We start from the raw sequence: 54,438 nt of genomic DNA on the forward strand, positions 1-54,438 counted from the left end.
CTACAACGAAGCCGAGGCCGGGTCGATACACGGTATTTTGCAGCTCGCCACCGCCATTCCGGGATTGTTTGTCGGCCTGATCCTGAGCCGCCTGAAAGACCAGCGCGGAATTGCCGCTCTGATGGCGCTGCTGTGGTGTCTGGCGACGCTCGGCCTTTGGCTGCTGCCGGCCTTCTCCATCTTCTGGGTGTCGCTCGGCGGCTTTGGCTCCAGTGCGGCGATGATTCTGGGGCTCTCATTCATTGGGATGCGCACCGGTTCCGCACATCAGGCGGCGGCGCTGTCCGGCATGGCTCAGTGCGTAGGCTATCTTCTGGCCGCCTTCGGCCCGCCGGTGATGGGGAAGATTCATGACATTACCGGCAGCTGGGCGATCCCTTTATTAGGTTGCGCGCTACTTTCGGTCGTCATGGGCGTCTTTGGGGCTTATGCTGGACGCCAGAAAGAGATTGGCGCGGCGGAGAAAGCCGCGGCCTGAACAGACCCCCAAGGAGGATCGAATGGCATCATCGGCACCGCAGAACATTTTCGACGACCCGGTATTTTTTGAAAATTACCGTCAGTTACGGGAGCAGGACTCTGGCCTTAACGGGCTGCTGGAGATCCCCGAGCTTTACTCCCTGCTGCCCGCGCTGGATGGCCTGAAGATCCTCGACCTGGGCTGCGGCTTTGGCGACTTTGCCCGCTTCGCCCGCGCCCACGGGGCGGCAAGCGTGACGGGTTTTGATATCTCGGAAAAGATGCTCGCCCAGGCGCGAGCCGCAACCCAGGACACAAACATCAGCTACCACAATTTACCGCTGGAGCAATTCTCGCCGGAGGGTGAAACCTGGGATCTGGCGATTTCGTCGCTGGCGCTGCACTACCTCGAAGATTTCGCCCGCCTGAGCAACGCTATCTTTGCTGCGTTAAAACCCAGCGGGCAGTTTATCTTCTCCGTCGAACACCCGATGTGCACCGCCTTCCCGGTAGGCTGGCAACCCTATAAAGAAGAGGTTATCTGGCCGGTGAACCACTATCACCAGCAAGGCTTACGCCACACCAGCTGGTTCGTGGAGGATGTGCAAAAGTACCACCGCACCACGGAAACCTATGTCAATACCCTGCTCGACAGCGGCTTCGCCCTCACCCGAATGCTGGAAACTAAACCGAGGGCAGAAACCCTGGCACAGCATCCACGTCTGGCAAAAGAGATGCGCCGTCCGGCCTTTTTGATTCTTCGGGCAACTAAGCCTCGGTAAAGATAAGGTCTATGATGCGATTTAAGCAGGAGCCAGGGCATCGCTTTATATCCGACGGTGACTTCAACCGCATGTCGCTTCTGTTTTCTTATCCTCACCCTAACCCTCTCCCTGGAAGGGAGAGGGAATAGATAAAGTTCTCTGAAATCACTTTCCCCGACATATGTTTTCTGCCTCTCCCTTTGGGAGAGGGTCGGGGTGAGGGCTGTTACCCGCGCCCCTAAACCCCGAATTTATCTCTCAGCGGCGGCCAGGAACGCCTCAACCAAAGGGGATGGTCTGCCTTTCAGCGCATTACGTTCGTGCTGGAACAGCGTTGCCACAAAGAACGGATGCCCCTGAAGTTCAACCGCACGAATCTCGCCCTGCTTATCCCAGCCGGTCGGCTTCAGGGGTTCACCGGCAAGCGCGGTTGCAAACAGCTCCGCAATGCCGTAGTTGCAGTGGTAGCCCTCTTCAATTTCCGTCTTGCCATAGGCACGCCCGGTGATGGAGTCTGCCAGCAGCGAGATGCTGTCTGAAACCTCCACCAGCGAGCAGCTCAGGCGGCCAATCACCAGTCGCCCTTCGCTCGCGGTTTCCGCATGGCCTGCATCTTCCCAGCCGAGCACGTTACGCGCATACTCCACCACCGCATACTGGAACCCGGCGCAGGTACCGAGGAAAGGCACGCCGTTTTCTCGCGCAAAGCGAACGGCAAGGTAAGCGGCATCTTCATTCAGATAAGGGCTGGAAGGTACGCACCAGATGGCGTCATAGCCCACCAGATCTTCAGGGCTGGTCACTTCCAGCGAGGAGACCCAGTCATAATCCGCGCTGACGCCAAGCGCGGCGGCCGCATTATCTAACGCCTGAGGAATGGCCTGGTGTGCAATCACCGCCGGGTTATAATCGCCGACAAGCGCAATACGTAAAGTGGATTTCAACTGTGTGTCTGACATGCTTTGGTTGGCCTTATGTTTGAGGGAAGAGAACAACATAAGGAATGATAGAGTAGGCGTTTTGCTTTGCGCTGGCAACCGCAAAAATTGGCAGTCTTTCACCGCTTTCCATCCGGACAAACAATGTAGTAACGTGTCGAGTTCACTTCATCGAAGAAAAAAATGAAAGCAAAAATACTGGTTAGCGCCTGTCTGATGGGGTTTCAGGTCCGCTATGATGGTCGCGAAAAATCACAAACTGGCGCAGCCCTCGCCCGACTGCAGGCCGAAGGCCGCCTGGTTATCCACTGTCCTGAACTCGCCGCCGGGCTGCCAACACCTCGCCTCCCCGCAGAGCTTAGTGGAGGCAGCGGTGAAGCCGCTTTACTCGGACATGCCGCCATTCTGGAAAGCGACGGCGCAGACGTCACCGAACCTTATCTTCTTGCCGCCTGGCTCGCGCTTCAAACCGCCCGGGAGAATAACTGCCTGTTTGCTATTCTTACCGACGGCAGCCCGACCTGCGGCAGTCAGAAGATTTACGATGGCCACTTTGCAGGCAAAACAATCCCGGGTCAGGGCGTCGCGGCAGCACTGTTGCGTCAGCACGGCATCGAAGTCTTTGCGGACCATCAGGTCCCACTCTTGCTGAGCAGGCTTGAGACCGTCGATAAGGAGAGAGCATGATCCGCTGTAAACGCGTCTATGAAGACCCGGCTGAAGATGATGGCTACCGCGTGCTGGTGGACAGACTGTGGCCGAGAGGAATGAAAAAAAGCGACCTGCACTACGATGAATGGCCGAAGGAACTGGCGCCCTCAAACAAGCTACGCCAAGCCTTTCACAGCGAAACTATCGACTTTGCCGCCTTCAGCAAGCTCTACAGGCAAGAGCTTAGGCAACATCAGGACGCAGCCCAGGCGCTTGCCCGACGCGGCGAACACGGCACGCTGACATTGCTGTATGGCGCAAAAAATACCGACCAGAACCATGCGCTAGTGCTGGCCGACTTTTTACGTCACTGCCGGGATCAATAGCTGAGGTGGAGCTCGTCTTCCTGTGGGGAAAAATCTTTGTCCAGCGGCATTAAATGCTCGGCACGCACGAAGGCGTAGCCCTGGCGGCCATCAAAAGCGATAACCTCGCCGGTCACCAGCCAAAGCGGATAGTTTGCCTCCGGCGGAAGCTGCGTTACCACGCCTGTCACCGGATTAACAAAGCGCTCCCCCGGCTGACACAGCCCGAACAGTTCTACCGCTTTACCAATATTCACCCGCCCGGCGGCGGTACGAGCGCCGATGATCATCGCCAGGCTGCCCGGTTTTAATTGAAACATTGCTGCTCCCCTCACTTTTTCGCCGCGAGATCAGAACATTCCTGGCGCAAAAAGTAAACGGCATGGCCACCCGTAACTAAGGTTTTTCTTAAATTATTTTGCGAGCCTGTCCGACAGCGCCGCCAGGAACAGCCTCAACGCAGCGGGCAGGTAGCTTCGGCTCCGATAGATACCGTAGATCCCCATCGATCGCGGCGGATAAGCTTCAAGCACTTTGACCAGCTCCCCGCTCTCGAACCGCGGCTTAGCATCCTGAACCGGCAGCATCGCAATCCCCACGCCGTCCGCGACCGCGTCCATCAGCACCACGGAGTCATTGGCACTGAAGTTGCCGCTTACCTCCACGTTCAGCGGCTCACCGTTTTCATCCACCATTTGCCAGATGTTGCGCAGGAAATAGCTATATTGCAGGCAATTGTGGTGCGCGAGATCGCCCGGCGTGCGCGGCATCCCCCTTTGCTCAATGTAGGACGGCGAGGCATAAAGCCGGGAGTCACATTCCCCCAGGCGGCGGGCGATAATATTGGGATCGAGATCGTTGGTGATGCGAATAGCCAGATCGATACGCTCCTCAATCATATTCACCGCCTGGCTGCTGACGTGCAGCTCGACCCTCACGTCCGGGTAGTCGCGCAGGAAGTCAGACAAGAAAGGCACAATGTAATACCGGGCGCCAAACTGGGAACAGGCCACCCGCAGAGTCCCCGAAGGCAAATCCTGCTGCTTCTGCGCCGCAATACTTTCCGCTACCTCGTTGAGCGCTCGGGTTTGCTGCAGCACCCGCTCACCGGTCGGCGTTAGCGTCAGTTTGCGGGAGGAGCGATGCAACAGCCGCTCTCCCGCCCAGTGCTCCATTTGCTCCAGATAGCGGCTCACCATCGGCCGGGACATATTTAACGCCCGCGCCGCGGCGCTCAGGCTGCCCAGTTCACAAATGCGGGTATAGACTTTTGCAGCAATGATTCTGTCCATTCTTTCGCCCATCTGTTCGATTTATGAAACTTATCTTACCTGAATAAGGCCATTACGATTCACAAAATGCAATTTACACTGTTTCTCATTCCCAAACGGGCCCATTGATTCAGTTAATCAGGATAGAAAAAGATGAAGACACAGACCCTGGCCGCGGCCACCCTTTTGTTCTCCACGGCAAGCTTTGCCGCCCCGCTGACGCTGGACGTCTACAACCCACAGGACAAAGGCGTCTTCCCGGTCACCTCTACGCTGATCAGCGGCCCAACGGAAGCCACGTTGATTGATGCCCAGTTCAGCGTTAAAGACGGCGAGGCGCTGGTGAAAATGATTCAACACAGCGGCAAAAAGCTGACCCGCGTGCTTATCACCGCCGGTGACCCGGATTATTACTTTGGCCTGGAGCCCATTGTTAAAGCGTACCCGCAGGTAAAAATTGAAGCCACGCCGCTGGTCGTCGACCATATCAACCAAACCAAAGCAGAGAAGCTCAAATACTGGGGCCCAATCCTGAAAGATGGCGCGCCAAAAGAAGTCTTCGTGCCGCAGGTGACGCACGAGACAACCTTCACCGTCGACGGTGAAAAAATTGAGCTGCGCCAGCCCGCTTCTCACGCTGCATATCTGTGGATCCCGGCCAACAAAACGATTCTTGGCGGCGTAGGTGTCAGCTCCGGTATTCACGTCTGGACCGCCGATTCCCAGACAAAAGCTGCCCGTCAGGAATGGCGCGATGTGCTGGATGAAATGGCGGCCCTGAAGCCAAAACGCGTGATCCCGGGCCACTACATTGGTGAAGTCAAACCAGGCGCGGCCCCGGTGGTCTTTACCGGCGACTATTTAGCCGACTTTGAGCTGGCGCTGAAGAAAGGAAAAAGCGCCCCGGTCATCGCTGAGATGAAGCAAAAATATCCGGGCCTGGCCGATGAAAGCTCGCTGGAGATGAGCGCCAAAGTGAATACCGGCGAAATGAAGTGGTGATTCGCTAAACGTAAAAAGGGAGCAAAAGCTCCCTTTACTACGATCAGCAAACTAAAAAGGGAGCCTGCGCTCCCTTTTTATTATTTGAAGTCGACCTTCATCAGCTCGGGAATAGAATAATCCCGGGTGGTTTCCACGCAACGGCTGATGTAATCCACAAAGCGCGGCGGCGGAGACATGCCTAAATCCAGCAGCTTCTCGTTAGAGAAACGCACGTTCAGCATAGAGAACTCCCCGTACAGACGCATCGCACGCAGCATTAAGCGCTCATTGCACGGCCCGTAAATGGATTTGAAGCTTCTGCGGCTTTTCACCAGCTCGCTGTAATCCACCTGCTCGTAATTGGAGAAGATCGGCGTCTGGTTCAGCGCGCTGGACATCGCTTCATCGATGTCAGCAAAGCGGATGCTGCTCACGTCCCCGGCGGAGATGTGGTAGATCTTCTCTTTCAGCGAGTCGCTCTTCGCCAGCAGCAGCAGCGCTTCTGCGCAATAGTCCACCGGAATAACGTCGATTTTGTCATCCAGGGAGCACATAAATTTCCCGAGCATCAGCACCATGCGGAAGACCCAGAAAATGCTGCTGGACGGGCGGCAGCCCTGCTCGCTGTGGCCCACCACGATGGATGGACGAGCGATAACCAGCGGCAGCTGCGGGAACTGCTCGGACATCATGCGTTCGATGGTGGACTTAGACCAGGTGTACTGCACCAGGTGCTCTTCTTCCGGCTTGCTCGACATGCTTTCCGTGACCAGCGTGCCCGCATCCGGTACACAGGACATTGCGGTGCCGACGTGCAGGAAACGCTGCAGGCCCTTCACCTGGGACATGCGGCGAGCAAACTGCAGCGTGCCTTCCACGTTAACTTTCCAGATCAGCGCATTCTCGCCAAACGACGCCACCGCGGCGCAGTTAATAACGTGCGTGACGCTGGACAGTCTTTCATCATCCAGAAAATGTTCAGGCTCGGCTAAGTCACCCAGCAATATATTTTCCGGGTTAATTTGTGCCAGCTGTGCTTCAGTACAGCCAAAATTAGCAAGGTTATTTCTGATTCTGGCCACGCCCTCCTGAGGAGAGTTCGCTCGTACCAATAGTAATACGGTATTGAAAGAAGATTCAGAGAGGGATCGGGCTAAAACCGCGCCGCCCAGGAAACCTGTCGCACCGGTAATCAAAAGTTGACTCATTATTATAACCTCAGGAGTGAAAACACGAGCATAGTAAAATGGCAAAAATAAACGTTTCCTCAATAAAGCGGATTACCTTTACATTATGCCCAGTACTTTCGTGTAACGGTTTGTACATCCTTGTTTTAAAAGAAAAATAAAAATAAAAAATTAATTTCAGGCGCAATTATTTTGACTATTTATTGATGTCGGTAATATTAAGAAAACCTTAATAAACGATAAACAGAACCGTTATTTCTAGGTAATCAGGAACTCTTTTTAATTTACAGGAAATAAAAAGCCCACAACAGTGGGCTGGAGGTGAGTTGCCAAAGCAGTCATTTTTTCTCGGGCGCAGGCGTCGCAGCAATGGCCCAACAGGTCAATCCCGGGTCTGAACCCAGAACGCGTGAATCAGGCCGGGGAAGTAGCCCAGCAGGGTGAGGATGATATTGAGGATGAAGGCCCAGCCAAAACCTTTGCCGATAAGCACACCCAACGGTGGCAGGATAATTGTGAAAACAACGCGCCAAAACCCCATATAAACTCCTGATAAATTAGATTAGTCCATACTAAAAAAACACCTTGCCCTTAAAGCGTAGACGAATCTCAGAGGTTTGTTCAGAGTGATAATTCTGGAAAATTTAGTTTCATAACTCAATGTTGAAAAAAATATCATGCGGCACTTGCCAACCATAACAACTCAGGATAATTTCTTGCCTTCGGTAGCTCGATGAACCCTCATTCCGCTATCGAAATATGCCTATATTTCTCCTCCACTGGAGGGGCCGGAACCACTCAAAAAACGATCCGGTCGATCACCAATTATATTAATGATGATAGCCTTATGGTGACCCGGCGTTTGCCGGGTTTTTTCGATTATATTCCTGCGAATAATGCAATCAATGCCAATGCCGCAGGCGCTGCCTGCACGTAAAGTATTTTTTTACTGGCTGTTAAACCACCAAATAAACCAGCAACCAGAACGCAAATAAGGAAAAACAGTTTAAATTCATAGCCGCTGCTCGCCGCCAGAAGTCCATAAAGCAATCCCGCTGCTAAAAAACCGTTGTACAACCCCTGATTGGCCGCCAGAGTTTTCGACTGTTGAGCAAACTCAGAAGACAACCCAAAAGCCTTTCGCCCCGCCGGTTTATCCCAAAGCACCATTTCCAGCACCAGAATATAAAGGTGAATCACGGCCACCAGGCCGATAAGAATATTGGCAATCATAGGCAATTCCTGAAAGGGTTATTATGTCGCCAGGCACCGGCTACACTTCATAGCCCAGCGCCTCGATCACGTGTTCCATCGCTTCGCTGGTCAGCGGGGAACGTTTGATTTTATGGTTAGCCAGCATGGTTCTGACCACCCCGGCAATCACGATATGTTTAGGTTCCTGCCCAAGATCGCGCATCTCCAGCACCACCTTACCCACCACGCGGCACATCTCCTGGTACAGCGCTTCATCTTTTGCTTTTTTATCCATCTCGCCTCCGGCTTATCTGTTTGATCTTACAGTAGCATTTAACGCCATCGACGACTAAAAATAGCAAAACAATTTTCACGCTTTTTGGAACAGTTCACGTTACAGGCTCCCTTCCTGTGGGATGCGTTCCACCAGCATAAACTCTTCAAAAATTAAGGGCATCTCTTCAGAAAACTCACCAGTTCTTTCAAAAAATATCTGATGCTCTCGCCGCCAGTACGAGAGGCTTAAGTCCCCTTCCCCCTCCTTACGGGCCTGCTCTGCACTGACCTGTGAAAATTTAAGAGTCGTTAAAGACAGCGTCTGGATAACACAAACCGGGTCACCGCTGCCGTTAAGAATAATGCTATATCCGCCGGGTACGGGAGCCTCTTCCCCATTCTCATAGGCAGATGCCGCAGAACATGTCGCTGTTTTGCGGCCCTTCAAAACTAAATCCACCAGCTCGTCGGCCAGCTCAGGCGAATCGCCAAATGCCCATACCTGCGCATTGGGATATTTTTTCTGGTATTCAGTCAGTCGCGTAGACATGAAGTATTCTCCCTCTCCTTTTGGGATTGAAATACAGGCGAAGCCATCAGAATGGATCATCAACCCAGTGTTAGCTGCATTTTAAACAATATATTTGAAGGAATGGCCCGTCAGGGCATCATCGAAAAACGGGTGTGGACGGGGTAATTTACCAGAGCTGTGACGGAAAACAGGAGATATTTCTGTTTGATGATAAAGATAGGTTCACACAGTATCTTTTTTTCAGCGCATTGTCGGCAAGTGACTCAACGGTGAGAGCCATCTGGCTCTCACTTTTTAAATTAGCAGCGAGTTTAATCCCATTTAAACGTCACGCCAGCCCGGGCGGTACTGTTGCTGTTATCGCGATCGTATTTAGAATAAGGATCGGACAGCAGCTTTTGGTCACCTTTATCAAGCTTGCCGTACATATTTTGAGGTTTCTTTTCTTCATTACTCACACACACATTCCCGTAGCAGCCCGGGTCTTGTTCCGCCTCGGTCCAGACGAGTTCCGAAGCAGGCTTGTTCGCGGCATAGGCGTGGGCGGTTAACAACATAGCGCAGATGATAAGCGTCTTATTCATAAACAATCCCTTTTATGATAATGATAATCAACTGCAATTTTAACATCTTCATGTCACTTGAAGACAATCAGTTTAAAACTGAAGATTATTAGCCAAAGCAGTATAAAAATAGCGTACTAATAGAGGGCCCTGAACACACGTTTACCCCAGGATCAGGACATCAACCGCCCTCTGCACCGCTACGTCATCCAGGCCACTGGCATACAGCTTATGTATCATGTCGGCTATCGACTCCCGCGATAGCGCCTCTTTACGCGCCAGCAGTTGCACGACAGCCGCCCCGATCACCTGCAACGTTTCAGGATGAAGCTCCTCGGAGACGTGCTTGTCCTTGTCCATACTCACTCCATAAATGAAATTCCCTGTCTTTCTAAACTAGCACAAGAGAACTCAGACAAAACTGGGATCTTTTCCTAATCCCCCGCCCTTTTGCGACGTCGGCAAATAACTCATTGATACAACTCCGTAACATTTCGCGGATTTTTTATGTCTGAATTTTACAAGAGGAAAAATGCCCCCTAAATACTGGCCTGTTCAACAGGCCCGGTAGCGATTATCATTAATAAATATAGGAGCACGCCAGGGGAAAGTATGCTGCACTTTGATGTCTTTGGTAGGCGTTTGGGCGTAAAGAAAGTCAGTGAACAATGGCTGCTTTATCGCGTTGATCCTAACGAGGGCAAATATTCCCGGATTTATGATGTGGTTATCCCGGGATGGCTAACGGAAGAAGAGCTCCCCGGCTGGCTCGGAGATATTTACCATGAAGCGGCGAGTGAAAAGCATCCGGATGTGCGGCGTACAGATAGCTGAAATTGGTCCAGGAAGGATACATTTAGCCGGAACACAAGCCGAAGAAAAAATTATATAAACACTCGCTTGTTTCCAGCCCAACATAACAGAAAAATAACATAATCCTTAAACTTCGGCTAAACAGCAATATTTCTAACTATTTGTCTTTGCCAAAGATGATTAACAACCTACTGGTAATGTGATTAAATAACACTCCGAGTTATGCATGCGGTTAAGGTCTTCAAATGAATTTTAAAATACATGACAAACTTATTGAGGAGGCAGAGTCAGCTCAAGGACTGCTTTACAGAATGATTACCGCTTATGTCTGCGGTGCGACAGCAATAATCCTGATTTTAACATTGACAATGGGTAGCGTCAGCAGACTTAACTTTTATTTCTTTATCAATGCTTGCACCATTTCCCTGCTAACATGGTTCATCAGAAAATCCTTTCATATTAAATCAGAAGAAAAATACATAGCGTCGTTCAGAATTGCGTTATTCCTTCTTTTAAACTCAAGCTTAGCCTCGCTGACTGGTGGAGTGGAAATTTTAGATCGCGATACGACCTCTTTAATAGCAGCAGTGCTTTATGCACCAGCCATGTTTATTATTGTTCTTTCCTTCAAGAGATTTATTAAGTATATTAATAATAATTATAAAGCTGCGATAGATCTTTCATTAACTGACGAACTTACAGGATTACCCAATAGAAGACATCTTAATATGAAGCTAAGGGAGCTTGATGCTAAATATGGCACACTGTGTATTATCGACATTGATCACTTCAAAAAAATAAATGATTCTTACGGGCATGATTTTGGCGACATAACGCTTAAAAACATCGGCTTACAGCTGAGTCACTTCCTCTCAAAGGATATATTCATCTCACGATCAGGCGGCGAGGAATTTGCTGTAATTATTTTTAATAACATGGCTGCTGAAGCCGTTATCAATGAAATAAAAGACTCAGTTTCATGCAAAGATGGTAACGGAGAGACTATAACTCTCAGCATTGGTGCTGCCGTTAAACAGATGAACAGCTCTTCATCGTATGCTCTGGCCGCAGCGGATAAAGCATTATATAGGGCCAAGAGAAGCGGCAGAGATCGTATAGTTTATGCATAATGAGCCACAAGTCGCAGAAATTTTCTGGCAAACCATGAAAACGTTATCAAATAGTCGATCCGACAACAGTATGGAGAATACGCTGCAGCTATGAACGAGAAAGAGAGATTATGTGTTTAGAGGCTCATTGATTCCTGCGGCTTTTCAAGCTTAACTTATATGATTTAATTCCTGATGCATAAAATCAATCAGCGCTCTTATTTTACCGGGCAAATAGCGCCGATCGGAATAAAGGGCGAACAGTTGTAATGGGGCTGCCGAGTGTTCGAACTCAATTTCGATTAACCGGCCATCGTCAATCCAGGGCTGGCAGGCTTGCTTCGCCAGAATGGCAAACCCGACACCTGCTACCGCCGCTCGCCCTGCCATCTCTCCGCTGTTGACCCGATAATGACCTTTCACCCTGATAGTCTCGAATCCTCCCTTTTTATTGACGAACTGCCAGGGCGCGCCTTTCAGCGCACTGACCGTTGTAATACAGGGTAATTCTTCAAATTGCTGTATGCGTTCGGGCGTACCATAGCGCTGAATGAGGGCCGGGGCTGCAACAACCGTACAAGGGATAGTCAACAGGTGGCGGGCAATGTAGTCACTGTCATCCAACTTGCCGCGGCTAACAATGATAGCTAAATCCAGATCGTCGCGCAGAGATTCCAACCCGGACAAATTTGTGACACAGCTGATTTCCAGGTCCGGGTGTCGGCAGGCGAAATCGGCAATAACAGCCCCCAGCAATGCAGGACCTAGTTCATTAGGAATACACAGGCGCAGCGGGCCCTTGAGTTGCACTTGCCGCAAAGTTAATTCTGTCTCAGTTTGCTCGAGCGCCTCCACCAATGGCTTCGCGCGGGTATAAAGCAAGTGCCCAGCCTGAGTGAGTTTCATATGCCGGGTGCTGCGCTCAATGAGCTGCAGATTCAGTTTTTCTTCTAACTGAGAGATACAGCGACTCACGTTGGATGTCGGCATCTCAAGCACTTTTGATGCCCCAACAAAACTTTCTTTTTCAACCACGGCAATGAACACTTTCAGGGTATTAAAATCAAGCGCCGGACGCATCCGTTATCCCATAAATGATAATAATAAGTGCCATTTTTACCACCTAATCACCAGTATTGATAGCCGTTAAACTCAGGCATCTTTCACTCACAGGCGCCTGCTATGCCACCGGTTACACAGACATTTAACGATAAATCCCTTATGCCGATAGCGCTTATCATGGCTTTTATCCAGTTCACTAACGCGCTGGAATACATGATGTTCAACCCTGTTTTTGCTTTTATGGCTGCTGATTTCTTAGTTCCCGTCTCGTTCTCAGGCTATGTCTCCGGGATGTATACCTCCGGGGCCGTCCTGTCGGGCATTATTGCCTTTTACTGGATCGGTCATTTCAACAAGAAACGTTTTTTAATCGCCAATATGGCGCTGCTGGGCCTGCTGACGTTTTTGACTACTTTCACCGCCAGTTTTAACCTTCTGCTGGCGTTGCGATTCTGTGCGGGCCTGGTGGGAGGGACGACAATGGGAGTGGGGATTAGCATATTGATCAATCACGCCCCGGCTAACTTGCGCGGAAAAATGCTGGCAACGGTGATTGCGTCATATTCGATAGTAAGCATTGCAGGCATGCCCACGATATTATTTCTGTGTACTCATTATGGCTGGCATGCCGCTTTGTGGTTAATCAGTACCCTGTGTTTATTAACCTTGCCACTTATTGTCTTCTTTATCCCTCGGGATCAGGTCTCCTGTGACACGCCCCCCGCTCTGCCCCTCGATAGAAATACTCTCCTGTTCGCTTCGGGTAATGCGCTGGTGCAGTTTAGCCCGATGCTGGTCATCCCGGTTCTGGTGCCATTAATGACCCGGCAGTTGGGTGCTTCACTGGAGCAGTTGTCCTGGCTGTTCTTCGCCGGAGGCATTGCCGGATACCTGTCTAGCAAAATGACTGGCGCATTAACTTCTCGTTTTTCTGCTTCGAGTCTGGCTACTGGCGCAACCCTCATTTTTATACTGAGTTTGCTAATTCCCGCTCTGGGCTATCCGCATTCGGCGTTATTTATTATTTTATTTCTCGGGGCATCATACAGCCGCCTGGTTTCATCCTCGGCGCTTACCATTCAGTTTCCAGATAACGGGCAACGGGCGGGATTCGCTTCCCTGCAGACATCAATCATGTACCTGATGACTACTGCCGCATTTTTCCTGACAGCCTTTCTCTTACCCACTGATGAAATAGCGCCCCAGAATATGAATATGTTGCTGGTGCTATGTGCCATTTCCGCATCAGGGTTTCCAGTTATCGTTATTATTCTGCAAAAGAAACTGGCTAAACGGACGATTCAGGCTGAGCGCCTTATTAGTGATTAGATTAGCGGCTGATTGCGTGCGATGCGGACGGGCGTGAACCAGAGGGACTCCGCAATGTGAAACGCGGGCGTTCCTTCTCTAGAATGAATGTCTGCGCCTCCACTCATCAACGACATCACCCAAATTTTTGGGCACGCCATTTCGTATCCATGCCATAAATTCACGATCAAACCGAAAATGCGGCCCACACTCACCCATCATGAAACGGCGAACGTTTTGTGTATTTTTGTAGTTTTTATCCACTACAGTCGAGCGTGTTAATACCGCACTGTGCCAGTCGATGTTCACTTATTTACTCCTGTAATAAGCAACCGATAGTGGCGTTAAACTTAGCACATTGGCGCTTAAATGCTGCGCCAGAGATGCACCGGGCCTCGTAAGAGGCGTCAACATAATGAACATCCACGGCATCTCCATCTGTGGTGTAAGGTTTAACAAACCGACATTGCTCCCTGCCCGTTGTATCTAATACCGTGGTCTGGTCGCTGGATGTCATTTGACAGACAGAAATTGGCAATTTTATAATCGGCCCACTTTCACGTCTCTTTAGAGGTATTCGTCCAATGCGCAATTAATGCCCACCGTCATCTTTGACGGCCTTTATGCAGTTTCCCTCGGGGCTGTTTTGGTGCATTAATTTCAGGATTATCGCATGACGAATTCTATTCTTACGCTCGATCGCGTTTCATTTGTATTGCCTGATGGCAAACGCCTTTTCTCAGATCTCACTGAACAATTTGACCACCGACATACTGCTCTGGTCGGTAGAAATGGCGTGGGTAAAAGCCTGCTGGCTAAAATTCTTTCAGGCCAGGTGGCGCCGACTTCCGGCCAGTGTAGTTGCTCAGGTCGTGTCAGATATCTGGCGCAGCATCTGACCCCGCACCATTATCATAGCGTGGCGATGCTTGCGGGAGTCGACAGCCAGTTAGCCGCGCTAGATCGCATTGAAGCAGGCAGCACCGACCCGACTGATTTTGACCTTGTGGGTGATAATTGGGACCTTCGCCAGCGGCTGCAGGCGCAGTTAGAGTCCGCGGGATTGGGTTATCTTTCGCCGGGTTCAGCGGTCAATCAGCTGAGTGGCGGAGAAGCCATGCGGGTAGCACTGATCGGCGCGATGCTATCTGAGGCAGATTTTCTTATCCTTGATGAGCCTACCAACCATCTGGATGCCGCCAGCCGACTGACGCTGATGCGGCAGTTGCACCAATGGCCCCGTGGTCTTTTGCTCATCAGTCATGACCGGACGTTGCTGCAGCAGATGGAGCGAATGGTCGAACTATCGTCGCTCGGTTTACGCAGCTACGGCGGCAACTATGATTTTTACCAGCAAATGAAAGCGCAGGAGACTGCCTCCGCCACGCAAAACCTGGAACGCCTCAAAACCGAGCGTAAGCGCGAAGAGCAGGTGCTGCGTGAACAACGCGCACGACTTGAAAAACGCGGATCCCGGGGTACCCGGCAGGGTAAGAATGCGAATCAGGCAAAAATATTGCTGGGCCGTCAAAAAGGCCGGAGTGAGACTTCAGCAGGAAAACGGATAAAGCAGCAAACCCAAGCGCGGGCGTTGCTCAGCCAGCAGGTGCAGCAAGCCATAAAGCAAATTGAGGTATCTACGCACATCGCCATGCACATCACCTCTACATTCGGGGCATTACCGCAGAAGGTCGCCACCCTTGACGAGGCCGTTTTACCTTTTGTTCCTGCCTCTTTTCGCGAGATAACGCTGACCATTAACGGCGGGCAACGGATCGGTGTTGTCGGTTCCAACGGATGCGGTAAATCAACATTATTAAAAACCTTAGCGGGTCTGTTGCCGTCAGTGTCTGGTCATCGTGAGGTCTGGGCTAAAACCGCTTATCTTGACCAGCAGATGTCCATTTTGGATCGGCAAAAAACGGCACTTGAGCAACTTCTGGCGGTGAACTCTCAGGTGGGGGAATCCCAACTGCGTATGCAACTTGCCCAGCTTGGGCTGGATGCATCTCGTGTGTCATTACCCTGTGGCGAACTTAGCGGCGGGGAACAACTTAAAGCTGCGCTGGCAATGCTAATTTATGCTGACTCGCCCGCCAGCTTTTTATTGCTCGATGAACCGAGTAATCATCTGGATATTGTATCCCTGCATACGCTGGAATCTTTCCTCAATCAGTATCAGGGCACCCTGATGGTGGTGTCACACGATGAGGTGTTTCTCAGCCAGATTGAGCTAACGCATTGGCTGGTTGCGGGGGATAGGGGTTGGGAATTATCCCCCTGTTAGCAGGTTGAATGATCTTATGGCTCATGCAATTTCAAACAGAATCTAGTGAAATACCTATTTGGGCTGCATAAGCAGAAGTGAGCTATATCTACTCCTGGCACTTGGCGGACGAGCCAATGAAGCTGAAGGTCCGGTGTGAGCGAGGAGCGGAAGTTAGTCAATTATTTCCGATGGCTTTTCATTCTCGGGCGACCAATATCCACCGCTACCATGGTAAGTTTCAGCACCTAATACAAACTTAGTTCCACAGTGCCTACAAACAAAATGGTAATCGACGATATCGCCCCATATCATCTTTTCAGCACACTCTTGAAAGCTGTATTGATTCCTGTCATCCGTTGCATCAATTTCGGCCAGAACCCCTTCGCTGAGCGCATGCTTTGCAATACGGATTGCTTTACGTAATTGTTCAGGTTGGCGGATAACGTATTTAACTGTAGTGGTCAAGTAATACTGGCCACAGTTTTACAGTAAGACCGTTATCTGTTCTCTGATTCTTCCGGCGTTAGCCCTCCGTTGTAATGATGAGGTCTGACGCTATTGTAATAGTTCAAAATATAACCACTGATTTGTTGCCGGGCATCGTCCTTGCCTGCGTAACCATTCGTTGGCACCCATTCTGTTTTCAGACTGCGGAAGAAGCGTTCCATGGGGCTGTTATCCCAGCAGAATAGCCATATCCAATTCTGACACTAAATCCCCCGCATAGCATCAGGCGGTTATGAGCGAACAGTGGACACTATTGCCAACTTCAGCTTTTGCCGTTTACGAAATTGCGCTTACGGTGTTTCCCGGTTGAAGCTAGCGAGAAACATCGTTATTTTTCTTATCGCATAATGCTTATATGGGGAGTAATTTAGGCTAAAGGAGGAATCAATGTCACATTCGTCATCAAGAAGAAAAGTTCTAGCCGCAGAAGGCCTTCTTACGCATAGAGCGTCACACGCACGGAGTTGCGCTAACCATGTTGCGAATAGATTGGGCATAACCCGCAGGGAGATATTGATGAAGGTTGAGAAAGATACAGGGGCGAGTTTGGTATCGCCACTTACAGAAGATGAGTTAATGAAAGCGTTTCATTATATGGAAAACCTTTAGGAGCGACTCCTGTGAGCGAGGAGCGGAAGTTCGCAATTGTTCTCACGACTGGTTAAGGAATTACTAACATCACGATGTATCAATTAACTAGGTTAAGGTCACACCTTTCAGGATACTGGAAAAAATTACCGAACAAGCAGATCCAACCAATCTGGGTTCTCAATTTTACGTGAATAGGGCAACATTGCACGATTAATAAACTCAAAGAATTCTGACTCCTCCATCCTTACGGCTTCGCTTGTTCCAGGTCCCTCCCATTCATCAAAGAGATGCCAGTAAAGCGATTTCAAGGTATCGACCACTGCAGTGAAAATCTTTACGTCAGGTTCAAGCCAATGACACACCAGAAAATACATTTTCTGCTCTACATCATGGATGGAAGCGCATTGGGAAAGTTGACTCATAAATAGCTTGATCCAGACCAATGCTGCTGTTTTTAGCGGTGGTAGGTTTATCTGCTGCTCTGCCATGTACCGTGACATATATAATTCAACCTCGGCCCGTACAGGTTGATTATCAAGCCCCAGTGAAGCGAGGATTAAAAGAGTGTCCGAATCATTTCCTTCGATAATTTGATCTTCAGCCCATGCAATGATCATGCTGTCCAGATCATTGTGGAGAAATTGATATTTTCCTGAAAACACAAGCAACCCGAGCAGCTCATTGAGCGTGTATACAGATGGCATCTGATATTCCCTTTCCTGAGTTTTAAAATGAACCCTGGCAGTGATAACTTCTGAGTCCATTATCAATTGAACGTTGAGCCTATGTAACTAAATGAAACTCCAATCAACCTTCATCTTATCTTACCTATTGATTTAAATACTATAAATATTAGGAGCATACCGATTTTGACCACATAAGCAGAAGTGTGAAAGGTCCGCTCCTGGCACAGAGCGGAAATTAATCCTTCACGCTATAAAACTGCAGTAAATATATTGCTCTCAGCTGAGGCAAATCACTTTCCCGGCGCACTCGCCGTCCTTGAAATCCATAATGACCAGGGCGGCACGATCCTCTGGCGCCTGAGCAATAAGTTCGCCTTTTGCATTCCATGCGGCGCTTTTCCCGACTGGCTTCCAACCGCCTGAGGTACCGCAGTAATTGGCCATTAGCGTAGGCATTGCGTAATATTTGGCGTAGCTTTTAAGCACATCGGTATCTTTCTCATAGCCGCCTGCGCTCAAAACTGAATTAATATAAATATTAGCGCCCATCTGCACCGTTTGTTCTACATGCCTCGGCTGCCCGGCGTCTGCGCATATAGCCACGCCGACGTTAAACGTGCGGGCCGTAATAACACACGCCGCTGTGCCGGATGAAAAGTAATCAGACTCTCCGGGGTGAAGATACATTTTTCGATAATAAGAAATTGGCTGCCCGGCAGAAATGACACATGCGCCAATGGCCGGTTTATTATCCTGCACATACAAAGGTGCCCCCGCCACAATGGTCATCTCATGGCGGTCGGCCAATGCCTGAAGCGCCTGGAGGCAGGACTCATCGGTGAGAGCCAATTTTTCAGCTAGCTCAGGCTCATAACCCGTTAAAGAAAGCTCCGGAAAAATGATCAGGTTTACATCTGCCGAGGCGGCCAAAGTAATCAGCAATTCGTGACAGCGCATATTCTCTTCAATATTGCCGCGAACCGGAGCAAACTGTCCCGCGGCAATGCTTAACCTTTCCCGAATACCGTTCATACTTATCCCCGCAATTTTTTTACAATCATCGGCTAAAATCTTAAAACAAACACCTTGCCTCATATTCAGGCAGCCCCAAGGTTCTTTTGGCGCAGGGGGTTGTAACCATCATCCAAAACCGAACAATAAAAAACGGGAACCCTAAGGTTCCCGTTGTCACATCACCAGCGGCGCTGATTACATGTGTTTAATGATAGCGTCGCCAAACTCTGAACATTTCAGCAGCTTAGCGCCATCCATCAGACGCTCGAAGTCATAGGTTACGGTCTTAGCTTCGATAGCGCCTTCCATACCCTTAACGATCAGGTCAGCCGCTTCGAACCATTCCATATGACGCAGCAGTAGATCTAGTCTTCTTCTCTATCGTGTTATTTTAAAACAATAAAAATGCTTTTTCCCTCTTAATTTATCATTTTTGGTAGTAGTTATAAGCTATTGTTTTTGTATAATAATCTTAGAGTTTTGATAACCAGATTTCCCACATTCGTATGTCAAAGAGCGAGATAACATTGAAAACCTCAGAGCTTATAAAAAAATTAACTGACCTACAGGATACAGTACCTTTTGATGCTGAAGTCGTTACTGGTGATGATTGGCAACCTAATGGCATCACCCGCATCTACCACAAACCACCATATACATTCATTGAGTTTGAAACTGATGAAATTGATGAGTTCGGTGAAGAAGATGGTATAGATATCATTAACGAATTGGAAATCAGGGCACACCAAGTGAAGTCAATCCGTGATTTTATCCAGAGTGATAAGGATCTGACACCAGATTCAATAATTAAGGAGCTGAACACACAGATTAGCCGTCTGGAAGCTATGTCAGTGGCGTTGTTGGATAAGTAGATTTATCTTCGGTTTTCAAGACCGCACTATAATTACAATAAATCAATAAGTTAACTTGTAGGCATGGTATAAACAGAAAAAATAGCAATGCTAAAAATCAACAAGTTACCGACTTATCAACACTTAATATACCAACACTTTACTGCCATCCGTCATCGGGGGTCGCAGGTTCAGACTCTCATGCAGACCAAATAATCACTGAAAACCAGATCCTTACCACTGACTTTGTGTGACTTGATATACCTAGTTCATATTCGTGGCCTAGGACGATACTAATGACGCAGCATTACATGCCAAAAACATCATAATATAACGTTTTTAATGATTATTATCGACTACCAATGTTTGATTTTACACCAAAATCATCACGTGCTAACTTGCTGAAATCGCTATTTTTAATTTTAGTTTTGGGGAAGAGTATTTAACCATTAATTAAATTTTTTACCCCAGTGCATTCAACATTTTGTCGCTAGTGGCAAACCTCAATGGTAAATATTTTAATACCGCTGAGGTCCGCTATGAGCGAGAAACGGACATTTCCATTGTTTTACCTTTACTTAGTAAAAATAATAAATATTTCCACAAATAAAAATGATAAGTTACAATGCGCAATGTCTTTAGTGTAAAATTCATACTTAAAAAGGAATAGCATGCAAATGAATAAAAACAAGCTTTTCGCACAGTTATCCAAACATTCACTTGAAGCGCAGCTTGATGATTTCGAAAAATACATCCTAGGAGTAGGTGGTCAAAATAGAGTTGACGTGTCGAAATTAAAAAAAGCATATGAAGATGAAACGAAAGATGCTTCGGATGATTATATTGATTACTTAGGTGATTATTATTCAGAGCAATATGATTTCTTGGTTAACATACAGCCAAATATTTTTAATAAATCTGCTTTAGTATCTTTATATTCATGCTTGGAGCACAATCTAAACGACTATTGTAATATATGTCAGAAAATAGTACAAACCAATATATCAGTAACTGATTTTAATGGTGATGGCATTAATAAGGCAAAAAATTACATAACAAAATTAATGAGTATAAACTTTGGCCTGTCACAAGAATGGCAATTCATGATTGATTTTAACAAGATAAGGAATTGCGTAGCTCATACTAATGGAGACATTAGTAGAATGACATCAGCTGAAACTTTAAAAACTATTATTGATAAAACACCGACCCTTTCACTAAATAATGGAAATAACATTATAATATCCTTGAATTATTTAAATTTAATTATTCACGAAATTAGAGAGCTCTTTCAATGGTTATATACACATCTAGAACAATCATCGAAGTGAATACGATTGCATCTAAGTTTATTATTGGTCTATTTTTGAAAAAGTTATCGATGATACTGGCCTGTTCTCCGTTGATTAAAGGGTGTTCAAAAATCTCATCAGAGATTCGAAAAAACGAAGTTGATGTTCAGTCCAGACTAAACAAGGCCGCATGCGCGGCCTGTATAAGTTAGCCGATATTGCGATGACCAATGAGGTACATCACTCGCTGATAATGTTCCTGCCGATTGCGGTGAAGCTGTAACCCCTGCTCCCACGCAATATCTGCAACCCTTTCCGCATCGGAACCGGTGCGCTCGTTTTCGTCCCTAGATTGCCAAAGTTTCAAATCTCAGTTTTCACGTTCATTTTCTGTTTCCTGTGTGTTTGGGCACATTCAGCGTCGTGTCACGACGGTGGGAACGCCAACATAATTTAGTGTGGGCAACGAAATATCCGTAAACGCTGTTAACATGTACTGAAGGTTTAACCTGTTCCTGGCTGATTAACTCATTTTGATGTAAACAACGCCCACTTCTGAAACGGAGCGGACACCCCTGTCTGAGCTAAAGGTCCGCCGTGAGCGAGGAGCCGACATTGCTAACAGCCTGATGTGTGAATTCTCGTGGAGCAGGTCTACTACTCACTACATTTAGAGGTACTTGAAATAAAATCACCTACATATAGTGGTTATTGTTTTTTAAGTGCTTGACAATTCTGTACATGGCATTTAACGGTGTTTGTGGTAAACTATCCACAGAATGATCAACAGTGTTTGATTGTGGATAACCGTTGGATATATGGGGAGGATAAATGGCTAAATATGAACTTCGACCGCTGTCAGATACCCGCAAGGCTGACATTGCTCGCAGTGCATTAGCACAAAATAGCGCCCCTGCTAAGCCTGCTGCTTCGATGTCTTCTGGTTCTGCCTCAATGCAGAGATCACGAGATAATGCGCGAGTGATGATGGATCGCGCATTCAGGTCAATTGCAGCCAAAGGATAATTTTACTTTAGTTGATTAAAGCGCCTTTTTCGGCGCTTTTTTATTGCGGAAAAAGCCAAATGGAAAAGCTCTGGGTTTTTACTCAATTAGTTACAGGAAAAGATGACACCTCAGGCTTTTTAGCTTACGCGCTCTATAAGCACGACAAAAATGAATACGCAGAGAAGTTGCGTAGGAGCGGCGAATGCACAGAAGGCTATATTAATACCCAGCTGAAGATCTTTCATGAGCAGACAGTTCATACGCCTGGCCGAATCGAGTCTTACAAAGAGAAAGCTGAAGCCATCGTCACAAACTTAACAGACCAGATTGATGCTGACATCAGGCTTGAGTACGATGCACAGTTAGCCGGAGCTAACTTACAAGACGTTGAAATAGAACGGCTGAAAGCAGAAATACAGACTATGAAGGCATCACGTGAGAGCGAATTAAGGAAGGCTGAAGAGGATGCTATCCTCAATTTTCATCGTATGGTTGAAATCACCCAAGCACGCAAACGTGGGCGTGTTTCCCGCTCGTTAGGATGGTACTGGAATGGGTTTGCCAGCATTTTCGCCACCATAACCTTCGCTGTCATTGTCTATGGCATTTGTACTTGGGCATTGCCACAAAAATCTAGAAACGAGATTGTGGATGGAGCGTTTAAAAATTTGCAAGGTTCATTATTCCAGCAGCCAAACATTCAGCTTAATAACGGAAAAAATGAGAACGCTCAGCAATCTAACACAACCGCTGAATAGTGTGCGCTAGTTGCCTCGCAATCTCGCGGGGCTTTCCTTTTCAGATACTTTGCTATCCCAATTCACCCGCGCGGCGCATTAAAATAGATTTCGCGGGTTGTTACTGTGCGTTTTATTGACATTCCGATTTCTCCTGAGATTCAATGAATAATTAGAAAAACCGTTTCCATTCAGTTAATGGTATTTACTTGGACGGAATAACCCGAACGCCCATGAGCGCGCGGCTTCATGTCAAAAAAATAGTTGAACGACCGCTCCCAGCACATAACAGCCCTTAAGACGGTCACTCACCGTCATGGGGTGTCGGGGGTCGGAGGTTCAAACCCTCTCGTGCCGACCAAATAAACATTGAAAACCAGCCTGTTACGGCTGGTTTTTTTATGCCTGATTTTTTCCTGGGGAATGGTTGGGGATAAATGGGGGAATTGCCGCCGGCGATCTACATACAGGGATTATCGTCAAACTCTTCCAGGCGGGCATCGTTGATGATGTACGTCACAACGCCGAACACGTCCAGTGGCTCATCATCTGATCCATGGTTTTCCCGGGTGCCAGTATCTAGCCGTTCAAGATATTTGTGCGGGTGGAGCCGCAGCCGGCGCAAACGAAATTCCCCGTCTATTGCGCAGGCCAGAATCGATCCATCACACTGCGTGGCAGCCGTGTCGACAACCAGCAGAGCCCCTTTAATGATCCCGGCGCGCAGGCATGTTTCCGATGCGCGCATGAAGTAAGTTGCAGCTGGCCTGCTGATTAGCTGGCGGTCGAGAGAAATGCGGCTCTCTACATAGTCCTGAGCTGGCGATGGAAAACCCATGATCAAAGCCCTCCGTTAGGGTTGTAAACCATAAATGTCCTGGCTTCACCCTCTTCTGTCGATACGTCTTTGAAGGTGCTAACAAAGCTCTCAATCCAGTCGTTCGCTTGTTTCAGGCTCCACCGCCAGTTCACTTTGTTCAACTCTTTCACAAAGTCAGCAGTAGTGACCGTGCGCCGGCCGTTTTCCTCTATCCTCAAAGCCTTCCAAAATGCTCCTTCAATATCATCACGACGTGGCATATTTCACCCCAACAAATACTGTTTATACATACAGTATATTTTGGAATTTTTAGGAATCAACAGTAGAAGAGGCACGATCGGCTAAGGGTCTGGCAGGATGGGAAATTTACTTTTTCGCTAACAGTGCTTCGAGTTCTTCTATTCGGGTCCCCTGCCGCCTCACGGTCTCGGTTAGTTCATTGAAGCCATTAACCAGTAGCGCGGCCACGCCATTGTAGTTAACGCCAAGCATCTTTTCTTCACCGTACTCATACACGCACTCGGGCAGCACCTCGTTAACGTCCTGTGCGATTAAACCCGCCTCCTCTGAATAATAGGAGTGCTCATCTTCTACCAAATTTCCGCGCTTGAGATAGGTATAACCGACCAGGGATGACAGTTTTTCCAGCGGGGTTTCTATGCGTTTGAGATTGGCTTTTAAACGCAGGTCAGACGCACTTACCCAGTTACCCTGGGCCGTGCCGTTTGCATAGAACGTTGACTGGAAGCCACCCACAATGAGAGCCGTCGCGTGGTTATTATCCGCTGCAATAACGGTGCTCATGCAAGAGCCCCAATCCCGGCCCCATTCGACCGATTTCCATACAGTTGAAGCCCCGCCTGTTACCTCCGACTGTATGATTGTTCCGGCGCCCATGCTACGCCAGTTACCCCACGACCCACCCTGAACTTTAGCGGTCGACATCGCCCCAGAAGCCCCTGCTACTACGCCACCAAAAGCCAGTCTCGCGACATCATTTAATTCAGGGAATGAAATTTGTTTTGCAACATTGATATTATCAACCCCGGAAAAAAGCCCATTCTCATCAAATTGAAAATATCTATGCTTTTCCCGGCCATTTGTTACGTGGATTGTCGCTTTTGCCGCTTCACTTTGCACTTCATGATACATGCGTGCCATCGACACAATAGCAGTGCCGTCATCGCTCAGCCTGCGGGACTCAAAAACACCGCCATTTTGCACTGCACTGGCTGTTGTATCGAGCCGTAGTCCTCCATGAGTCACTAAATTGCCATCACCCAGACCAAGGTTCATGCGTGCGCGTCCCGCATCGGCTGCGCCTGTACCACCTGCAGTCACCGGGATTGGCTTATTAACTCCCCATCCGTCCTGTATCTGGAATAATCCATCATCACCGAGGACTATCCTGTACCCCCCTTTCGGGGAGTATAAAAAAGAATATTTGTCGAACGTTTTTAATAATGAAGCGAAATAGTTAAGTGATGGACCAGTGTATTGTCTGCCGTCCGGGATGTTTACCGTAATGTTGCCAACACCGGTATAAAGCTGAAGCCAGTTGTCGCTTTCTAAATTCATCAGGCGAAGCGCTTTTAGCTGCTGAACGCCCAATTGGTATGGGATAGCCGTTACGGCATTTAACGGCACGGCATCCCAGGCCAAATTTGCAGTGGTTGGACCGTAGAAAATCTCGGTTAGCGTTAATGCCGTAGGTGATTGAATAGAACCTATCGTAACTGAGTACGACATGCCACCAATCACGACAACCATGAAGTCGCCAACACGGTTTTGTGTGCCAAACGCCGTGCCGCTCCCGGTGACTGCTGCAGATCCATTCGTCAGCGTAAGTGTACCTTGAGCCATATTCCCCTCCATTAAAAAAGGGCCTTTCGGCCCTCATGTTTTTATGCAAACGAGTTAGCGATAAAGAAAAGGGGCCGTAGCCCCTTGCGATTAAGAGAAGGTGCCACCGCCGCGAACCACCAGCACTGAAGCCACTAACTCATCCACGGTAATGGACGCACCACCAGCGCGAACGCTTAGCGGGACTGAGACAGGCGTTACGCCAGTCAATGTGAACACCGCCGATCCAGTGGTTGGTGTATTACCCACAGCAGTTGAGGTGACAAACACAGTAAAGATCTTTTCCACGCCATTTATGCTAATGATTACAGGGCATGCATTCTGATTCGTGCCAATAGCCTTAACAGATACAGTGACCATGATGGTTTTGGGCTGCGCCTGGGCTGTGGAATCATGGTAAGTCAAATTGGTTTGCGCCATTGGTAGCCCGGTTTGACGCGGAGGAACCGGGAACGCCCCGCCGTTGGCGATATCACCCACAAACGAACGAGCTTGCACTGTGCCGGAAAACACACCATCAGTGGCATTGATTGTCCCGGTGAACGAACCGCTAGATGCCTCCACATGCCCGCGTATTGTGACGTTGTTGAATACCGCATAACCACTCTTTGTAATTGCCCAGCCCTGAGTATTTCCATCCCAGGTTGTCGACCATAAATCCCCCACCATCAGATTTTTTATGGTTCCTTCCTGAATCATCGCGCTATTTATAAACACCTGACCGTTAACAACCGAGAACGGTGAATACTGAGCACCATTGGGCCCGGATAACATCACGAACTGGTTAGCGTTGATGGCTACACGAGTAATAATCCCGGCCCCATTTGCTATGGTCGCAACAGAAAGACCCGCGTCGTAATACTGACCGTTGAACTCCACACCAGTTTTAAGCGTATAAATTGCTGTAGCCTGGTCGGCCTTCGCATAAGCGGTGTATTTCTGATCAATAGCTGATTGCTGATCTGCAAACTTCGCTGATACCTGCTGTTGATACTGCGAGAAAGCTTCTTCAGAATTGCTTTGTGCTTGCTCTATTGTCAGTATCCGGGCCGACTGGCCTTTAAACGTAGCTTCGACAACACGGGTGTACTGAGCAAATGCCTCCTGATCGTCAGCGCGAGTAGTCCATATTTCCGCGATCTGGGCTCTCGCTTCACCGTGCTGCCGGTTTTGCTGCCGCACAATGTCCCCACTCTTCAGTGCCTCTTCAAGCTGAGCCTGCAGGCCAAAGTCAATTTTATCTGTAAGCTGTTTACCGTCGTCCGCAGTCAGAAAACCATCAGCAATATCCTTCAGGTAATCGTCGGCATTATCGTTTGCCATCCCCCGGATCCAATCCGTCCAGCCAGACTCATTCCCGCTTTTATCCACCAGTTGCGCGCGGTAATAAAAAACCTGTCCGGCCCGGAGTCCCATTTGCGTATAAGTCGCCTGGGGATAAGGAACATCGGTGAGCAGTATCGGATCTGAAAAATCATTATGTAGCGTGTACTGAATTTCAGTTTTCAGCGTGTCGCCGGTATTCGCCGGGAACCCCCATGCCAGGCTGATACCCCAGTTAATTGGCGTGGCCGTGAAGCCTACAGGCTTCGGCGGGTTGCCGACTTTGCCGGTCAGCGTTTTTTCTTCTGAGTAACCCCACCCACTGGAAATTTCCGCAGCGTTGATAGCGCGCACACGCACTAGGTAGTGGCCTGCGTAAATCCCCGGCACATCAAACGAGGTGGTAGAGCTGCGCGGCACGTTAACCCAGTTACCGTCGTTGCGACGCCACTGCGCTTCATAGGAAATTGCGTTAGGTGCCTGGTCCCAGCTGCAGCGCATCGTTTCCACACTGATACCCTGCTGCACGACAGAGAAAGAGCTGATCACGATATTGCCCGGCGCTACCTGATTACCTGGTGGAATAACGCTGATCGGACGCTGGTCGATAATCGCACCGGTATCAATTCGGGCGTATTTATCAGGGTCATGGTATACCGCAGAGATAGTGAATGTGCCGTTGTTATTGTCTGATACACTCACAACACGGTACTGCTGTGCATAAAGTTCGTCAGACTCCACAACCCAGACAGACTCTGCCTCTGGTATTTCGCTGTATGCTGTGGTCACTGTTATAGCCCGACCATTGACGCTTTGTATCGTCCGGCTCTGTGATGCGCCGGATGGCAGGTTAACCATAAGACGATGGCCTGCAGCAACAGAGGAATCACGATCAAGGGTAATAACACGACCATTAACCGCGCTTATGCGGCCTCCCATCGCCTTACCGGAAAGCAGCTCATCTGCAACAGCGATGATGTAACCAGGTTGCGGTATATTACCGTCCAGTCCAACATCGAACGAAACCACACGGTCCTTATTGTTGGTCAGAATCCCCCAGCGCCCCTTTCGGTTCGCTTCTGACTGCCTGGTACAGCCGATAGCCGTCATTTCGAGCTGGTTAAATCCACGATAGCGCGCCACAAGTGCCTGTTCAAAGACCGGCTCCATCGCATCTGCGTAGGCATTGCCCGGATCGGACCACGATACCAGAGCTGAGGTATATCGCGTTTTTGACGTGCTGCTCGCGTAGTTAAAGCGCCCGTCAATAACGTTCGCGCGGGTGTAGATGTAGTCCACGTCACGGGGCATATCCGCCAGCGCTACAATCTGATCCCCACCCCAGCATGTCATTCCCCTGAAGATGGCTGCAAAATCCCGCAGAACGGTATAGGCATCGTTTCTGTCCTGAACGTATACGTTGCAGATATAACGTGGCTCAGTACCGTTGCCACCTTTACCATCTGGCACAGCCTGATCGCAGTATTGTGCAACCTGATAAAGCGTCCACTTATCTATGTTGGCAGCAGTGAGTCTGTCACCTAATCCAAAACGGTCGCTGACAACCAGATCGTAAAAAATCCACGTTGGATTATCCGTCCATGCCCACTTAAACCCCCCGGTCCATGTACCACTGTAGGTGCGGGCTTCAGGGTCGTAAGTATCAGGAACGCGGATAACACGACCGCGCGGTTCGCAGGATATTTGCGGAATGGAGCCGTTAAACTGGCTTGAGTCGAATTCAACATACAGTAGCGCGGTGTTCGGATAGCGAAGCTTTGCGTCGATCACTTCGGTGTAGCTCTGCAGTGTCATCGTGTCGCCAATTTTCGCACTGTTGGCATCTGCGGTGAGTTTACGCAGGCGCACCGTCCAGGTGCTTCCAGCCTGCGGTAAGTCGATTCGATGGCTGCGCTCATAACCAGAGGTCGTTTTGCCGGTAACACTGGTATTCAGAACTGTCTTCCATGTGCCACCATCGGTCTGCAGCTCAATGGTATAGTTAATCGAATAACCAACCAGATCTCCGTTGTCTTTCTGCTCAAACAGCGACGGCCACTTCAGTCGTAGACGAACAGCGGAGAGCTGTGTATTGGTAAAAGTATGGGTCCATGCCGTATCGCTGGAAACTGTAGTTCCTACGTTGATTTCATTCTCAGTGCCTGGAATACCCTGAATATAATTCTGTGCCTGTGTGCCGGCACGAAATTCCCATGCGACACCGCTGAAGTTCTGCGAGCCATCCGAGTTTTCAAGCGGCGTCCCGTCCAGGTAGATATCACGCGCGGTAAGGTTTCCAGCAAACTCTCCCTCTCCAAGTGCAATCAGTATTTTTGCCTTAGCAACGGACTGCAGATCATCTGGCTGCTCGGTAGGGGTTCGCGCGCTGGAACTGCCGCCCTTGCGGCCTTTGATAATGGTTTCAGTTTCCATATTGCGCCCATAAAAAAAGCCACCGAACGGTGGCCTGAAAGAATCGGAAAGTTACTGTTGGTCTTCGACGTAAATCCCTGCGGAGATAATTGCCCCGCCAATTCGTCTTCGCCCATAAAGTAGCGGTACTGGGTATCCCTGAGCTGCAGTGTTAGTCACACCACCAAAGGCATAGCTGGCTTTGTTATCGGCTGATTGTTTACTGGCTAAACCGCCTGGTTGAGGTGACAGCATCTGGATTACACCACCGGCCACCATACTTACACCCGCTGAAATAAGATATGGTGATGCCGCAGCAAGCGGAGTAAAGCTTAATACCGCACCAACAGCAACAAGTACTGCGCCAAGTATCGTCTGAAATATCCCAGCCTTTTTGCTACCAATAATTACTGGAACGATACGAATAATATCTTCTTTAACCGGAAAGCTGAGATCATCTTCGCTGATGTTCTGTTTCCCCTTGAAAACAGCATACGTTAATCCACGACGCTGACTTGCAATCATATACTGCTCAAAACCTTTAATCGTGGCGGCTAGCGCCCGAGTTGCCTCATGAGTTGTTCTGATTAAGCGGTAATGAATTTTCCCATACGTTTTACCCAGTACACCACCAAGCTCTATACGTGTCATTATTTCTTGCATTTTTAATCCTTAATTAAAAAGCCTCCAGAAGGAGGCTTTTTAATTTTTAAGGTGTTTAATTCACTGTCATTGGAAGAATATCTATGTTGGCACCTTGGTCTGTAAATATCCTAAGAGTCCTAGATGATTTTTCTTTAATTATAAACTCCCGTTCTTTTTTTGGATGGTTACTGCATAATCCACGACCTGAAAAACCTGCCCCAATATTAACCTCTCCTGCTGGCAAATAAGCTGTTACCTTTTCCCCGGCTTCTAGCTCCGCTAGCTTAATTCCATTTATGTAAGATGTGATCGCGCAACCTCCAGCGACAAAACCTTTATCACGAACAATTGTGACTGCAGATGTATTTTCTTTTTCATGGAATTGAGGTGGTGCCTGGACCTCTTTTGCGTTTTGAGGTAATACTGGCTCAGTAGAGCAGCCGAACAAACCGAAAACGAAAAGAAAGATGAGGATTTTTTTCATATGCTATTCCCTTGAATAATTTTGGAAAGATTAGCACAGAGATTTATAGCGCAGAACCTTCATCGTCCTTTCCTGCCAGTACCCTCCGTATGGAACACGATTACTCAAATGTCCATAAAGATGATGTAGAAGCATATTGTTCTCCAGAAGGATGCCGGCATGGTTCCACTTATTGGCCTGCACCTGCATTATCAGCATGTCGCCAGGCCGGGGCGGTCCATCGAACTCACGGAAGCCGCATTCATACCAACAATCCTGATAAAAATTGTCAGAATAGCTGTCTTCCCACCATGGATAATCAACACGGTAATCAGTCAGCGTAATCCCGTGTGTTTGCCGGAAATAGCTCATCACAAGGCCCCAGCAATCGAAGTGGCCGAGCACAAACGGTCGCTCAAGCAGGGGAAACTCCCCGCGCGGCTGGATGGTCCGCAAATCACCTTCTGGCCAGCTGGCGATATGCCAGGGCAGCAGCGTTGCATCGCACTGAGCTTTATCCAGCTCACTAGGCTGTGTCGTCGCGTCCGGGTGGCTGTGAACAATGGCAATCACCGCCCCCCAGTCTTCAGCTGCGGCATAATCCTCTGGGGAAAGATGAAAATTCTCTGTTGGATCATCAGCAATATTACGGCAGGGAAAATAACGCTCAACGCGACTTTTCTGCGCAACTACGCCGCAGCACTCCTGAGGATATTCAGATGCAGCGTGGGCCATAATGGCATCAATCGTTTTTTGGCGCATATCAGCTCCTGAGAAGGGATGTACCGGGGAATCCGCCAAACGGAAGCTCATTACCGTCTCCATGCCGGAGCTTGCAGGCCGTGAGCGTACCGTTACACTCATCAAGCGAAGGGTCGTCAACAGGGTTATTATGCTTATCGAAATATCGCGTTCCGGTATAATCACAGCCGTCGCCGGTACGGTACTTATTCCGGATGCACCAGGTGCAGAGCGCATGCAGCTGGCGCGTCGGAATCATCAACCCCTGCAGGTCCATCGGGCTGGAAAGCGTGAACTCGACTACTTCGTTCGTTTCGCTGCTTTTAGCATCAATGTAGAACACCTTCAGCTTTTCCTGCGTAGGGTCTGCTGTAGCATTCCCGGCAGGGAAATTTTGCGCATCAAGGTATTTGGCCAGCGTATCGTGAATCGTGACTTTCGCCTGCAGCAGATCATCATAAGCAAGACAAAGTGCCGTGATGGAGCTGTCCAGGTTCGCAACTGACAGCTTAGGCTGCGCACTGGTGCCATCCGTTGAGGCTTCAATACCCTCTATCTGGCAGGGCCAGGCTTTGTATTCTCGTCCCTGCCACCAGATGGATTTTGCAGGCAGCTTCATCTCATCGCCTCCCGCTGCCGTTATTTCCTCCGGCGTATGAGCAATATTGTGCGCATGAAAATGCAGCACATCGCTGACACCGAAAGCAGTTCCATCCACATCAAAAAGCCGGACACTATTGCCCGGCTCTAATTTTTGATAATCGCTGTTAAGACTCATGGTGCAAATGCCTGTTCAAAAGTTGCCGTAACGGTTTCGACTTTTTTATTGAGGGTGACGCGCTGGAGACTATCTGCCTCAACACGCCAGAGCGATAAATCACTACCAGGTGGTGTAAATGTGAATGATTTGGTCTTATGCCTCCGGAGGAACGCATAAATTTCTCTGGCCGTAGTAGGATCGCCAGTAAACGAAAAGGCATAATTAAGTACCTCATCATTCAACCCGGCCCCACTGACCTGCTTGTATCCATCGCCGAACTGGGCCGTTCTGACAGTATCCTTACTGCTGAGCGTGGGTTGGCTCGCAGCCTGAATCCGCCAGGTAAAATGCTCTATGGTCATCGCTTACCTCTGTTTATTAGCGTTCCAGATAATCCCGCCCGGACGGACTTCCCTGGTGATACCATCCCGGATGGAACGGTCGATCACCTTCTGGTAAGCCTGGGTGATAGCATCACTACCGCCCTGCTGCTGTTTCTGGTCGCCAGTCTGAGCTGTCGTGACTGAAACTGGCGCGTAGACGCTAACCCCCATCGGGGAAGCAGCTGCGCTGCCGCCACCGACCAGACCACCAGAGGCATAACCGCGCATAAGTCTGTACAGATTGGAAACGCCGATACGGCTAGTAGATTCTTTGGTGAAAACGAACTCGCCACGGTGAACGACTCCAGCAGGCTCATACTTACCGCCATGTCCGGTATAACCACCAACGTCAAATCCCGTGGGCCGGAAAGACGGTACCGCGAATGACTGGCCAGTAGACGCTGTATTGGCACCGCCACTCACCCAACCCATCGCACTCTGGATGGCATAAGCCACCAGAAGCTGGTTAATAACGTCGACAATCATTTTGAGAATCGAGGTAGTGAAGTCCCTGAAACTGGATTTGCCGGTTGTCACCAGACTGGTAAGCTGGCCCGCCAGTCCGCTGAAGGTCGCCTGCGAAATCTGCTGCACAGAGCTGAATACGTTGGTGGCTGAATCCTGATATTCCGCCCAGCCCTGCTTCGCACCGGCCAGCCAGTTTTCCCTCAGGGCATCTTCAGCCTCAAAAGTTGCCCGCTGTTCTTCCAGCACCTTCTGCCGCGCCTGCGGATTGTAGGCATAACTTTCGCTGAGACGTTGAAGAGTAGCCTCCCTCCCGGCCTGCCGGGTGGAAACTCCCTCTGACTGTACCTGAATACCCGCCCGTGCCGCTTTCTGCTGCTGCTCAAATTTAACCGCCTGATCAGCAAGCTCGTTGAGCTTTTGCTGACGGGCAACCTTATCGCCCAGGTCGGCAAGCTGGCGTTTATACTCGAGCGTCTCCTCCTTATGGGCCAGCAGGGATTTTTCCTGCACTAAAAGCTGGCGACCATTACGGCCTTCAGATGCCTTCTGTAAAACGGCAAGCTGATTTTCAGTCTGCCAGAGATCCTTTCGCTGCTGACTGATAACATCGTTAACGCTGGTATGTTGCTCAAGTGTCTTGAGCTGGGCCTGCAGCGTCAGAAGTTCAGCCTGAGCCTTTTCTTCTGCCTTGTCACCAGCGGGCGTTGAGTAGCTTTTTCCCTTCGGTGTTTTTGGATCCTTCCACTTCTTTTCTATCCCGGCCCGTGCTGCGGCGATATCCTTATCGGTCCACAGCGTGGCGATGCCGTCTTTTGCGTCCTGACGGTTTTTCTCGATAAGCTGATTGAGCTTTTTCTCCTGCAGGGCACGTTTTTCTGCCGCCGTCGTGCCTGTTTCAACCAACTGATTAAACTGCTGCTGATTCCGGATAGCCTGACTCTGCTGGTCCGTACGCATTTTTTCCCGCGCTGCAGCCAGCCCCTCCTTGGCGTACTGCTGATCGGCGAGGTCGTAGGCCTGTTTTTTGAGATCGACCTGCTGACGCGCATTTCGCAGTCGCTCAGCATCAGCCTTTTGCAGCGGGTTACTACCTGCATAATCCGGGTCAACCTTGAGATTTTTGGATAAGGCACGGTATTCTTTTTCTACTGCCTGCCATTCGGCAAAAGACGCCTGTCGCTTCATCGCAGTGTCAGGGTTGCGCCCCACACCGAGCATCGCATCCCATGCGCCGGAAGCGGAATTCTTAACCCAGTTCCAGGCTTTCTCAAGTGAGCCAAGGTTTTCCTCTACCGCACCGGCTCGCTGGATAACAGCTTCTGAGTAAGCCCGCATAGCCAGTTCAGCTGCTTTCTGTGTATCGCCCATCGACTGTGCGGAAGCAATTTGCTCGTATTGCGTAGCCGTCAGGAAATGCAGGGAATCGTTGAGCGTGGCAACTGCATTAACAGGATCATCTTTCAGGCGCTTAAACTGGTTAATGGTTTCGTCGACGGCCTGCCCGGTAGCCTGCTGCAGCCTGGCAGCAACATTGCTGACCATGCTGACGTCGTTCCCGCTGAATGCACCACTCCCGACAACCTGCGCCAACACACCAGCTGCGGCATGCTGTGTAACACCATTCCCGGAAAGCGAACGAGCCAGGGCCTGTAGCTGGCCAGATGTCTTACCGGCATAATTACCCGTCAGAATCAGCTGTTTGTTAAACTCTACAGACTCCTGACTGCCTTCATACCACGCCTTACCCAACCCGTAGACTGCCGCAGCGATACCACCGACAACACCGGCAATACCCAAACCACGCAATGTCAGAAGCTGATCTATCCAGCCAGCACGGTTGGCAAGCGTAATACTGGAACCACGCAGCGCTCCAAAGTTTCCTCTGGCGACCTCACCAATCAGGATGCCGATCTCGCGACGTGCTGCCGAACTTTGTAAACCCAACCCATGCGTGGCGACTTTAGCCGCTTCCAGCTTACGGATATAAACCTCCGCTGCGTCGCTGGCACCTACCTGCGTGGCTTTCATTCGCAACAGTTCGGTACCGGATAGCTTCTGCTCAACGACCTGTTGCTTCAGCTGACGAAGAAAGCGCTCACGTGCTGCAGCTGATTTATCTTCAACTGCCTGCAACTCTTTTTGTCTGGCCACCGTGCTGGAAATAAGAGCAAGATAATCCTGCTGAGTAATATTCCCCTGCGCTCTTGCTTCCCTGAAACGCGCCTGTATGCCCGCCAGAGACTTCGTTTCACCATTCAGCTGGCGAACGCCGTCTATCTGTCGGAAGAAGGAAGCGGCAAGTTCATCCTGCCGCCTCGCGAGGGAAGAGGACTGGGTATCGTTATCGCGCAAACGCTGAGTAAGTTCAGCCACACGTCGGTGAGTTTCATCGACGGATTTTGATACTTTTTGCCAGTCCTTAGTCAACCCTTCCGTTGCGGCAGACTGGCGTGATTTCATTTCATTAGCTGCCGCTAGGCCTGTGTCGCCAACGCCTTTCAGCGCGGCACTCTGACGGTCTGCTGCGCGCTGCATTCGCGCCTGAGCCTTATCAGACTCATCCGCCATTCCGGTTAGCTGCCCCCTGATACGCGCGACCTGTTCGCTGAAGGTAGCACTGTCAACATCCAGATTAATAACCAGATCGCTAATCTGCTGGGCCATATCGGATACCTCCTGTGATCCCCTCGGCAGTTGTCATTAGCGCTTCATCATCCGGCTCATCATCGCTTATGGCACTACCGGAAGGAGAAAGCAGGCTAAAATGTGTAGGGGTAAGTTCCGGATCTCGGAAGAAAAGAGAAGAGATGGAATAAAGCAGCCCGGAAAAATGCGCGTCGAGCTGCGCGTCCTGAAAATAATGCTCCCGGTAGAACTGGTGCCAGTCGCCCAGCTCACTGGAAGTCATTCCAGCCAGCATGGCGCGCCAGTCGGGTCGCCCGAACTCGCGCGCCAGATTCAAGACAAAATTAAGCTCGCTGGTCAGGGCTTTTCCGCCGTAACGGGTTCTGTGGCTACGCCGTCGAGTGTATTGTCTGAATCACCGGCATTATCATCTTCGACCGGAACGAGCATGCCGGAGAGCAGCTTAATCTGCATTTCGGCTTTACCGATGGCTTCTGGCGGCCAGCTGCTGAGAACCTGCTGATACAGAGCATCCACATCAGCACCTTTCGGGTCGTTATGCCACAAGGACATCGCAATCAAATGCGCCCCACATCGAATGTTCGAACCAACCAGACGGGCCGTCATTTCCTGATCGCTGATGTCGTCGCTACCAGCGCTAACGGTTTTCTCTTCCTGCGCCAAAAACGTCAGGTACTCAATACGCTGCAGAGCAGATAACTCGAAGACGATTGCGGATTCATCGTTATAGATGAAATTCTCTTTTTTCAGAAACATGCGCCCTCCTTAAGATGCTGTTACGGTGACTTTGCAGGACGCCACAAAATTACCATCGCTGGTCATCACAATGATGTCGACGGAACCGGCGGCCACACCAGTTACAGTGATCGTGTTGCCGCTAACGATAACCGTCGCTTTTGCACCGTCAGAGGTTGCAGCCCGGAAGGAACTATCTGATGCACTGGCAGGATTAACCGTCACCTTCAGCGTGGTTGTCGCCCCCACTGCTACGCTTGCCGTAGCCTTATCAAGCGTAACCCCTGTAACACTAATAGTCGGGCTACCGCTTTCCTCGGCCAGTTCAGGCTTGCCGGTATTGGTGATTTTTGCTGTACGGGTAATAACCTCTTTGGCCGGGATAGCCTTACCGAGACTGCTGCACCACCCACGGAAGACATCAACAGTTCCGTTCGGGTATTTGATTTTATAAAACCGTACAGAACCATCGTTGAACCAGGCGACAAGATCCTTCTGGCCCTGCTCTCCCGGCTTCCATGCCAGTGTAAGAGATGTATCACCGGCAGATTTTGCGCCCTGCGCGGTCGCGTTCCAGTCCGCATCTTCATCATCAAGATAGGTGTCATCGTAGGATTCAGCAGTCATTTCGCCCGGCGTCAGTTCCTTGATTTTTGCCAGGCGATTCCAGTCAGTGTCTGAGAGCGGATTGGAGAATCCATCGCCGCTCCCGGTATACAACCAGAGTGTGGTTCCCGCACCTTTGACCGGCGCGAGAGGATTTGGGGTTGCCATAGTGATTTCCTTACATTGAATAGGTGAGAGAATAGGTCAGGTCGACAGATCCCCAGGTGGCCATCTCATCATCACGCTGATAGTCATAGCCCTGCGGGGTCATGGTTTCGATAAGCGCTTCAAGTCCGGGGATCTCTTGCAGAGCCGGATAAATCTTTTCCTCCAGCCAGGCGTCGAGCGCGGTATCTGGATTTGACGCTTTCAGGAAAACTTCAATGTGAAGAGTCGCCTGCCAGTCATCGGCATCAATCGTGTCGCCGGTATATTCGGCGTCTGACAAATACACCGCCACCGCCGGAAGATCCCCCTCCTCCAGGAATGCCGGCCGCCCGTCAAACCAAGTGACGGAGTCAGAAATATCGGCTTTCAACTTCGCCAGCACGGCGGCACGTATAGCGCTGTGTTTGCTCATCGCGTCAGGTGGATCCTCAGTTGGTTTTTAAGTGCGGCTGACAATTCCTTTGGCATATCGCTCTGGATTAGATTTTTTGAAATGGTGGTAAATGCCTGCGTTAACGGCGCTTCCAGGGGAACTTTCACAACATCGATGGGGTAGCGGGCCCGCCCGACACGCCGCATCACCTGCCAGCGGCCATTGGCCAGTTGCTGGATGAACGCATTGCGGAAGGTATAAGGCCCGACTTTCAGCACGCTCCCCTGACCGTGTTTGGCTCCTTTACGGCGGGATAGCCTGACGCGAGCTGCGCCGAGCTTTATTGCCGGCAGGTTGCCGCGGTTAATTTTTATTGAAGCGACGAGACGATCATGGCGGGCCTTTTTGAGTCTTGAACGCTGCCTGACCAGTCGAACCGGGAGCCCTTTTTTACGGTTATCATCGACCGTTACCTCTTTGGCCACCTGCTTACTGCCCTGGCTTATTGTTCGCCCCGCCACCCGATTTAATGCTTTCGCGGTGGCATCCGGCACAATCACGCGGCTCAGGCTGTTCAGGTTCTGGATAGCCTTTTCCAGGCCTTTAACTGACATAAAACCCCCTTACTCAAGGTGGATCCTCGGCTTGCCATTAAACGAATCGAACCGCGTCAACATCAGGGTTTTCCCCTCCCAGGTCACCTCGTCATTCCGGCGGGGTTTGTAGGTAGCAGAGAAAATCACCAGCGCGGTGCCGTTGCCGGACAGAGGCCCCATTTCTTCCAGCTGTTCAGCCGGGACAACATCGAAGTCATGCCCGTTAATGGTGGCGGTCTTACCCATCTTCACGATGGTGGCCGCATCCATGCGAGCCGCCAGCCGGTCAAAGGCGTTAGCCATTGATTTTTACTTCAACAACGGTCACGCCAGCACCCGCCTCTTCCCAGGCAACGCCCGCGGCGACAGCATCCGCTTTATCGAGCTGGATTTTCCCGGCTTTGATGAACACCGCCGTACCGGCGGCGATATCATCGGTAGCCAGTTTGGGCAGAAGAAACACCCCGGAAGCAAACCCATCCCCGGTACCGCCGACAGGGATATCCGTGATTGCCACCGCAACAAGCGAACCAATAACCACCGGATCGCCACTCAGAATTTCACTGTTTCCGGCATTGCTTACCGGAATAGTGTTTCCGTTTTGCACGAAGTTTTTAGCCATAACATTCTCCATTCAGCCCCTGCCGGGGCTGATTTTGGGTATAAAAAAAGCCCTGACGGGCGAGGAGGTAAAACGTAGAAGATTACTTGCCGGAAGATTTGGCCAGGCCGCGATAATCCAGCGCCGCAACACCCGCATCAATACGGACTTTGGTGGCGATACCGTCAGTGTTAAACCCTTCCTGCTGGTCGATATACGGCGTATCGATACCATTGAGGTAAGCCACCTCAATAGTGTCGCTGCCTTTCGCTGCAGCCAGATACCAGGCAGCGGCATCAGCCGCATCGAGGCGAGGCTCAGCAATCACTTCCGCAAAGTTCTGAATCGGGTTGTTGATCCCGGCGTTAATATCCGCCCCTTTCACGCTGGCAGACTTGATAGTCTGGTTTGCGAGCGTTTCCAGCCCAACCGGAACAAGCATGTAGGCCGGACGAATGTTGAGCGTACGTTCGCCTTCTTTCTGCAGTCGCATACTTTTCCGGGCATCATCGATGCTGGCGACTGAAATGGCGCCGCTGGACAGGTTTTTATGGTCAGCGTGGAACAGCGCTTTACCGTCGGACAGTTTCGCGTTCTGGGTCAGAATGGCATAGACCAGATCACCGATTGTGCCTTTCGCCGCGCGCCCCATTTTCATCGGTACATCAGTGAGCTGATTCAGATCGTCATTGATGATTGCCTGACGGGTGACCGAGAAGATCTCGCCAAAGGTGGCCAGCGCAATAGTTTCGCCTTTATCGCCGGTAGTGATGTACTTGTACTCTGCCCCTTCGCGAACCTGACGCAATGAAGGGAAACCACCCATACCAACGCGATGCGCGGTTTTAAAGTCGGAGAGTTGGCCTTTTTTGGTCCACTGTTCAAAGGTTTCGTCGGCTTCTTCCCAACCCAGCAGCAGAGATTTATTCGCCACATCCAGCAGGATGTTTCCAAAGTCCGACGTGCTGTGCGTCAGTGCCTGGCCGACCATCTGCATCGGGTTAAGACTGGAAACGCCAATCCCGCGCTCAGTCAGCGCCATACGGGCATATTCGCGCAGGGTCATGCCGTTGTAGATGTTATCGCTCTCCGACTTTTCATAGCCTGCGCGAGCCATCAGCGCCTGGCGAATACCGTCGCCGACAAAGTTTCCGTTCCCGGCGTGAATGTGCGCGGCGCTGTTTTTGTTGGATGGGGTGCTGGATTTGCCCAGGGCGGCCAGCAGCTGGTCTTTCGCCTTTTCAACGGTGCAATCCAAATCGGCCACGCAGCTGGCCTGCAGTTCGCTATGCTTACCACCAAACATGGCAAACAGGTCGTTAATGCCGGTAACGCGAGCTTTTTGCTCGGCCATCACTTGCGCACGGATTGCGGTTTCGTCGACAGGATCAGGTGCGTTTACTGGCGCCTGAGCATTTGGCTTCTGTGGATCACGCTGGACGGTGTTACGTGGTGGGGTGACCATGTTACGAATGCTGTTTGGCATTTTTTCAAATTCCTCAATACGTTTTGAATGGATACAGGCCATAGCCTGCAGAGCGGGGGTGGTCTGGTCAGCGAACCCCAGGGCGAGGCATTCAGCGCCATCCATCCAGGTTTCATCGTCCAGCATCGCGGCAATCTCTTCGGTGGTTTTGCCGGTCTTTTCCGCGTAGGCAGGGATCAGGACACTTTCAACCTTGTCCAGTAGATCGGCATAGTCGCGCATGTCGTTAGCATCCCCTCCGGCAAAGCCCCAGGGCTTGTGGATCATCATCATCGTGTTTTCCGGCATGATGACCGGGTTACCCACCATGGCAATGACCGACGCCATAGACGCAGCAAGTCCATCGATATGCACCGTGATCGCCGCACCGTGGTGCTTCAGTGCATTAAAAATGGCGATGCCATCAAAGACATCGCCACCAGGCGAGTTAATGTGAAGATTGATGTGGCTGACTTCACCGAGTGCTTTCAGATCGCTGACAAACTGTTTCGCCGTTACCCCCCAATAACCAATCTCGTCATAGATAAAAATATCGGCATCCCCTGTGGTGCCGGCTTGCATGCGAAACCAGCTATTTTTTACGCTGGCTTTCGGACGGTGGGCCGTCCTGTGGTTTAGCTTCGGCACTGGTGCCTCCTTTGTCGTTGGCGGGGTCGGTGTCATACACCAGTCCCAGTTCTTTGTTTTCGTCAATTTCGGCTTTTCGCCGGCTCTTCACTTCATCCGGGTTACGCCCGCCGGCGCGTACCCAGTCAGATTCGGTCGCGGCGCCGCCCCGGATTTGGATTTTCCAGGCATTGGCCTCTTTCACCGGGTCAATCCATGGCATAACCGGCCCCGAGTAAACCGCGCTATAGAGGGAATCCATATCTACACCGCGCGGAACTTTAATCTCGCCGCTGGCAATAGCCATTTTCAGCCATGCCCGGTACATGGGCCGGGTAACGGCGCCAATAAACCAGTCCTGCAGGATCAGATAACCGTCCGTCGACTCCACCAGCTCCTGCCGCTGCGCACTGTAGGTGCCGTTATAGTTTCGTGAAGCGCTGGAAAAACTGAGCCGACTGCCCGCGGCAACAGCGCGGAGCTGGCCGTTTCGGAAGGGTTCAAGGTTGGGATTTGGCCGGTCGGATTTAATCATCCCGATTTCTTCACCGGCTTGTAGCTCGTCGTACAACATGCCGGGTTGTATCTCCAGCTCTCTGTCACTCTCGCTTTTATCTTCCGTGTCGAAGCTCTGACCATCCCCCTTTTTGATGTACATCCCGAGGGCTGCCGCAATACGCGCCGCCGTCAGTTCGGAATCTTCATACTCTTTGAGAGCACTCAGGCGCATTAACACCCCTGAGAGCAACGACGTGCCGCGGGTCTGGTGCAAGCGGCGGGTAAATTTGAGGTGCAGCATATTGGCCGCGTCGATTTCTTTCGTATCCAACTGCCGGCCACCCACCGGGAGGCTTTTATAAACCTGATACGCCTTAGGCCGCCCCCAGTCGTCGACCACAATGCCCTGATTCAGCTTTTTTGCGGCATCACTGGTCATTGGGACAAAATCAGGCTCCAGAGCTTCAAGCCAGAAAGGCACCCCGGCCACGGGAACCAGCCCTGTGGCGCTCCCCTGTACCAGTTGAGCAAAAACTTCCCCGTCACGGAGCCAGGTCCTCAGCATCAGACGTTCCAGCATGGGTCGGGTAAACTGTCCGGTAACCTCCGGCCTGACAGACCATTCTCCCCATTTCTTACGAATATCTTTCGCCAGTTTCTTGGCAACCGTTCCGTTCGTCAGCTTTGGGTGAGGGTCAACAACAATTCCTTTTGATCCCACCACCCGCTCTTCGAGCTTATCGAAGATGCCAATCACCAAGTCATGGTTGTTATCGAGCCAACGAGCCTGCTCCCGGAGCGACACATTCCCCATCTGGCTTAACTGGTCAGCCGTCCTGTTTTCCCGACGCGCTTTATGTGTTCGGGTAGGTGTTACCGCTTCATAAGCCTTGATCATGGCCCTGGCGCGCAGTCGCGCAGCTTTCCAGCCCGGCGAAAATGCGCCGATTACGTTATCCAGAATTGTCATTTAAACCTCGCCAGTCGGTAACCGGGCCGCCCCTGCTTTTTCTGATTCAGTGAAGAGAGGCGCCGCTCCCATTCCTGCCGCCCTTTTCGAATCTCGGAGAGGTTTTCCATCGTCATTTCCTGACCGTTAAACCGGATTGATTTTCCGTCCAGGACGGCCATTTCCGCCTGACTGTAGCGCTGGATCATGGCTTCAATATCGCTTTGGTTCATACCCAGCCTCCTGAGGATTTCCATGGGTTAGCTTGTTCAGTTTTGGCGCGCTTGCGCCGTTCTTTTTTACTGGCTGGCTTAGCGATCGTTGCCGGGAGTGGCAGAGCGGCATCTTCCCCAGGTAAAGACTCAATCCATGTGTCCCGCTGCGCCCATTCAGGGGCATCCGGCCATTTGATTTTTTCGTAGCCGTGCAGGATCACCAGAGCATCCGCGTAAACCAGCAGGTCGAACGCTTCGTTCGCGCCCCGACCGGGCTTGCTCCACTTCCCGTCAACCGCCCGCTCCTCATAGGTCAGTTCTTCATAGAACCAGCTCCCCAGCCATGAGGGGAAATGCACATAGCCAGGACCAGGCGAATCACGCCAGAGCGCATTGTTCACACGGTCTTTCAGGGCATTGGTCTGCAGGAGGTAGAGCGGAACGTCACCGGCAGCCAGCGCGCGGCGGCCGGTTCGGTTAGTGTTATCAGGCATCGTGCGTTTAATGAGTTGAGCGCGGGTGGTACTGTCGCCTTTGAAGAGATAAACCTTTTTACCCAGCCCATCCCGGCGACATTTCCGCCAGAATTTATAGGCGTTATCGGTCACCCCATCTTCGCCGCCAGAATCGACGCCCATCGCCATTAACCGCATGCCCTTTGTCGGGTCGGAGGCCAGTGGCCACGTTTTATTAAAAACGTCGGTCAGAAGCAGATCCCAGTCTTCGGGATAGCTTGCCGGATCAATCTGCAAGCTTTCACCGTTACCATCGCAGCGTAGCGACTGTTTTATGTTGTACCTGTCCACCAGCCAGCGCTCCCCCATGGCACCATAACCGGTAATCTGGACCACAAAACGACGGTTTCGCCCGGCCTGTACGTCCACTGTCGCGGTCATGAAACAGACACCATCGGGAACACTTCGCTTAGGCACATCTTCAGCGCGCTGTTCCAGCAGCTCGCTTTTCCGTTGCTCCATGCTGGATCGCGGGAGGTATGGCCGACCAAAGTCGGTGTTTACCACTGTTTTTAACGTTTCTTCGCTGCGCGTGGCCTCATACTCTTGCTCAGCGGTAAGAAATTTATAAATCAGCTGCGCCCAGGTCTGATAAGCGGCTGCCGGGCCCTCCATCCAGAAGGAAGCAATGCGTGATCGCCGGCCTTCTCCCGATACGCCCCCGTCAGCATCAATACGTTGCCCGTCGCGGAGCCACACGCATTTCATGTTCAGGGAACGCTTCATATCCGGAGTGATTTTGCCTTTACAGGCCGGGCACTGGAGCACCGCCGCCTCGCTGGCAGCGACAGGATCAGTTATTTCACGGTAGCCGGTCATGTTGTCCATTTCTGGCTGGAAATATTCCCCGCAATGCGGGCATGGCCAGTAAAGTCGGCGGCGATCACCGCGGTTGTATAGCGAAAGAATTCCTGTTGTGGGTGGGGCTTCATGTGGCGAACTACGGCGCCATTTCGTATCGCGCACATCACGCCCTGGGGAGCTTTCCACCAGTGTCATACCTGACGACATAAAAGTGGTGGTTCGCTTTGAGGCCAGGGAGAATGCATCCCCCTCGCCGTCAATATCCTCCGGGAAGCGGTCGTAATCAGTGAGCGCCACGCTTTTATAATCAGAGGACGACATGATATTGACCGACGGCCAGCCCAGCTTCAGGTAGTTCCCGGCGCGGAAGGTGCGGTCATATACGTTGTTATCGTTTCTGCGCGGGCTTAACCGTGTTTTCACTTCCGGGCTACTGCGGAACGTGCGGTCCAGGCGCTTCTTCGAATGCTCGCGGGCCTTTTCCTCTGAAACCTGAATCACCAGCATATCTGCCGGGTCGCACACAATGTTGTAAACGATCCAGCCATCAATCAGGCCAATCGTTTTGCCCGTTCGCGCCGGGCCTACGAAAACAACCGCATCGTATTCTCGTGATGCCAGGCAGTTCATCGGTTCGATAACATAGGGAGCCAGATCAGGATCCCATGGAACGGAGTTACCTGCCCCCATAGGGACACGCATATAATAACTGACCGCCTCGGCGACCTCCATTCTACGCGGCGCGCGAAGGATGCCGGAAACATCGCGGCGGATACCACTTGCTGATGCCCGCTTAGCCATCAGTCCTCCTCTGTTTCGGCCTCCTCTTCTTTTGCATCCAGGACTTTTTGAGCCAACTGGTCACGTAAATCATCAATCACGCTCTGGACGCGAGAAACCGCTACCGGCGGCAGCGCGCAGTCGCGTTCAAGAATATCGGGAAGGGTTTCGAGCACCATGACGACGGCTTTTGCCATCAGTGAAAACTCTCTGGCGACCTCATCCGCAGGAATAAGCTGGCCAGTGTCTTGCTCAAACTTGAGCCTTTCATTTTCTGCTTTCCAGTGAGCCAGGCGGTCGGCCGGTGGCATATCCTCCAGATTGGTTGATACCGTCGGGATCATCAGTTCGGTCAGAATATCCGTGATGAGGTAGAGCTTTAATTTGCTGTTACTGCCCGCCGCGGGCTCTACATTTTTAAGCCGGGCGGCGACCGTCTGCCGGTGAACATCGGTGATGGCCGCCAGTTGGTTGATATTGAGTTTGAGAGAGGCAATTTCCTGGCCCATGATGGTGAACACTTTTTAAACGATTCGACATCTTTGAAAAATGGCCCTCATAAAAAACAAGAACCTACCCACATGATGATGATGCCCATGGATCCGAAAAACTAGCCGATTCCCGCGAGCGCGCCGCCCCGTGGCAGGCCACCCCGCCGGGAGGACCCATGAATAATATTGATTATCATTACCATCAATCAAAGGCCGCCTGTGGTACCGCGCATAAAAAAGCCACCAGCGGATGCCAGTGGCTAAGGGTATGGTAATCAGGGTGGGATTCGAACCCACACTCTTGCAGTATTGGCCACGCGCACCACTGCTCGATGTAGCTTATGTATAGCTAGATAGATAAGACTCTTAACTTTAATTTAAACTGTTGTTCAGGATTTAAAACATCTGTAAGACGGAGAGTTTGCCCTTTTTTTAATGGAAGATCTGGGTAAAAGATGTCTCCGTCCTCATCAATTAAGGATTGAGTAGACCTCTCTCCATGTAAATAATATTTTAGAACCTCACCTACATATAGCTTGATTTCATTCCCGCCAGGCTCTCCTGATAAGCTATAAGTATCGTTGTATCCAGTTTCCCTTTGAATTAATGTTGCTGCGCCACCAGAAAAATCGCCAAGATATTTAACCGTGACTTTATACTCAACCCCTAAGCAAAGCGTCAAACATTCACCATCTTTTTCTTCTGACATTGCTGCATAATTTTTACTCAACGATGACTCCTTTTGATCTATATACGATGGCAGGAAAAGAGTATTGAGGATATTGTTTAATGTTTCAATGACAGGATCATAAATTCGAAACGTATTTAGTTACCACACTGCTTCTTAACATAGTCTTGTAGCCCTGCTATTTGCTTGTTGCTGGTTTCGATTCGCTCCCTGAGACGGAAATAATCCCGCTCAGCGGCGTCAGTAAGTCCGGGGCCGGTAGCATCATCCACGCCGGGGGCGCTGGTGGCGGCGCGCACTGGCTGGCAGGTAGCGTTGAGGCGCAGCCGCTTATCACCAGCAGCAACATCACGCTGCAGCTGCTCAATAGTTTGTTTGGCATCGGCCAGTTCCTGAGTATATTTCGAGTCCAGAGCAGCAACATCATGCTGGCGGGTCTGCATGTCGTTGATCGTTTGCTGGCGCTGCTGTGCCAACAGTTCCGCATCATCCGCGCGCTTTTGCTCTGTCATATACTTGCGGTGATAATGATTAGCGGACCAGATAAGGGCACCAGCCAGGCTAACGACAAGCACGAAAAGAAGTAATCGGTATCCAACTGTCATAAGCCATCCAAACAGAGCTGCTTCTCTGCACCACGGCGAGTGACCAAGCCAGTAAGCTTAACGCCGCCTCCGTACACCCATCTCGAGAACTGCTCGCATGCCTGGGCTTCTTGCCCGCTGCGCAGCTGCTTAAACAGTGTCGATTTCTGCATTGCTCCACAACCAACGTTAAACGTGATCGAAGTGACCGCAGAAAACGTGTTGTCTGAAAGCTTTTTCCCGTTACCGTAGCTGTTCACGCAGCGCTCAGCGCTCATGATGTTCTTTTCCCAGTCTGCGGCTATCTGCTGGTCAGTCTTTCGCGTTCCGGGCTTCACGTCGTGTGTGTTGCCAATGCCGTCAGTAATCACGCCAGCTGGACAGACATAAGGATCACGGCGGCAGGATTCGGCGTTGCCGATTAACTCCAGACCGCGCTCATTCGTTCGCACATGGCCAGCACTTAAAATAATGGCGATGATTGCCCCAACTGAGCAGACCGCGCCGGCAGCCCCAACCTTTTTATTTTGCATTGGCGCTTATCCTGTTAATTGCCTCAGTCACAACTTGAACGCTAGATGGGCGCTGTTCCGGTGGCAACTGGTGCGCATCTTCAAAATATTTTTCCAGTAGCTTTGTGCGCTTCTGCTCTTCACGTCGCAATCGCCATGCATCAAGGCGGCCGAAAATAAATGAGACCAGAGAGACCAGGACGCCTATTAATCCAAAAAGCATATAAACCACATCCTGAGTCGTGAAGCCTATCGCCGACGCAAACGCCGCTATCCAGGCAAAAAGCTGTGTAACAACATTGGACGTCTGATCATTCATTTCAATGGTCTCTCACCTCGCTTCCTACGAGTGTTATGTGTTAAATAAAAATGCCACCCTAAAGGATGGCACTTTGAATATGCATTCTCATTATTCATTCTGCACTGCATCAAAGTTTTTTAATTAACTTTGCAAAGTTCCTATTCCAAGATAAAAACCACCAGATTTAGTAGTGTTTTTATCTTTAAGCTTTGTGACAAAGTAACTATTCTTAGCAGATTACGATAACTTTTGCGTACGCGTTAGCTTTTTGTAATCTTAAAATACACAGCATGAAAATCCTAAAATGAATAAGAAGAGAAAATGACAGCAGAGATCGCAGTATTCAACAAGACAGCCGTAGCACTTGCCGCAGATTCAGCTGTAACAGTTTCTGGTGGCGGAAAGCATAAGATCTATAACGGTGCAGAAAAGCTTTTTGCCCTGACAAAGCATCATCCAGTAGGACTTATGGTCTACGGTGCTGGTGATTTATGCACAGCACCATGGGAGTTAGTAATCAAAGCTTACCGAAGCCAACTCGGAGCCAAATCCTTTGATAACCTAGAACAATATGCACATGACTTTTTTCACTATTTGCAGAACTCGGATGAAATCATAACTGCAGGTATGCGAGATGCTCATCTTTATCATTTTTTAAGCGAAAGTGTCTTTAACTCCCTATTTGATGCTTTCACAGAAGGGCTCGACAATACTTATTGGCTAGAATTCAATCAAGATAAGCTTTATCAAGACTTTACAGCTTATTGTTTACAATTAAAGAATAAATTATCTGAAATTAGCTACTGTGATAACTTTGATGAAACTGATGAAAAAGCTGCTTTAGATTATACAAAACCTTTAGCTAAAAGGATCGTAGGGGAGAAGTTTAATGATGTACAATCAACTGACTTACCAGAGAACCTGCTGAAGGTTGTGAGTGAAGTTCTCGCAGCAATGATATGTAAGCAAAGTGATATAGGTTCAATGTCAGGTATCGTAATTGCTGGATATGGCGAGAAGGACTATTACCCGAAAATTCTCTCATATGAAGTTTTTGGATTTTTTAACCAAAAAATCAGAAAAACTACCAATAAAGACAAATGTTGCATAAGCCCCGACTGTGGAGTGACCCCCTTTGCTCAGGAGGATGAGGTGGCTGCATTCATGCAAGGAGCAAGTTCTCATCTCATTCAAAATCTTCATGGTGAGTATCAGAACTCCATAGTCAACCTGCTCGAGGGTGTTGACAAATTAGTCACAGAAATGGTAGACACTTCTAACATTGAAAAGGCTAGGGAAGGTATACTCACGATAGTTAGGGGCACTGTTGCGGAATGTAAAGCAAACATAGATAGCTTCGTCCGTGAAAATTACGTCGATAAGGTAGTAAACATGATTGAGTTTCTGCCGAAACAAGACTTGGCTTATATGGCTGAGTCTCTGGTCAATCTCACTGCCTTCAAACGGAAAGTATCAGATGATACTGAGAGTGTCGGCGGGCCAATCGATGTCGCAGTGATCTCAAAGGCAGATGGTTTCATTTGGGTAAAACGGAAACATTACTTTAACAAAGATTTAAACCATCATTTTTTTGAACGGTCATAAAAAATAGCCATTAAGGAGAAAACATGTCACTTAAGCAAGCTTATGAAAACTCTCAGCAAAAAAGCATCCATGACTTCTTTCATGTAAGTAAGTCATCAAAAATAAGACGTAATGCATCTAACAATGAAAATTTTTTCATGAAACTAATCAAACCATCTAATACATAACACCGTAAAAAGGGCCCGTAAAGTGGCCCTTTTTGACGTTTTAAGAACAAGTTACAACTGCCATTACCCCTTCTAAAAACCCCAAAGCATTTAGCATTTCTTTCCTTATAGTACCATCCGAACATTTACGTTTTTTCGCAATAGCCCTTAGAGAGACGCAAAACAAAAAATGGGCAATTATCAGTTCAAAGTACTCTTGGTGGTGTTTTTTTAACCTAACCACGCAGCTATCAATCATCATTCCTTCATCATCGCTACACATGATCCGGGCTTTTTTTCCATGAGACAGTAACCCCTTAAAACCAGCCGCAATAGGTTGCCAGTCAACGCCACTATTGTTGGAAGCAGCCCATGCTCCCCACATGTCCAAGGCCTCATACATATCACGCATAGTGTTCTCCTAATTAAGCCAGCACACCAAGCGCAAAGGCTCGGTCCAAAGTGTTTTTGAGCATGACCAACTGAGAACCGTTCTTACGCTCGAATTCCCTTTGGTCTCGGTGAAGTTCGTCATGGCATTTCCGACACAGGGGAATAGCAAAGCTGTCATGCGATTTTGTGCCCATCCCTCCCTGTCCATACCCGATCAGGTGGTGGGGATCATCCGCTGAAGAACCACAGCCCTCGCACGGTTGTGATTTAACCCATTTCAGATAGTCAGGTTTTTCCCAACGAATTCGTTTTGGTCGCGAAAAAAACGTTTGAGGTGATTCGGGATCTGCCACCAGCGCAACAACGGGCTTTTCTCTGACTTGTTCCTGCTGTTGTTGACTCCGGAAATATGCAGCTCTTTTCACCAGTTCGCTGGTGGCCGGAACAGATGGCTCGATTTCACTTTCACGATAAACCGAGAGAATGGGTTCTGGTTTGAAGTTGAGTGCGCGCCGGGCCATTGCCTCTCCTATCGCTTCGGAAACACCCATATAAACGGCCCACCAGCAGAGCTCTGCCAGTGAAAGCTCTCTATCGCTATTGAATCCGAGTTTTGAAAGGACTGTTTCGATTACCCAGGCTTTTACATTCTGCAGCGCGATGGCTTCCAGCTGCTCTGTGCTCTGTTCCCGTAATTTGTTATCGCATGACCAGCAAAGGTGCATAGCGCCAGGGCTATGCCGCATCATTACCTTTTCTTTATGGTGATAATCCGTGTGTGGCCACTGACAATGAGGGATGCGGCGAAATAGCCAGGACTCGAGCGACGTGATACCGCCGGCAGCCTGAATGACTCGCTCATCTGCGAAAAACGTATCAAGAGATTTATCTTCGCCTAAGGGCTGCCGCGCATCCGGTATCTTTCCAGAGGGAAGATTTGCCATTGCTTTTGACGGTATTTCTACAAGGACCCTGCCATACCCAAAAAGCTGCATCAGGTCCCGGCCCGGCTTGAGCAAGACCACACCCAGATTATGTGCAATCTCTACGGTCAGAATAGCGCGCATGGTTCAGCCTCCCGGATAATGATTTTGCCGGTTGTTCCCCATATTTTTGACACGCGCCCATCCCAGATATGGCTATCCTCGCCAAATAAGGCATCAAGTAACGCTTTCTCAAGGTTGTCTTTATCGGGCCGTGACTGGTGAGGCTTGCCGTCATACTCCGCCTGTTTTTTTTTGCTCCAGCTCGGCGGCATTGGAAGAACAAAAATTACGTGATAACCGCACTCAGGCAGCTCAATTCGATTCAGGCGCACCGCATCACAGAACGCCCGATACCGTAAGACCTCGGGGCGCTTCTTCCACTTATCAGCGCGTGTCATTCGCGGTTTGCCCATAGGGGTTATGCTGTAGGCTTTCATCACTGCCTCCAGCACGGCTGTTGGTAGGTGCGGTCGATTCGCGGCGGCGTTTTACCTTCAGGAAGTAGCGCGCTGACAATCCAGTTGGTGTAATCCGGAGCAAGGCTCTTTTCCGTAACGACGCCATTGGCCTTATATCGTGTCACCAACTCTTCAGCTTGTTCTGCTGTTAGGTTGTCATGTTGGAACCAGCCCTTTTTCATAGCTGCGCTCCGTGAAGTTCCAGGAACGCGATAGCCCTCTCCCTTGCGCCGGGATAGCCATCAACCATTTCCTGCAGCAACTGCACCGCCAGGATCGGCTCCTTGGAACCGACAATCGATATGCCGCGGGAAACGCCTCGGGTGATAGCTATAACGCCTTTGCGCTCGAGGGCTTTGAGATGCTCTGCCGCAGCATTTGGTGAATTTACGCCGAGTAACTCAGCAAGCTCCGTTGTTGAAGGCGGATAGCCTTTTTGCTGCAAGAATGAAACCAGAAGGTCGAATACTTCTTGCTGGCGAGGCGTCAGAGAATGGTTTTTTACCGGACGTGTCAAAGTCCCGGCTGAGCCACTGCGGCTATCGGGTTTGTGTGTTTCAGATTTTTTTGAGGTGTTTTGCGCCATGGTAGTCTCCGTGGCGCAGCAGATGTAGGGTGTTCAGGCCTACGAGTGAAGTGTATCAAAGCAACTGGTAATCCGGTAGCCCGCTTTCTCAAGCATCTCTGTAAACAGTGTCGGTGTGCCAATTATCTCTTCTGGTCGCAGGGGAACGAATGACACCTCATCACCACGCCTGTATAAAAGCGCCCTTCCACCATCAGGGAATGAGCCGAATCTTGCAACCACTGCAAAATCCTCGCAACGAATAAGCGCGTAGCCTGTGTCCGGCAACTCTTCATTAATTTTTATCACTTCGTTCCCCTCTGGCTGCCCCGAACGACCTGACCATGGCTTCATCCCCCGCCATGCGAGTGGCTATGAAGCACGTCTTTCAGGGTATAACGGAGGATGATTTCTTTGCTCAAAATACCTCCCCACCTTAAAACACTGTATGAATGTACAGTTATTATTAACCTGTTTATTTTGGATTGCAATGAAAAAGGCTCAACAGTACGTTTATGTGGTATTTATCGTTTTTTCAGTAGGTTAAGTTTTGTTCATGCTATTCAGGCGGTCTGCTGCCCATCAGTATAAAGCTCTGGTAAACTAGCTCTAACCAAAGCTTCGACGAACGGTGGCGGTGTCGAATTCCAACAGCGCTCATTGGCATACTCAAATCGATGATGAACGGTTACGGGAGCTATATCCAATGCTCACCGCAATACACAATGATGTTGTTCTTGCTCTTACTATTCGTATCTAGCCCTATCGAGTCAAACACAGATAGATATCGGCCTGCCTTACATAATGCCCACAAGGTTTGCTTTGAGCGAGAACCGGGCATCGACTTAGCGTGATTGAAGGGAATCTCAAAAGTTTCTGGCATTGTTTACTGGAATACTTACACAGAGTTGCAACTGCCTACATAAAGTGGAAATCTCCGACTGTATTCGATTCGCCCTGCCAGGGGCATACGCACAAGACGAGATTGTACCGAATTTACAGCTCGGTGATTCAATAAGAAGGTTGAAAGAGACCATAGATAAAACATAGAATCAAACTTTAGAGTAGAACTATCCTCATACTTGTTATAGACGACATTAATTACCTGAAGATATAATTAGCATTGAGAATCTAAAAAAATCATTTCACTTGAGAGAAATACAATGGACGAAAAAATACAGCTCCCCACAGCAGAAGTTTTTTATATGAACCATCCATTATACGAAGAAATATCGTACTCAGAAGAAAACGTCGCTGAGCTAGAAAAAATGCTTTTAATTATCCAAATGAACGACGTGCATTGCCCTGATTGTCAAGCCTCCAGCCTTTTCAAAATTAATAATAGTTTGTCCAAATCCTTTTACCAAGGATGGCATAAAGAAAACAATAGCTATTGCAAAATGGTTTATAATTGCCTAAGAAATTATGAACACTCACTAACTTTCTTTTTCCGAATTGACAACTTTAAAGTCCAAAAAGTTGGTCAATATCCTTCAATGGCTGACCTAAATACATATGATGTAAAAAAATACGCTACAGTCTTAGATAAACAACAATATAGTGATTTACGTAAAGCCATAGGATTAGCATCACATGGTATAGGAATTGGCTCATTTGTATATATAAGAAGAATTTTTGAGGATCTTGTAGAAAGAGCAAGGGTGCATGCTGAAAAGCAAGGAGTAATGAATAATGAAGAATATAAATCTTGTCGGATGGCTGATAAAATAAAAATGTTAGAGAAATTCCTTCCCCCATTTCTTGTTGAACATCGAAAAATTTACGGAATCCTTAGTAAAGGAGTGCATGAATTGACTGAGGAAGAATGTCTAAAATCATTTGATATAGTTAAGGTAGGGATTGAAATAATTCTTGATGAACATCTTGAGGAAAAAGCAAGGAAAGCGAAGATAGATGCTGCATCTAAAGCCATAAATAACCTTCAGCATTAGTTAAAAGGGCTGTGTAATTACGCAGCCCTTTTATTTAAGGAAAAATGTAAAACAGTGGCCCTGGAGCAATAGTAAACATTAATGATTGTGACTTGGGAACATATTCTCAGGATTTCGGCTATCTATAGCATAGATATCCGGAACATTAACAATATAATAAAGATAATGATATACTCACTTGCTCTCCATAGATTAGCATATATCAAGATCTGATCCTAGCACAGAGCAGACTGTTAGATTAGATTCCGCTCTGAGCCATAACGGCGTCAGTTCAAACCTGAACATCAGCCCCGGTTACACTATTCAACAGGAGCTACTGAGTAGTGTTGTTTGTAATGAATGGCAGCAGCTAGGGTGTATTTTGACTGCTGCTCTCAGAGCTTCGGTGTTATTGCTCATTTGCCTGAACTCCCGAAAATCTTGTGAATTCCATAGCCCTGCCAGTTTTTCCGGCACACATCAGCCATAGCCTGTCTGGCCCGCTGGTGGCGACATGGCGCTTTCCGGCGGCATACTTTGCTTTCCCAGCCCTGGGCAAGTCTCATTTCGGGAAATGCGGCCGTGCCGCAGCGCTTGATGATTCCCTTTCGCAAAAGGTGCATCAGGATGTTCCATCCCCCGGTGCTGTCGCGCTCCAGAACCTTAGCCAGCTGTCGTGCAGTGGCCCTTTTGTTCTCCTTGAGAAAGTTGATCACTTTCTGATGGTTTTCGCTGTTCATGTTTAATCCTTTGGTCATTGGTCAAAACTCGATTTATTCAAAGCATTCCGGCTGCTTTACGCCGTAAAAATTCAGCATGCATTTCCTGAGCAGGTGTTGGTCCGGCTGGTGCGCGCGGCGCTGCAAGCTGTCGACGAACCGGCGGTACCGAATAACCTGCTGCGACTTTCTTCTCCCACTTTTGCAGCAAACTACCTGCCAGCTTTTCTTGTTCCGGCCCCGTTAAACGCCGCTCAACACCAGCCCGGCGGATATCGATGCAGATGTGATACATAACCGGGTGTCGCCACGGAAACTGTTCTGAACTCGGGTACTTGTATGACTCGTTGCGCCAGCGAGTAAGCTCTGCAAGTACATCAGCGGTCGTGAATCCGATCGCCCCGCCGCCGCCAGCTTCGGCGACCAGCGCCACGAACTCGCCAAAATCAGGTGGCCATGTACTGCCCGCGGCGCAACGCTCAACACAGGCATTGCAAACCCTGGTCAGCTGCTCACTGCTCATTGCGCCAATCTGCTGCTCCCAGAGATCCGAGGGACGATTGCCATTCTTCGCAATCCAGCGGTTGCTGTAGATTTTTGTCATGAGGTCCCACAACCGCCATGCCGGTGTGTCCACCGTGGTGCTGTCGTTCCCGAATGTACTGCTCGCGTCCCTCACGTAACTGCCGTTCTGCGATGGACTCTGTGTTTCCAGCTGGGCTCTGCCCATGGGTCACCTGCCTGGTTTTGGGGTTGTCCTGACAACGCTGCAGCCAGGTCGTGATGAATTTCTTGATGCCGTTCGGCGTCTTGCGTTTCTTCGGGTTGCTTTCGAGCCAGCCGCACATGTTCCGCAGCTCCTGAGGGACATCCACCGCCGGGTAAAGCTCCCTTCGGCTTTCGAGGTAATCCAGCGTTACGTCATGCGACAGACCACCGATTAACGGCAGCGATATAAAAATTTCTTCAGGGGAAATTTCCAGGGGAGCACGGCGCTGATCACTTTCAGCGTCGGGCATATTGTTTTTAGGTTTTATATCTTTATCTGTATATGGATCTTTATTAGTTGGATTTCCGTTGCCATCCTGTTCCAACGGAGAATTAACACCCGTTGAACGGTCGTTACTTTGCCGTTCTGATTCCGTTCCTTTTTTGGCTTTTCTCGCCCTAGC

63 protein-coding genes, 1 tRNA gene and 3 pseudogenes (2 of these 67 running past the window's edge) are annotated in these 54,438 nt (G+C 49.7%); 16 read left to right on the forward strand and 51 right to left on the reverse strand.

Annotated elements, in window-relative coordinates; all coding sequences use genetic code 11:
- Positions 1–478: the final stretch of an MFS transporter gene (locus ACREYP_RS13690; protein ID WP_336817723.1), read on the forward strand. Its footprint begins 725 nt before the window's first position; the window shows 478 of its 1,203 coding nt (coding positions 726–1,203); its start codon lies beyond the left edge, outside the window; it ends in the stop codon at positions 476–478.
- A 22-nt stretch (positions 479–500) separates the two neighbouring features.
- Complete coding sequence (locus ACREYP_RS13695; RefSeq protein WP_336817724.1) at positions 501–1,241, forward strand: class I SAM-dependent methyltransferase; 741 nt, start codon at positions 501–503, stop codon at positions 1,239–1,241.
- 233 nt (positions 1,242–1,474) lie between these two features.
- Here ACREYP_RS13695 and ACREYP_RS13700 read toward each other — a convergent pair whose 3' ends face one another.
- Complete coding sequence (locus ACREYP_RS13700; RefSeq protein ID WP_336817725.1) at positions 1,475–2,182, reverse strand: CTP synthase C-terminal region-related (seleno)protein; 708 nt, start codon at positions 2,180–2,182, stop codon at positions 1,475–1,477.
- A gap of 162 nt (positions 2,183–2,344) precedes the next feature.
- Between ACREYP_RS13700 and ACREYP_RS13705 the strand changes: the two genes are divergently transcribed.
- Together ACREYP_RS13705 and ACREYP_RS13710 are read left to right on the forward strand one after the other, a co-directional pair.
- The gene (locus ACREYP_RS13705) at positions 2,345–2,848 is read left to right on the forward strand and encodes a 2-thiouracil desulfurase family protein (protein ID WP_008456711.1); all 504 of its coding nucleotides are present in this window, start codon (positions 2,345–2,347) and stop codon (positions 2,846–2,848) included.
- Positions 2,845–3,198 (forward strand): DUF488 domain-containing protein, encoded by a 354-nt coding sequence (locus ACREYP_RS13710; protein WP_336817726.1) that lies wholly within the window; start codon positions 2,845–2,847, stop codon positions 3,196–3,198. The genes ACREYP_RS13705 and ACREYP_RS13710 overlap by 4 nt, the downstream gene beginning before the upstream one ends.
- Here the strand turns inward: ACREYP_RS13710 and ACREYP_RS13715 are convergent.
- Positions 3,192–3,497, reverse strand: coding sequence for a hypothetical protein (locus ACREYP_RS13715; protein WP_008456716.1), 306 nt, complete (start codon positions 3,495–3,497; stop codon positions 3,192–3,194). The two genes, ACREYP_RS13710 and ACREYP_RS13715, sit on opposite strands and share 7 nt — an antisense overlap.
- Positions 3,498–3,590: 93 nt before the next feature.
- Positions 3,591–4,469 (reverse strand): LysR family transcriptional regulator, encoded by an 879-nt coding sequence (locus ACREYP_RS13720; RefSeq protein ID WP_008456717.1) that lies wholly within the window; start codon positions 4,467–4,469, stop codon positions 3,591–3,593.
- Between the two features lie 132 nt (positions 4,470–4,601).
- Here ACREYP_RS13720 and ACREYP_RS13725 point away from each other — a divergent pair, with 132 nt between their 5' ends.
- Entirely contained in the window at positions 4,602–5,450 is an 849-nt protein-coding gene (locus ACREYP_RS13725; RefSeq protein ID WP_336707983.1) for a Vmh family MBL fold metallo-hydrolase, read from the forward strand.
- A gap of 80 nt (positions 5,451–5,530) precedes the next feature.
- Here the strand turns inward: ACREYP_RS13725 and ACREYP_RS13730 are convergent, their stop codons facing one another.
- The 7 genes from ACREYP_RS13730 to ACREYP_RS13760 all read right to left on the reverse strand — a co-directional run bounded on the left by ACREYP_RS13730 (position 5,531) and on the right by ACREYP_RS13760 (position 9,544).
- On the reverse strand, positions 5,531–6,640 hold the full coding sequence (locus ACREYP_RS13730) for an SDR family oxidoreductase (protein WP_008456721.1): 1,110 nt from the start codon (positions 6,638–6,640) through the stop codon (positions 5,531–5,533).
- 361 nt (positions 6,641–7,001) lie between these two features.
- On the reverse strand, positions 7,002–7,160 hold the full coding sequence (locus ACREYP_RS13735) for a YqaE/Pmp3 family membrane protein (protein WP_008456722.1): 159 nt from the start codon (positions 7,158–7,160) through the stop codon (positions 7,002–7,004).
- A 338-nt stretch (positions 7,161–7,498) separates the two neighbouring features.
- Positions 7,499–7,852, reverse strand: a complete 354-nt coding sequence (locus ACREYP_RS13740; RefSeq protein WP_008456723.1) for a DUF1304 domain-containing protein — start codon at positions 7,850–7,852, stop codon at positions 7,499–7,501.
- A 40-nt stretch (positions 7,853–7,892) separates the two neighbouring features.
- A complete protein-coding gene (fumD, locus tag ACREYP_RS13745; protein WP_008456724.1) occupies positions 7,893–8,108 on the reverse strand; it encodes a fumarate hydratase FumD in 216 nt (71 codons plus the stop codon).
- Between the two features lie 99 nt (positions 8,109–8,207).
- The gene (locus ACREYP_RS13750; RefSeq protein ID WP_336817728.1) at positions 8,208–8,639 is read right to left on the reverse strand and encodes an ASCH domain-containing protein; all 432 of its coding nucleotides are present in this window, start codon (positions 8,637–8,639) and stop codon (positions 8,208–8,210) included.
- 293 nt (positions 8,640–8,932) lie between these two features.
- Complete coding sequence (locus ACREYP_RS13755; protein ID WP_008456726.1) at positions 8,933–9,205, reverse strand: hypothetical protein; 273 nt, start codon at positions 9,203–9,205, stop codon at positions 8,933–8,935.
- A gap of 141 nt (positions 9,206–9,346) precedes the next feature.
- Positions 9,347–9,544 carry a hypothetical protein gene (locus tag ACREYP_RS13760; protein WP_008456727.1) on the reverse strand — a complete coding sequence of 66 codons (198 nt, stop codon included), beginning with the start codon at positions 9,542–9,544 and terminating at the stop codon, positions 9,347–9,349.
- 252 nt (positions 9,545–9,796) lie between these two features.
- Between ACREYP_RS13760 and ACREYP_RS13765 the strand changes: the two genes are divergently transcribed.
- Together ACREYP_RS13765 and ACREYP_RS13770 are read left to right on the forward strand one after the other, a co-directional pair.
- Positions 9,797–10,018 (forward strand): DUF7661 family protein, encoded by a 222-nt coding sequence (locus tag ACREYP_RS13765; protein WP_008456729.1) that lies wholly within the window; start codon positions 9,797–9,799, stop codon positions 10,016–10,018.
- A 224-nt stretch (positions 10,019–10,242) separates the two neighbouring features.
- On the forward strand, positions 10,243–11,127 hold the full coding sequence (locus ACREYP_RS13770) for a GGDEF domain-containing protein (protein ID WP_008456730.1): 885 nt from the start codon (positions 10,243–10,245) through the stop codon (positions 11,125–11,127).
- Between the two features lie 150 nt (positions 11,128–11,277).
- Here the strand turns inward: ACREYP_RS13770 and ACREYP_RS13775 are convergent, their stop codons facing one another.
- The gene (locus ACREYP_RS13775; protein WP_336817729.1) at positions 11,278–12,186 is read right to left on the reverse strand and encodes a LysR family transcriptional regulator; all 909 of its coding nucleotides are present in this window, start codon (positions 12,184–12,186) and stop codon (positions 11,278–11,280) included.
- Positions 12,187–12,288: 102 nt separating this feature from the next.
- Here ACREYP_RS13775 and ACREYP_RS13780 point away from each other — a divergent pair, with 102 nt between their 5' ends.
- Positions 12,289–13,497 carry an MFS transporter gene (locus ACREYP_RS13780; RefSeq protein ID WP_336817730.1) on the forward strand — a complete coding sequence of 403 codons (1,209 nt, stop codon included), beginning with the start codon at positions 12,289–12,291 and terminating at the stop codon, positions 13,495–13,497.
- Positions 13,498–13,575: 78 nt separating this feature from the next.
- Here ACREYP_RS13780 and ACREYP_RS13785 read toward each other — a convergent pair whose 3' ends face one another.
- The gene (locus ACREYP_RS13785; protein WP_071530482.1) at positions 13,576–13,785 is read right to left on the reverse strand and encodes a DUF6434 domain-containing protein; all 210 of its coding nucleotides are present in this window, start codon (positions 13,783–13,785) and stop codon (positions 13,576–13,578) included.
- Between the two features lie 364 nt (positions 13,786–14,149).
- Between ACREYP_RS13785 and ACREYP_RS13790 the strand changes: the two genes are divergently transcribed.
- Positions 14,150–15,763 carry an ABC-F family ATP-binding cassette domain-containing protein gene (locus tag ACREYP_RS13790; RefSeq protein ID WP_336817731.1) on the forward strand — a complete coding sequence of 538 codons (1,614 nt, stop codon included), beginning with the start codon at positions 14,150–14,152 and terminating at the stop codon, positions 15,761–15,763.
- Between the two features lie 153 nt (positions 15,764–15,916).
- Here ACREYP_RS13790 and ACREYP_RS13795 read toward each other — a convergent pair whose 3' ends face one another.
- From ACREYP_RS13795 to ACREYP_RS13815, 5 genes and pseudogenes are all read right to left on the reverse strand, one after another.
- A complete protein-coding gene (locus tag ACREYP_RS13795; protein ID WP_336817732.1) occupies positions 15,917–16,210 on the reverse strand; it encodes a hypothetical protein in 294 nt (97 codons plus the stop codon).
- A gap of 32 nt (positions 16,211–16,242) precedes the next feature.
- Positions 16,243–16,431 (reverse strand): annotated as a pseudogene (locus ACREYP_RS13800) (integrase core domain-containing protein); the annotation flags it as partial.
- 555 nt (positions 16,432–16,986) lie between these two features.
- On the reverse strand, positions 16,987–17,547 hold the full coding sequence (locus ACREYP_RS13805; RefSeq protein WP_336817733.1) for a hypothetical protein: 561 nt from the start codon (positions 17,545–17,547) through the stop codon (positions 16,987–16,989).
- A 258-nt stretch (positions 17,548–17,805) separates the two neighbouring features.
- Positions 17,806–18,624 (reverse strand): carbon-nitrogen hydrolase family protein, encoded by an 819-nt coding sequence (locus tag ACREYP_RS13810; RefSeq protein ID WP_083845844.1) that lies wholly within the window; start codon positions 18,622–18,624, stop codon positions 17,806–17,808.
- Between the two features lie 114 nt (positions 18,625–18,738).
- Positions 18,739–18,909: pseudogene (locus tag ACREYP_RS13815) on the reverse strand (isocitrate/isopropylmalate family dehydrogenase); the annotation flags it as partial.
- Positions 18,910–19,070: 161 nt separating this feature from the next.
- On the opposite strand from ACREYP_RS13815, the gene ACREYP_RS13820 reads away from it, so the two are divergent.
- The 5 genes from ACREYP_RS13820 to ACREYP_RS13840 all read left to right on the forward strand — a co-directional run bounded on the left by ACREYP_RS13820 (position 19,071) and on the right by ACREYP_RS13840 (position 22,792).
- Entirely contained in the window at positions 19,071–19,415 is a 345-nt protein-coding gene (locus ACREYP_RS13820) for a hypothetical protein (protein ID WP_498880911.1), read from the forward strand.
- Between the two features lie 650 nt (positions 19,416–20,065).
- On the forward strand, positions 20,066–20,725 hold the full coding sequence (locus ACREYP_RS13825) for a hypothetical protein (RefSeq protein WP_498880912.1): 660 nt from the start codon (positions 20,066–20,068) through the stop codon (positions 20,723–20,725).
- A gap of 792 nt (positions 20,726–21,517) precedes the next feature.
- A complete protein-coding gene (locus ACREYP_RS13830; protein ID WP_498880913.1) occupies positions 21,518–21,712 on the forward strand; it encodes a hypothetical protein in 195 nt (64 codons plus the stop codon).
- Between the two features lie 59 nt (positions 21,713–21,771).
- The gene (locus ACREYP_RS13835; protein ID WP_498880914.1) at positions 21,772–22,452 is read left to right on the forward strand and encodes a hypothetical protein; all 681 of its coding nucleotides are present in this window, start codon (positions 21,772–21,774) and stop codon (positions 22,450–22,452) included.
- Between the two features lie 258 nt (positions 22,453–22,710).
- Positions 22,711–22,792: transfer RNA gene (locus ACREYP_RS13840), tRNA-Leu, on the forward strand.
- Between the two features lie 99 nt (positions 22,793–22,891).
- Here the strand turns inward: ACREYP_RS13840 and ACREYP_RS13845 are convergent.
- The 26 genes and pseudogenes from ACREYP_RS13845 to ACREYP_RS13970 all read right to left on the reverse strand — a co-directional run bounded on the left by ACREYP_RS13845 (position 22,892) and on the right by ACREYP_RS13970 (position 46,481).
- The gene (locus ACREYP_RS13845; RefSeq protein WP_498880915.1) at positions 22,892–23,269 is read right to left on the reverse strand and encodes a S24/S26 family peptidase; all 378 of its coding nucleotides are present in this window, start codon (positions 23,267–23,269) and stop codon (positions 22,892–22,894) included.
- 2 nt (positions 23,270–23,271) lie between these two features.
- Positions 23,272–23,511 (reverse strand): DNA polymerase V, encoded by a 240-nt coding sequence (locus tag ACREYP_RS13850; RefSeq protein ID WP_498880916.1) that lies wholly within the window; start codon positions 23,509–23,511, stop codon positions 23,272–23,274.
- Positions 23,512–23,617: 106 nt separating this feature from the next.
- A complete protein-coding gene (locus ACREYP_RS13855; RefSeq protein WP_498880917.1) occupies positions 23,618–25,114 on the reverse strand; it encodes a tail fiber domain-containing protein in 1,497 nt (498 codons plus the stop codon).
- A 90-nt stretch (positions 25,115–25,204) separates the two neighbouring features.
- Complete coding sequence (locus ACREYP_RS13860) at positions 25,205–28,870, reverse strand: TipJ family phage tail tip protein (protein ID WP_498880918.1); 3,666 nt, start codon at positions 28,868–28,870, stop codon at positions 25,205–25,207.
- A gap of 51 nt (positions 28,871–28,921) precedes the next feature.
- Complete coding sequence (locus tag ACREYP_RS13865) at positions 28,922–29,512, reverse strand: tail assembly protein (protein ID WP_498532004.1); 591 nt, start codon at positions 29,510–29,512, stop codon at positions 28,922–28,924.
- Between the two features lie 55 nt (positions 29,513–29,567).
- Positions 29,568–29,978 carry a hypothetical protein gene (locus ACREYP_RS13870; protein ID WP_498880919.1) on the reverse strand — a complete coding sequence of 137 codons (411 nt, stop codon included), beginning with the start codon at positions 29,976–29,978 and terminating at the stop codon, positions 29,568–29,570.
- A 30-nt stretch (positions 29,979–30,008) separates the two neighbouring features.
- Complete coding sequence (locus ACREYP_RS13875; RefSeq protein ID WP_498880920.1) at positions 30,009–30,719, reverse strand: C40 family peptidase; 711 nt, start codon at positions 30,717–30,719, stop codon at positions 30,009–30,011.
- Between the two features lies 1 nt (position 30,720).
- Positions 30,721–31,476 carry a phage minor tail protein L gene (locus ACREYP_RS13880; protein WP_498532001.1) on the reverse strand — a complete coding sequence of 252 codons (756 nt, stop codon included), beginning with the start codon at positions 31,474–31,476 and terminating at the stop codon, positions 30,721–30,723.
- Positions 31,473–31,820 carry a phage tail protein gene (locus ACREYP_RS13885; RefSeq protein ID WP_498532000.1) on the reverse strand — a complete coding sequence of 116 codons (348 nt, stop codon included), beginning with the start codon at positions 31,818–31,820 and terminating at the stop codon, positions 31,473–31,475. Before ACREYP_RS13885 ends, ACREYP_RS13880 begins: the two co-directional genes overlap by 4 nt.
- Before the next feature lie 3 nt (positions 31,821–31,823).
- Positions 31,824–34,973, reverse strand: coding sequence for a phage tail tape measure protein (locus ACREYP_RS13890; protein ID WP_498880921.1), 3,150 nt, complete (start codon positions 34,971–34,973; stop codon positions 31,824–31,826).
- Positions 34,966–35,295: pseudogene (locus tag ACREYP_RS13895) on the reverse strand (phage tail assembly protein T); the annotation flags it as partial. The gene ACREYP_RS13890 and the pseudogene ACREYP_RS13895, both read right to left, overlap by 8 nt.
- On the reverse strand, positions 35,292–35,711 hold the full coding sequence (gpG, locus tag ACREYP_RS13900) for a phage tail assembly chaperone G (protein WP_498531997.1): 420 nt from the start codon (positions 35,709–35,711) through the stop codon (positions 35,292–35,294). The gene gpG and the pseudogene ACREYP_RS13895, both read right to left, overlap by 4 nt.
- 9 nt (positions 35,712–35,720) lie before the next feature.
- The gene (locus ACREYP_RS13905; protein WP_312743902.1) at positions 35,721–36,464 is read right to left on the reverse strand and encodes a phage tail protein; all 744 of its coding nucleotides are present in this window, start codon (positions 36,462–36,464) and stop codon (positions 35,721–35,723) included.
- Positions 36,465–36,474: 10 nt separating this feature from the next.
- Entirely contained in the window at positions 36,475–36,876 is a 402-nt protein-coding gene (locus ACREYP_RS13910) for a phage minor tail U family protein (RefSeq protein WP_498880922.1), read from the reverse strand.
- The gene (locus ACREYP_RS13915; protein ID WP_498880923.1) at positions 36,873–37,451 is read right to left on the reverse strand and encodes a phage tail protein; all 579 of its coding nucleotides are present in this window, start codon (positions 37,449–37,451) and stop codon (positions 36,873–36,875) included. Before ACREYP_RS13915 ends, ACREYP_RS13910 begins: the two co-directional genes overlap by 4 nt.
- A 9-nt stretch (positions 37,452–37,460) precedes the next feature.
- Complete coding sequence (locus ACREYP_RS13920) at positions 37,461–37,736, reverse strand: DNA breaking-rejoining protein (protein WP_498880924.1); 276 nt, start codon at positions 37,734–37,736, stop codon at positions 37,461–37,463.
- A complete protein-coding gene (locus ACREYP_RS13925; RefSeq protein WP_498880925.1) occupies positions 37,729–38,055 on the reverse strand; it encodes a DUF2190 family protein in 327 nt (108 codons plus the stop codon). Before ACREYP_RS13925 ends, ACREYP_RS13920 begins: the two co-directional genes overlap by 8 nt.
- An 82-nt stretch (positions 38,056–38,137) precedes the next feature.
- Positions 38,138–40,147, reverse strand: coding sequence for a Clp protease ClpP (locus tag ACREYP_RS13930; RefSeq protein ID WP_498880926.1), 2,010 nt, complete (start codon positions 40,145–40,147; stop codon positions 38,138–38,140).
- The gene (locus tag ACREYP_RS13935; protein WP_498880927.1) at positions 40,092–41,594 is read right to left on the reverse strand and encodes a phage portal protein; all 1,503 of its coding nucleotides are present in this window, start codon (positions 41,592–41,594) and stop codon (positions 40,092–40,094) included. The genes ACREYP_RS13930 and ACREYP_RS13935 overlap by 56 nt, the downstream gene beginning before the upstream one ends.
- Complete coding sequence (locus tag ACREYP_RS13940; RefSeq protein ID WP_172567775.1) at positions 41,591–41,806, reverse strand: DUF6148 family protein; 216 nt, start codon at positions 41,804–41,806, stop codon at positions 41,591–41,593. Before ACREYP_RS13940 ends, ACREYP_RS13935 begins: the two co-directional genes overlap by 4 nt.
- Positions 41,803–43,908, reverse strand: a complete 2,106-nt coding sequence (locus ACREYP_RS13945; protein WP_498880928.1) for a phage terminase large subunit family protein — start codon at positions 43,906–43,908, stop codon at positions 41,803–41,805. Before ACREYP_RS13945 ends, ACREYP_RS13940 begins: the two co-directional genes overlap by 4 nt.
- On the reverse strand, positions 43,908–44,396 hold the full coding sequence (locus tag ACREYP_RS13950; protein WP_498880929.1) for a DUF1441 family protein: 489 nt from the start codon (positions 44,394–44,396) through the stop codon (positions 43,908–43,910). Before ACREYP_RS13950 ends, ACREYP_RS13945 begins: the two co-directional genes overlap by 1 nt.
- A gap of 331 nt (positions 44,397–44,727) precedes the next feature.
- Positions 44,728–45,108, reverse strand: a complete 381-nt coding sequence (locus ACREYP_RS13955) for a hypothetical protein (RefSeq protein WP_498880930.1) — start codon at positions 45,106–45,108, stop codon at positions 44,728–44,730.
- A 95-nt stretch (positions 45,109–45,203) separates the two neighbouring features.
- On the reverse strand, positions 45,204–45,671 hold the full coding sequence (locus ACREYP_RS13960; protein WP_498880931.1) for a lysis protein: 468 nt from the start codon (positions 45,669–45,671) through the stop codon (positions 45,204–45,206).
- Entirely contained in the window at positions 45,668–46,183 is a 516-nt protein-coding gene (locus ACREYP_RS13965) for a lysozyme (RefSeq protein ID WP_498880932.1), read from the reverse strand. Before ACREYP_RS13965 ends, ACREYP_RS13960 begins: the two co-directional genes overlap by 4 nt.
- Positions 46,173–46,481 carry a hypothetical protein gene (locus ACREYP_RS13970; protein WP_498880933.1) on the reverse strand — a complete coding sequence of 103 codons (309 nt, stop codon included), beginning with the start codon at positions 46,479–46,481 and terminating at the stop codon, positions 46,173–46,175. The genes ACREYP_RS13965 and ACREYP_RS13970 overlap by 11 nt, the downstream gene beginning before the upstream one ends.
- 303 nt (positions 46,482–46,784) lie before the next feature.
- On the opposite strand from ACREYP_RS13970, the gene ACREYP_RS13975 reads away from it, so the two are divergent.
- A complete protein-coding gene (locus ACREYP_RS13975) occupies positions 46,785–48,068 on the forward strand; it encodes a hypothetical protein (RefSeq protein ID WP_498880934.1) in 1,284 nt (427 codons plus the stop codon).
- Between the two features lie 207 nt (positions 48,069–48,275).
- Here ACREYP_RS13975 and ACREYP_RS13980 read toward each other — a convergent pair whose 3' ends face one another.
- The 5 genes from ACREYP_RS13980 to ACREYP_RS14000 are packed head-to-tail and all read right to left on the reverse strand — an operon-like array spanning position 48,276 to position 50,637.
- Complete coding sequence (locus tag ACREYP_RS13980) at positions 48,276–48,626, reverse strand: antiterminator Q family protein (protein ID WP_498880935.1); 351 nt, start codon at positions 48,624–48,626, stop codon at positions 48,276–48,278.
- Positions 48,627–48,639: 13 nt separating this feature from the next.
- Entirely contained in the window at positions 48,640–49,674 is a 1,035-nt protein-coding gene (locus ACREYP_RS13985; RefSeq protein WP_498880936.1) for a DUF968 domain-containing protein, read from the reverse strand.
- Positions 49,659–50,030, reverse strand: a complete 372-nt coding sequence (locus ACREYP_RS13990; RefSeq protein WP_498880937.1) for a RusA family crossover junction endodeoxyribonuclease — start codon at positions 50,028–50,030, stop codon at positions 49,659–49,661. The genes ACREYP_RS13985 and ACREYP_RS13990 overlap by 16 nt, the downstream gene beginning before the upstream one ends.
- Positions 50,030–50,233 (reverse strand): hypothetical protein, encoded by a 204-nt coding sequence (locus ACREYP_RS13995; RefSeq protein WP_498880938.1) that lies wholly within the window; start codon positions 50,231–50,233, stop codon positions 50,030–50,032. The genes ACREYP_RS13990 and ACREYP_RS13995 overlap by 1 nt, the downstream gene beginning before the upstream one ends.
- Complete coding sequence (locus ACREYP_RS14000) at positions 50,230–50,637, reverse strand: transcriptional repressor LexA (RefSeq protein ID WP_498880939.1); 408 nt, start codon at positions 50,635–50,637, stop codon at positions 50,230–50,232. The genes ACREYP_RS13995 and ACREYP_RS14000 overlap by 4 nt, the downstream gene beginning before the upstream one ends.
- 1,142 nt (positions 50,638–51,779) lie before the next feature.
- On the opposite strand from ACREYP_RS14000, the gene ACREYP_RS14005 reads away from it, so the two are divergent.
- The gene (locus tag ACREYP_RS14005; protein ID WP_498880940.1) at positions 51,780–52,568 is read left to right on the forward strand and encodes a hypothetical protein; all 789 of its coding nucleotides are present in this window, start codon (positions 51,780–51,782) and stop codon (positions 52,566–52,568) included.
- A 395-nt stretch (positions 52,569–52,963) separates the two neighbouring features.
- Here the strand turns inward: ACREYP_RS14005 and ACREYP_RS14010 are convergent, their stop codons facing one another.
- The 3 genes in view from ACREYP_RS14010 to ACREYP_RS14020 are tightly spaced (at most 37 nt apart) and all read right to left on the reverse strand, a layout consistent with a single transcriptional unit that may run on beyond the window.
- Positions 52,964–53,287, reverse strand: coding sequence for a hypothetical protein (locus ACREYP_RS14010; RefSeq protein WP_498880941.1), 324 nt, complete (start codon positions 53,285–53,287; stop codon positions 52,964–52,966).
- Between the two features lie 37 nt (positions 53,288–53,324).
- A complete protein-coding gene (locus tag ACREYP_RS14015) occupies positions 53,325–53,789 on the reverse strand; it encodes a replication protein P (protein WP_172742230.1) in 465 nt (154 codons plus the stop codon).
- Positions 53,779–54,438, reverse strand: the 3' portion of a protein-coding gene (locus ACREYP_RS14020; protein ID WP_498880942.1) for a YdaU family protein. The gene runs 309 nt beyond the window's last position; 660 of the gene's 969 nt are visible here — the last part of the coding sequence; its start codon lies beyond the right edge, outside the window; it ends in the stop codon at positions 53,779–53,781. Before ACREYP_RS14020 ends, ACREYP_RS14015 begins: the two co-directional genes overlap by 11 nt.

The organism is Enterobacter sp. TMH.L2, assembly GCF_050847315.1.
GTDB lineage: Bacteria > Pseudomonadota > Gammaproteobacteria > Enterobacterales > Enterobacteriaceae > Cedecea.

Coding starts and splice junctions, on each gene's coding strand:
- ACREYP_RS13695 (WP_336817724.1), top strand. CDS start 501: ATGGCATCATCGGCACCGCAGAACATTTTCGACGACCCGGTATTTTTT.
- ACREYP_RS13700 (WP_336817725.1), bottom strand. CDS start 2,182: ATGTCAGACACACAGTTGAAATCCACTTTACGTATTGCGCTTGTCGGC.
- ACREYP_RS13705 (WP_008456711.1), top strand. CDS start 2,345: ATGAAAGCAAAAATACTGGTTAGCGCCTGTCTGATGGGGTTTCAGGTC.
- ACREYP_RS13710 (WP_336817726.1), top strand. CDS start 2,845: ATGATCCGCTGTAAACGCGTCTATGAAGACCCGGCTGAAGATGATGGC.
- ACREYP_RS13715 (WP_008456716.1), bottom strand. CDS start 3,497: ATGTTTCAATTAAAACCGGGCAGCCTGGCGATGATCATCGGCGCTCGT.
- ACREYP_RS13720 (WP_008456717.1), bottom strand. CDS start 4,469: ATGGACAGAATCATTGCTGCAAAAGTCTATACCCGCATTTGTGAACTG.
- ACREYP_RS13725 (WP_336707983.1), top strand. CDS start 4,602: ATGAAGACACAGACCCTGGCCGCGGCCACCCTTTTGTTCTCCACGGCA.
- ACREYP_RS13730 (WP_008456721.1), bottom strand. CDS start 6,640: ATGAGTCAACTTTTGATTACCGGTGCGACAGGTTTCCTGGGCGGCGCG.
- ACREYP_RS13735 (WP_008456722.1), bottom strand. CDS start 7,160: ATGGGGTTTTGGCGCGTTGTTTTCACAATTATCCTGCCACCGTTGGGT.
- ACREYP_RS13740 (WP_008456723.1), bottom strand. CDS start 7,852: ATGATTGCCAATATTCTTATCGGCCTGGTGGCCGTGATTCACCTTTAT.
- fumD (WP_008456724.1), bottom strand. CDS start 8,108: ATGGATAAAAAAGCAAAAGATGAAGCGCTGTACCAGGAGATGTGCCGC.
- ACREYP_RS13750 (WP_336817728.1), bottom strand. CDS start 8,639: ATGTCTACGCGACTGACTGAATACCAGAAAAAATATCCCAATGCGCAG.
- ACREYP_RS13755 (WP_008456726.1), bottom strand. CDS start 9,205: ATGAATAAGACGCTTATCATCTGCGCTATGTTGTTAACCGCCCACGCC.
- ACREYP_RS13760 (WP_008456727.1), bottom strand. CDS start 9,544: ATGGACAAGGACAAGCACGTCTCCGAGGAGCTTCATCCTGAAACGTTG.
- ACREYP_RS13765 (WP_008456729.1), top strand. CDS start 9,797: ATGCTGCACTTTGATGTCTTTGGTAGGCGTTTGGGCGTAAAGAAAGTC.
- ACREYP_RS13770 (WP_008456730.1), top strand. CDS start 10,243: ATGAATTTTAAAATACATGACAAACTTATTGAGGAGGCAGAGTCAGCT.
- ACREYP_RS13775 (WP_336817729.1), bottom strand. CDS start 12,186: ATGCGTCCGGCGCTTGATTTTAATACCCTGAAAGTGTTCATTGCCGTG.
- ACREYP_RS13780 (WP_336817730.1), top strand. CDS start 12,289: ATGCCACCGGTTACACAGACATTTAACGATAAATCCCTTATGCCGATA.
- ACREYP_RS13790 (WP_336817731.1), top strand. CDS start 14,150: ATGACGAATTCTATTCTTACGCTCGATCGCGTTTCATTTGTATTGCCT.
- ACREYP_RS13805 (WP_336817733.1), bottom strand. CDS start 17,547: ATGCCATCTGTATACACGCTCAATGAGCTGCTCGGGTTGCTTGTGTTT.
- ACREYP_RS13810 (WP_083845844.1), bottom strand. CDS start 18,624: ATGAGGCAAGGTGTTTGTTTTAAGATTTTAGCCGATGATTGTAAAAAA.
- ACREYP_RS13825 (WP_498880912.1), top strand. CDS start 20,066: ATGCAAATGAATAAAAACAAGCTTTTCGCACAGTTATCCAAACATTCA.
- ACREYP_RS13830 (WP_498880913.1), top strand. CDS start 21,518: ATGGCTAAATATGAACTTCGACCGCTGTCAGATACCCGCAAGGCTGAC.
- ACREYP_RS13835 (WP_498880914.1), top strand. CDS start 21,772: ATGGAAAAGCTCTGGGTTTTTACTCAATTAGTTACAGGAAAAGATGAC.
- ACREYP_RS13845 (WP_498880915.1), bottom strand. CDS start 23,269: ATGGGTTTTCCATCGCCAGCTCAGGACTATGTAGAGAGCCGCATTTCT.
- ACREYP_RS13850 (WP_498880916.1), bottom strand. CDS start 23,511: ATGCCACGTCGTGATGATATTGAAGGAGCATTTTGGAAGGCTTTGAGG.
- ACREYP_RS13855 (WP_498880917.1), bottom strand. CDS start 25,114: ATGGCTCAAGGTACACTTACGCTGACGAATGGATCTGCAGCAGTCACC.
- ACREYP_RS13860 (WP_498880918.1), bottom strand. CDS start 28,870: ATGGAAACTGAAACCATTATCAAAGGCCGCAAGGGCGGCAGTTCCAGC.
- ACREYP_RS13865 (WP_498532004.1), bottom strand. CDS start 29,512: ATGCAAGAAATAATGACACGTATAGAGCTTGGTGGTGTACTGGGTAAA.
- ACREYP_RS13870 (WP_498880919.1), bottom strand. CDS start 29,978: ATGAAAAAAATCCTCATCTTTCTTTTCGTTTTCGGTTTGTTCGGCTGC.
- ACREYP_RS13875 (WP_498880920.1), bottom strand. CDS start 30,719: ATGCGCCAAAAAACGATTGATGCCATTATGGCCCACGCTGCATCTGAA.
- ACREYP_RS13880 (WP_498532001.1), bottom strand. CDS start 31,476: ATGAGTCTTAACAGCGATTATCAAAAATTAGAGCCGGGCAATAGTGTC.
- ACREYP_RS13885 (WP_498532000.1), bottom strand. CDS start 31,820: ATGACCATAGAGCATTTTACCTGGCGGATTCAGGCTGCGAGCCAACCC.
- ACREYP_RS13890 (WP_498880921.1), bottom strand. CDS start 34,973: ATGGCCCAGCAGATTAGCGATCTGGTTATTAATCTGGATGTTGACAGT.
- gpG (WP_498531997.1), bottom strand. CDS start 35,711: ATGTTTCTGAAAAAAGAGAATTTCATCTATAACGATGAATCCGCAATC.
- ACREYP_RS13905 (WP_312743902.1), bottom strand. CDS start 36,464: ATGGCAACCCCAAATCCTCTCGCGCCGGTCAAAGGTGCGGGAACCACA.
- ACREYP_RS13910 (WP_498880922.1), bottom strand. CDS start 36,876: ATGAGCAAACACAGCGCTATACGTGCCGCCGTGCTGGCGAAGTTGAAA.
- ACREYP_RS13915 (WP_498880923.1), bottom strand. CDS start 37,451: ATGTCAGTTAAAGGCCTGGAAAAGGCTATCCAGAACCTGAACAGCCTG.
- ACREYP_RS13920 (WP_498880924.1), bottom strand. CDS start 37,736: ATGGCTAACGCCTTTGACCGGCTGGCGGCTCGCATGGATGCGGCCACC.
- ACREYP_RS13925 (WP_498880925.1), bottom strand. CDS start 38,055: ATGGCTAAAAACTTCGTGCAAAACGGAAACACTATTCCGGTAAGCAAT.
- ACREYP_RS13935 (WP_498880927.1), bottom strand. CDS start 41,594: ATGACAATTCTGGATAACGTAATCGGCGCATTTTCGCCGGGCTGGAAA.
- ACREYP_RS13940 (WP_172567775.1), bottom strand. CDS start 41,806: ATGAACCAAAGCGATATTGAAGCCATGATCCAGCGCTACAGTCAGGCG.
- ACREYP_RS13945 (WP_498880928.1), bottom strand. CDS start 43,908: ATGGCTAAGCGGGCATCAGCAAGTGGTATCCGCCGCGATGTTTCCGGC.
- ACREYP_RS13950 (WP_498880929.1), bottom strand. CDS start 44,396: ATGGGCCAGGAAATTGCCTCTCTCAAACTCAATATCAACCAACTGGCG.
- ACREYP_RS13960 (WP_498880931.1), bottom strand. CDS start 45,671: ATGACAGTTGGATACCGATTACTTCTTTTCGTGCTTGTCGTTAGCCTG.
- ACREYP_RS13965 (WP_498880932.1), bottom strand. CDS start 46,183: ATGCAAAATAAAAAGGTTGGGGCTGCCGGCGCGGTCTGCTCAGTTGGG.
- ACREYP_RS13970 (WP_498880933.1), bottom strand. CDS start 46,481: ATGAATGATCAGACGTCCAATGTTGTTACACAGCTTTTTGCCTGGATA.
- ACREYP_RS13975 (WP_498880934.1), top strand. CDS start 46,785: ATGACAGCAGAGATCGCAGTATTCAACAAGACAGCCGTAGCACTTGCC.
- ACREYP_RS13980 (WP_498880935.1), bottom strand. CDS start 48,626: ATGCGTGATATGTATGAGGCCTTGGACATGTGGGGAGCATGGGCTGCT.
- ACREYP_RS13985 (WP_498880936.1), bottom strand. CDS start 49,674: ATGCGCGCTATTCTGACCGTAGAGATTGCACATAATCTGGGTGTGGTC.
- ACREYP_RS13990 (WP_498880937.1), bottom strand. CDS start 50,030: ATGAAAGCCTACAGCATAACCCCTATGGGCAAACCGCGAATGACACGC.
- ACREYP_RS13995 (WP_498880938.1), bottom strand. CDS start 50,233: ATGAAAAAGGGCTGGTTCCAACATGACAACCTAACAGCAGAACAAGCT.
- ACREYP_RS14000 (WP_498880939.1), bottom strand. CDS start 50,637: ATGGCGCAAAACACCTCAAAAAAATCTGAAACACACAAACCCGATAGC.
- ACREYP_RS14005 (WP_498880940.1), top strand. CDS start 51,780: ATGGACGAAAAAATACAGCTCCCCACAGCAGAAGTTTTTTATATGAAC.
- ACREYP_RS14010 (WP_498880941.1), bottom strand. CDS start 53,287: ATGAACAGCGAAAACCATCAGAAAGTGATCAACTTTCTCAAGGAGAAC.
- ACREYP_RS14015 (WP_172742230.1), bottom strand. CDS start 53,789: ATGAGCAGTGAGCAGCTGACCAGGGTTTGCAATGCCTGTGTTGAGCGT.